Annotated in this window: 52 protein-coding genes (1 of these 52 running past the window's edge); 23 read left to right on the forward strand and 29 right to left on the reverse strand. The window is 66.3% G+C overall.

What is annotated here, in order from left to right:
- Positions 1 to 515, reverse strand: partial view of an ROK family transcriptional regulator gene (locus BLR41_RS19850; RefSeq protein ID WP_092631402.1) — the start only. Its footprint begins 739 nt before the window's first position; 515 of the gene's 1254 nt are visible here — the first part of the coding sequence; the start codon lies at positions 513 to 515; its stop codon lies off the left edge, out of view.
- A 549-nt stretch (positions 516 to 1064) separates the two neighbouring features.
- A complete protein-coding gene (locus BLR41_RS19855) occupies positions 1065 to 1808 on the reverse strand; it encodes a polysaccharide deacetylase family protein (RefSeq protein WP_092631405.1) in 744 nt (247 codons plus the stop codon).
- Positions 1809 to 2233: 425 nt separating this feature from the next.
- Between BLR41_RS19855 and BLR41_RS19860 the strand changes: the two genes are divergently transcribed.
- From BLR41_RS19860 to BLR41_RS19870, 3 genes are all read left to right on the forward strand, one after another.
- On the forward strand, positions 2234 to 2926 hold the full coding sequence (locus tag BLR41_RS19860; RefSeq protein WP_092631408.1) for a glycoside hydrolase family 11 protein: 693 nt from the start codon (positions 2234 to 2236) through the stop codon (positions 2924 to 2926).
- A 193-nt stretch (positions 2927 to 3119) separates the two neighbouring features.
- Positions 3120 to 4202 (forward strand): endo-1,4-beta-xylanase, encoded by a 1083-nt coding sequence (locus BLR41_RS19865; protein ID WP_092631411.1) that lies wholly within the window; start codon positions 3120 to 3122, stop codon positions 4200 to 4202.
- 208 nt (positions 4203 to 4410) lie between these two features.
- Positions 4411 to 5265, forward strand: coding sequence for an SAM-dependent methyltransferase (locus BLR41_RS19870; RefSeq protein ID WP_092631413.1), 855 nt, complete (start codon positions 4411 to 4413; stop codon positions 5263 to 5265).
- A 230-nt stretch (positions 5266 to 5495) separates the two neighbouring features.
- Here BLR41_RS19870 and BLR41_RS19875 read toward each other — a convergent pair whose 3' ends face one another.
- From BLR41_RS19875 to BLR41_RS19905, 7 genes are all read right to left on the reverse strand, one after another.
- A complete protein-coding gene (locus BLR41_RS19875) occupies positions 5496 to 6581 on the reverse strand; it encodes an ABC transporter ATP-binding protein (protein ID WP_092631583.1) in 1086 nt (361 codons plus the stop codon).
- Between the two features lie 79 nt (positions 6582 to 6660).
- A complete protein-coding gene (locus BLR41_RS19880; RefSeq protein ID WP_218120272.1) occupies positions 6661 to 8316 on the reverse strand; it encodes a glycoside hydrolase family 13 protein in 1656 nt (551 codons plus the stop codon).
- An 83-nt stretch (positions 8317 to 8399) separates the two neighbouring features.
- Positions 8400 to 9266 (reverse strand): carbohydrate ABC transporter permease, encoded by an 867-nt coding sequence (locus tag BLR41_RS19885; RefSeq protein WP_092631416.1) that lies wholly within the window; start codon positions 9264 to 9266, stop codon positions 8400 to 8402.
- Entirely contained in the window at positions 9263 to 10303 is a 1041-nt protein-coding gene (locus tag BLR41_RS19890) for a carbohydrate ABC transporter permease (RefSeq protein WP_092631419.1), read from the reverse strand. The genes BLR41_RS19885 and BLR41_RS19890 overlap by 4 nt, the downstream gene beginning before the upstream one ends.
- A 70-nt stretch (positions 10304 to 10373) precedes the next feature.
- Positions 10374 to 11663 carry an ABC transporter substrate-binding protein gene (locus BLR41_RS19895; protein WP_092631422.1) on the reverse strand — a complete coding sequence of 430 codons (1290 nt, stop codon included), beginning with the start codon at positions 11661 to 11663 and terminating at the stop codon, positions 10374 to 10376.
- 208 nt (positions 11664 to 11871) lie between these two features.
- Complete coding sequence (locus BLR41_RS19900; RefSeq protein ID WP_092631425.1) at positions 11872 to 12879, reverse strand: LacI family DNA-binding transcriptional regulator; 1008 nt, start codon at positions 12877 to 12879, stop codon at positions 11872 to 11874.
- Positions 12880 to 13118: 239 nt separating this feature from the next.
- The gene (locus BLR41_RS19905) at positions 13119 to 13865 is read right to left on the reverse strand and encodes a lipoate--protein ligase family protein (protein WP_092631428.1); all 747 of its coding nucleotides are present in this window, start codon (positions 13863 to 13865) and stop codon (positions 13119 to 13121) included.
- Positions 13866 to 14195: 330 nt separating this feature from the next.
- Here BLR41_RS19905 and BLR41_RS19910 point away from each other — a divergent pair, with 330 nt between their 5' ends.
- A complete protein-coding gene (locus BLR41_RS19910) occupies positions 14196 to 14882 on the forward strand; it encodes a hypothetical protein (RefSeq protein ID WP_218120274.1) in 687 nt (228 codons plus the stop codon).
- A 136-nt stretch (positions 14883 to 15018) separates the two neighbouring features.
- Here the strand turns inward: BLR41_RS19910 and BLR41_RS19915 are convergent, their stop codons facing one another.
- Positions 15019 to 15780 (reverse strand): polyamine aminopropyltransferase, encoded by a 762-nt coding sequence (locus BLR41_RS19915; protein ID WP_092631589.1) that lies wholly within the window; start codon positions 15778 to 15780, stop codon positions 15019 to 15021.
- Between the two features lie 253 nt (positions 15781 to 16033).
- Positions 16034 to 16747 carry a GntR family transcriptional regulator gene (locus tag BLR41_RS19920; protein WP_092631433.1) on the reverse strand — a complete coding sequence of 238 codons (714 nt, stop codon included), beginning with the start codon at positions 16745 to 16747 and terminating at the stop codon, positions 16034 to 16036.
- A gap of 165 nt (positions 16748 to 16912) precedes the next feature.
- Between BLR41_RS19920 and BLR41_RS19925 the strand changes: the two genes are divergently transcribed.
- The 7 genes from BLR41_RS19925 to BLR41_RS19955 all read left to right on the forward strand — a co-directional run bounded on the left by BLR41_RS19925 (position 16913) and on the right by BLR41_RS19955 (position 24084).
- Positions 16913 to 17725, forward strand: coding sequence for a sugar phosphate isomerase/epimerase family protein (locus BLR41_RS19925; RefSeq protein ID WP_092631436.1), 813 nt, complete (start codon positions 16913 to 16915; stop codon positions 17723 to 17725).
- A 31-nt stretch (positions 17726 to 17756) separates the two neighbouring features.
- Positions 17757 to 18524, forward strand: coding sequence for an SDR family NAD(P)-dependent oxidoreductase (locus BLR41_RS19930; RefSeq protein ID WP_092631439.1), 768 nt, complete (start codon positions 17757 to 17759; stop codon positions 18522 to 18524).
- 111 nt (positions 18525 to 18635) lie between these two features.
- Complete coding sequence (locus BLR41_RS19935) at positions 18636 to 19973, forward strand: GntP family permease (RefSeq protein WP_092631442.1); 1338 nt, start codon at positions 18636 to 18638, stop codon at positions 19971 to 19973.
- Between the two features lie 36 nt (positions 19974 to 20009).
- Positions 20010 to 21734: a dihydroxyacetone kinase family protein gene (locus BLR41_RS19940; RefSeq protein ID WP_092631445.1), complete on the forward strand. Its 1725-nt coding sequence runs from the start codon at positions 20010 to 20012 to the stop codon at positions 21732 to 21734.
- Positions 21727 to 22200, forward strand: a complete 474-nt coding sequence (locus BLR41_RS19945; protein WP_092631448.1) for a ribose-5-phosphate isomerase — start codon at positions 21727 to 21729, stop codon at positions 22198 to 22200. Before BLR41_RS19940 ends, BLR41_RS19945 begins: the two co-directional genes overlap by 8 nt.
- Positions 22201 to 22240: 40 nt before the next feature.
- On the forward strand, positions 22241 to 23107 hold the full coding sequence (locus BLR41_RS19950; RefSeq protein ID WP_092631451.1) for a transketolase: 867 nt from the start codon (positions 22241 to 22243) through the stop codon (positions 23105 to 23107).
- Positions 23104 to 24084, forward strand: coding sequence for a transketolase family protein (locus BLR41_RS19955; protein WP_092631454.1), 981 nt, complete (start codon positions 23104 to 23106; stop codon positions 24082 to 24084). Before BLR41_RS19950 ends, BLR41_RS19955 begins: the two co-directional genes overlap by 4 nt.
- Before the next feature lie 257 nt (positions 24085 to 24341).
- Here BLR41_RS19955 and BLR41_RS19960 read toward each other — a convergent pair whose 3' ends face one another.
- On the reverse strand, positions 24342 to 25916 hold the full coding sequence (locus BLR41_RS19960; protein ID WP_245694597.1) for a helix-turn-helix domain-containing protein: 1575 nt from the start codon (positions 25914 to 25916) through the stop codon (positions 24342 to 24344).
- A gap of 250 nt (positions 25917 to 26166) precedes the next feature.
- Here BLR41_RS19960 and exaC point away from each other — a divergent pair, with 250 nt between their 5' ends.
- Both exaC and BLR41_RS19970 read left to right on the forward strand, forming a co-directional pair.
- A complete protein-coding gene (gene exaC, locus BLR41_RS19965; RefSeq protein WP_092631457.1) occupies positions 26167 to 27690 on the forward strand; it encodes an acetaldehyde dehydrogenase ExaC in 1524 nt (507 codons plus the stop codon).
- On the forward strand, positions 27690 to 28076 hold the full coding sequence (locus BLR41_RS19970) for a DUF779 domain-containing protein (RefSeq protein WP_092631460.1): 387 nt from the start codon (positions 27690 to 27692) through the stop codon (positions 28074 to 28076). Before exaC ends, BLR41_RS19970 begins: the two co-directional genes overlap by 1 nt.
- Before the next feature lie 63 nt (positions 28077 to 28139).
- On the opposite strand, the gene BLR41_RS19975 is transcribed toward BLR41_RS19970, so the two are convergent.
- Positions 28140 to 29063 carry an alpha/beta hydrolase gene (locus tag BLR41_RS19975; protein WP_092631463.1) on the reverse strand — a complete coding sequence of 308 codons (924 nt, stop codon included), beginning with the start codon at positions 29061 to 29063 and terminating at the stop codon, positions 28140 to 28142.
- 273 nt (positions 29064 to 29336) lie between these two features.
- On the opposite strand from BLR41_RS19975, the gene BLR41_RS19980 reads away from it, so the two are divergent.
- From BLR41_RS19980 to BLR41_RS19995, 4 genes are all read left to right on the forward strand, one after another.
- Positions 29337 to 29936: a DUF6245 family protein gene (locus BLR41_RS19980; RefSeq protein ID WP_092631466.1), complete on the forward strand. Its 600-nt coding sequence runs from the start codon at positions 29337 to 29339 to the stop codon at positions 29934 to 29936.
- Between the two features lie 159 nt (positions 29937 to 30095).
- Positions 30096 to 31976, forward strand: a complete 1881-nt coding sequence (locus BLR41_RS19985) for a DUF2339 domain-containing protein (protein ID WP_092631469.1) — start codon at positions 30096 to 30098, stop codon at positions 31974 to 31976.
- 74 nt (positions 31977 to 32050) lie between these two features.
- Entirely contained in the window at positions 32051 to 32872 is an 822-nt protein-coding gene (locus BLR41_RS19990; RefSeq protein WP_092631472.1) for an SAM-dependent methyltransferase, read from the forward strand.
- A 166-nt stretch (positions 32873 to 33038) separates the two neighbouring features.
- Positions 33039 to 33599, forward strand: coding sequence for a DUF4232 domain-containing protein (locus BLR41_RS19995; protein ID WP_281240973.1), 561 nt, complete (start codon positions 33039 to 33041; stop codon positions 33597 to 33599).
- A 129-nt stretch (positions 33600 to 33728) separates the two neighbouring features.
- Here BLR41_RS19995 and BLR41_RS20000 read toward each other — a convergent pair whose 3' ends face one another.
- Positions 33729 to 34175 carry an RrF2 family transcriptional regulator gene (locus BLR41_RS20000; RefSeq protein ID WP_092631478.1) on the reverse strand — a complete coding sequence of 149 codons (447 nt, stop codon included), beginning with the start codon at positions 34173 to 34175 and terminating at the stop codon, positions 33729 to 33731.
- A 144-nt stretch (positions 34176 to 34319) separates the two neighbouring features.
- On the opposite strand from BLR41_RS20000, the gene BLR41_RS20005 reads away from it, so the two are divergent.
- Together BLR41_RS20005 and BLR41_RS23740 are read left to right on the forward strand one after the other, a co-directional pair.
- Entirely contained in the window at positions 34320 to 35441 is a 1122-nt protein-coding gene (locus tag BLR41_RS20005; RefSeq protein WP_092631595.1) for an NADH:flavin oxidoreductase, read from the forward strand.
- Between the two features lie 242 nt (positions 35442 to 35683).
- The gene (locus BLR41_RS23740) at positions 35684 to 35818 is read left to right on the forward strand and encodes a hypothetical protein (RefSeq protein ID WP_281240974.1); all 135 of its coding nucleotides are present in this window, start codon (positions 35684 to 35686) and stop codon (positions 35816 to 35818) included.
- 39 nt (positions 35819 to 35857) lie between these two features.
- Here the strand turns inward: BLR41_RS23740 and BLR41_RS20010 are convergent, their stop codons facing one another.
- Genes BLR41_RS20010 through BLR41_RS20035 form a run of 6 tightly spaced genes read right to left on the reverse strand, consistent with a single transcriptional unit; the run spans position 35858 to position 41567 of the window.
- Positions 35858 to 36907, reverse strand: a complete 1050-nt coding sequence (locus BLR41_RS20010; RefSeq protein ID WP_092631481.1) for a pyridoxal-phosphate dependent enzyme — start codon at positions 36905 to 36907, stop codon at positions 35858 to 35860.
- Entirely contained in the window at positions 36828 to 37865 is a 1038-nt protein-coding gene (locus BLR41_RS20015) for a GHMP family kinase ATP-binding protein (RefSeq protein ID WP_143013147.1), read from the reverse strand. Before BLR41_RS20015 ends, BLR41_RS20010 begins: the two co-directional genes overlap by 80 nt.
- Positions 37862 to 38680, reverse strand: coding sequence for a Rossmann-like domain-containing protein (locus BLR41_RS20020; protein WP_092631484.1), 819 nt, complete (start codon positions 38678 to 38680; stop codon positions 37862 to 37864). Before BLR41_RS20020 ends, BLR41_RS20015 begins: the two co-directional genes overlap by 4 nt.
- A 52-nt stretch (positions 38681 to 38732) precedes the next feature.
- The gene (locus BLR41_RS20025; RefSeq protein ID WP_092631487.1) at positions 38733 to 39722 is read right to left on the reverse strand and encodes an ABC transporter substrate-binding protein; all 990 of its coding nucleotides are present in this window, start codon (positions 39720 to 39722) and stop codon (positions 38733 to 38735) included.
- Between the two features lie 30 nt (positions 39723 to 39752).
- The gene (locus BLR41_RS20030) at positions 39753 to 40514 is read right to left on the reverse strand and encodes an ABC transporter ATP-binding protein (protein WP_092631490.1); all 762 of its coding nucleotides are present in this window, start codon (positions 40512 to 40514) and stop codon (positions 39753 to 39755) included.
- Positions 40515 to 41567 carry a FecCD family ABC transporter permease gene (locus BLR41_RS20035; protein WP_092631598.1) on the reverse strand — a complete coding sequence of 351 codons (1053 nt, stop codon included), beginning with the start codon at positions 41565 to 41567 and terminating at the stop codon, positions 40515 to 40517.
- Between the two features lie 333 nt (positions 41568 to 41900).
- Between BLR41_RS20035 and BLR41_RS20040 the strand changes: the two genes are divergently transcribed.
- Positions 41901 to 43181, forward strand: a complete 1281-nt coding sequence (locus BLR41_RS20040) for an MFS transporter (protein ID WP_245694603.1) — start codon at positions 41901 to 41903, stop codon at positions 43179 to 43181.
- A gap of 100 nt (positions 43182 to 43281) precedes the next feature.
- On the forward strand, positions 43282 to 43785 hold the full coding sequence (locus BLR41_RS20045) for an IclR family transcriptional regulator domain-containing protein (protein WP_092631493.1): 504 nt from the start codon (positions 43282 to 43284) through the stop codon (positions 43783 to 43785).
- Here BLR41_RS20045 and BLR41_RS20050 read toward each other — a convergent pair.
- The 4 genes from BLR41_RS20050 to BLR41_RS20065 all read right to left on the reverse strand — a co-directional run bounded on the left by BLR41_RS20050 (position 43744) and on the right by BLR41_RS20065 (position 47755).
- Complete coding sequence (locus tag BLR41_RS20050; protein ID WP_092631496.1) at positions 43744 to 44361, reverse strand: TetR/AcrR family transcriptional regulator; 618 nt, start codon at positions 44359 to 44361, stop codon at positions 43744 to 43746. The genes BLR41_RS20045 and BLR41_RS20050 overlap by 42 nt on opposite strands.
- Positions 44358 to 45734: a serine hydrolase domain-containing protein gene (locus tag BLR41_RS20055; protein WP_092631499.1), complete on the reverse strand. Its 1377-nt coding sequence runs from the start codon at positions 45732 to 45734 to the stop codon at positions 44358 to 44360. The genes BLR41_RS20050 and BLR41_RS20055 overlap by 4 nt, the downstream gene beginning before the upstream one ends.
- Positions 45735 to 45831: 97 nt before the next feature.
- Positions 45832 to 46815 carry a YeeE/YedE thiosulfate transporter family protein gene (locus BLR41_RS20060; RefSeq protein ID WP_092631502.1) on the reverse strand — a complete coding sequence of 328 codons (984 nt, stop codon included), beginning with the start codon at positions 46813 to 46815 and terminating at the stop codon, positions 45832 to 45834.
- A 208-nt stretch (positions 46816 to 47023) separates the two neighbouring features.
- The gene (locus tag BLR41_RS20065) at positions 47024 to 47755 is read right to left on the reverse strand and encodes a YwaF family protein (protein ID WP_092631505.1); all 732 of its coding nucleotides are present in this window, start codon (positions 47753 to 47755) and stop codon (positions 47024 to 47026) included.
- A gap of 298 nt (positions 47756 to 48053) precedes the next feature.
- Here BLR41_RS20065 and BLR41_RS20070 point away from each other — a divergent pair, with 298 nt between their 5' ends.
- Both BLR41_RS20070 and BLR41_RS20075 read left to right on the forward strand, forming a co-directional pair.
- Positions 48054 to 48491: a thioesterase family protein gene (locus tag BLR41_RS20070; RefSeq protein ID WP_092631508.1), complete on the forward strand. Its 438-nt coding sequence runs from the start codon at positions 48054 to 48056 to the stop codon at positions 48489 to 48491.
- A complete protein-coding gene (locus BLR41_RS20075) occupies positions 48488 to 49297 on the forward strand; it encodes an amidohydrolase family protein (RefSeq protein ID WP_218120275.1) in 810 nt (269 codons plus the stop codon). The genes BLR41_RS20070 and BLR41_RS20075 overlap by 4 nt, the downstream gene beginning before the upstream one ends.
- Before the next feature lie 107 nt (positions 49298 to 49404).
- Here BLR41_RS20075 and BLR41_RS20080 read toward each other — a convergent pair whose 3' ends face one another.
- From BLR41_RS20080 to ahcY, 5 genes are all read right to left on the reverse strand, one after another.
- The gene (locus tag BLR41_RS20080) at positions 49405 to 51270 is read right to left on the reverse strand and encodes a fluorothreonine transaldolase (RefSeq protein WP_092631510.1); all 1866 of its coding nucleotides are present in this window, start codon (positions 51268 to 51270) and stop codon (positions 49405 to 49407) included.
- Positions 51271 to 51929: 659 nt separating this feature from the next.
- On the reverse strand, positions 51930 to 52589 hold the full coding sequence (locus BLR41_RS20085) for a response regulator transcription factor (RefSeq protein WP_092631513.1): 660 nt from the start codon (positions 52587 to 52589) through the stop codon (positions 51930 to 51932).
- A gap of 590 nt (positions 52590 to 53179) precedes the next feature.
- Complete coding sequence (gene mtnA, locus BLR41_RS20090) at positions 53180 to 54169, reverse strand: S-methyl-5-thioribose-1-phosphate isomerase (RefSeq protein ID WP_092631516.1); 990 nt, start codon at positions 54167 to 54169, stop codon at positions 53180 to 53182.
- Positions 54170 to 54214: 45 nt separating this feature from the next.
- Complete coding sequence (locus BLR41_RS20095; protein WP_218120277.1) at positions 54215 to 54844, reverse strand: helix-turn-helix domain-containing protein; 630 nt, start codon at positions 54842 to 54844, stop codon at positions 54215 to 54217.
- A 169-nt stretch (positions 54845 to 55013) separates the two neighbouring features.
- Positions 55014 to 56477 (reverse strand): adenosylhomocysteinase, encoded by a 1464-nt coding sequence (gene ahcY / locus BLR41_RS20100; protein WP_092631522.1) that lies wholly within the window; start codon positions 56475 to 56477, stop codon positions 55014 to 55016.
- Positions 56478 to 56508: the final 31 nt, after the last annotated feature.

The raw sequence follows: 56508 nt of genomic DNA on the forward strand, positions 1-56508 counted from the left end.
CTGGGCACGTCAACGAGACCCGGCACCGCCACGCCGACCCCGACCAGCCGGACACCCGAACTCTCCAGCTCGGCGATCGCCTCGCTCGCGAGCCGGGCCAGCTCGTCGACAGTGCGGGAGGCTCCCACCCGGACCGCGTCGAAGCCGACTCGACGATCGAGCAGCATCCGCTCCGCGAGATCGACCCCGCGCACCGCGAGGCAGTTCGCGTTGACCTCCAGTCCCAGCGCGGCCACCGAGCAGCCGTCGAGTTCGAGGATTCGGGACGGGCGGCCGACGTTGCCCGACTGCTTCCTGCCGGTCTCGCGGATCAGCCGCCGTCCGATCAGCTCGTTGACGAGATTGGACACCGTGGCCTTGGTCAGCCCGGTGCGAGTGGCCAGCGCGGCACGGGAGTACACCCCGGCCGAGCGGATCTCGCCGAGGACACGGGCCAGATTGCCCCGACGAACGGCCGCCTGACCGACGATCCCACGCCCGTTGCCCCGATTGACTTCGTTGTCGTAGCCGCGCACCCGGCCCCCTCTCCAACAGGGACAGCCGGAAAACTAACCCATTGTCACCGAAAAACGCCATACCCCACGAATCCGGGAAATCCCGCGGAACGCACGAACGACGAATCGACACGGCCAACGAATTGTACACGTATGGCGCCTTGACCTCGCGCGTGCGCGCTGCCCGCGGTACGGACAGCGCGCAGGAAGCCGAGAATCGTACCGGATGCGCATTTTCCCGACGAACCGGCTGGAGAGCCGACTTTCCACTGTGCTTTCGCCGCTCGACCGAGAAGGCAGAAATCAAGCGACGACCGCGGAGAACACCGCTGTTCCGGGCCGGAACGAATCACGGTGGAACAGCGTTTTCGTTGTCCCCGACTCGGGGCGCCGGACCGGCGACTCACTCCTCGAGAACTGGGCTCCGCGCTCGAGGACGGCGGGATCGCGAGTCGCGTGTCGTCCGATTCGCTCCGGGGTTGAACCTCGTGGGAGGCGCCGCGCGGCCGTTCGGGACGGTGCGGACGTACCGCGCGGCGCGGCGGGAGAGTTCCGGAACACCGTTTCCGCTCAACCGGAGCGTGCGGGAAGTGTGAATCGCCAGCCCTCGTCGCGCAGTCGCGGGATGACTCGGGAGACCGCCTCCACGGTCTGGCTGCGATCACCACCACCGTCGTGCAGCAGGACGACACCTCCCTGCGAGATACCGTCCATCAAGCGCCGGACCAGCACGTCCGTACCGGGGCGGTTCCAGTCGGCCACCGAAAGGCTCCAGCCGAGCGGTTGCATCCCCATGTCCGCGGCCACGCCGGGAGTACCGCCCCACGCACCGTAGGGAGCGCGGAAGTAGCGAATCTCGGCTCCCGGTGCCGCCTCGTGAATCACCTCGTTGGTGGCCCGCAGGTTCGCCCTGATGTCAGCGGGCGACCACGTGCTCATGTTCTCGTGTCGCATCGTGTGGTTGCACAGGACGTGCCCCTCGGAGACGATCCGACGCACCAGCTCGGGATTCTCCCGCACGTGTTGACCCCACAGGCAGAAGACGGCCTGGACGTGGTGCTCACCGAGCAGGTCGAGCAACCGCGGCGTGTTCCGCGGGTCGGGGCCGTCGTCGAAGGTCAGCGCCACGGTACGTCCCGGTTGTCCGGTCGAGTCGACCACGGTGGCGTCCGCGGCTGGTCCGCCCCCCGCCTGGTCGGGCCCTGCCTGTCCGGGCCCCGCCTGAGCGATGGCCGCCGAGCCCAGCGACAGTCCGAGCACCAGCAGTGGCACGAGCAGACGTTCGGTCGTCCGGCGATGTCTTCCAGGAGTCATGGCGGGTCCCTTCGGCGCGTCCTGGGCGAGGCTCCGGGAAATAGTCCGACGGAAATTCCCGAAGCACGGGAAATATAGGGTCGGTAGGGGGCGCTGTCAATGTCCTCGAAGGCGAGTCCCCACATCCGACGAGCATCCCGCCGGCTCATCGTGAGCCGAATTCGGAAACATCATTCCACAGTGTACTGTGTTTTATCTGGAAAAATTTTGTTTTGGCCGCCGAGTAGTACCGCCCACTCGGTAACAAGCGGGTTTCCGGAACATTTACGGAAACCATTGACAGATCCACGTGTCCTGGTCGACATTGTTCGGTGTCGACAGACCTCGATCATCGTTGATCCTGGTCATGAGCGCGAATCGCTCCATCGACGGACCGTCGAGCCGTATTACCCGTTCGAACTCAACCGATCCGAACCGGAGGAAGCATGAACACCGACGATTTCGCACCGAACTCATTCGGCCGCAGGGGTTTCCTCGGAGGCGCGGGAGCACTGGCGCTGGGCGCGTCCGCACTGATGCTGCCCGGGACCGCCTACGCGGCCAGGACCATCACGCAGAACGAAACCGGCACCCACAACGGGTTCTACTACACATTCTGGACCAATGGCGGCGGTTCGGTTTCGATGACCCTGTCCTCCGGGGGTAGTTACAGCACCTCGTGGACCGACTGCGGCAACTTCGTCTGCGGCAAGGGCTGGAGCTACGGTGGCCGCAGGAACGTGTACTACTCCGGCAGCTTCTACCCCTCCGGAAACGGCTATCTGACCCTGTACGGGTGGACGTCGAATCCGCTGGTGGAGTACTACATCGTCGAGAACTACGGCACCTACCGCCCCGGGGGCAGCGACCACCGGGGCACGGTCTACAGCGACGGCAGTACGTACGACATCTACCGGACGATGCGGTACGACGCCCCCTCCGTGGAGGGCACCGCGACCTTCCCGCAGTATTGGAGCGTTCGGCAGTCCCCGAGGACGGGTGGAACCATAACCACCGGTAATCACTTCGACGCCTGGGCCCAGCACGGCATGGGGCTGGGAAGCTTCGATTACTACATGGTCCTCGCCACGGAGGGTTACCAGAGCAGCGGGAACTCCAACATATCGGTCAGCGGCTGAACCGTCCTTTTCGAGATGAGCCTTCTCGCGAAGGAACGCTTTCCGCGGCGGCATCGCACCGCCATCGGGACGATGCCGCCGCCCCCTCCCCGCTCCCACCGCCGCCCCGAACCCGATCCGATCACCTTCTCCGGGGCAGCGACACGTACTTACTGGGAGCGCTCCAAGCAATATCCCACGAGGAGCGACAGAAATGCTGCGAGCGTTACGCAACCACGGCAGGCTCGGCAGGCTGTGCGCGGTACTGACCGCGAGCGCCGGACTGCTCACCCTGCAGACCGCACCCGCGTTGGCCACACCGGACACGGCGGAGGCTTCCGGCGTCGGGGCACAGGCTCCGGCACGAACCCCGCTCAAGGACCTGACCGACAACTACGTCGGCAGTGCCGTAGCCGCTTCGGCGTTGGGGAACGAGGGTGACTACCGCTCGGTGCTCACCGACGAATTCAGCAGCGTGACCGCCGAGAACGCCATGAAATGGTCGGTGCTGGAGCCGAACCGCGGCCAATACGACTGGTCCGGCGCCGACGCGATCATGGACTACGCGCGGCAGAACGGCAAAAGCGTGCGCGGGCACACGCTGGTCTGGCACAAGCAGCACCCGAGCTGGTTGAACAATCTCTCCGCCTCCGAGCTGCGGTCGGCGGTGAAGAACCACATCACCACGGTGGTCAACCGCTACGAGGGCGAGATCCGGGCGTGGGACGTGGTCAACGAGGTGTTCGACTCGAACGGCATCCGGCGCGACTCGATCTTCCAGCGGAAACTCGGTGACGGCTGGATCGCCGACGCTTTCCGCTGGGCGCACCAAGCCGATCCGTCGGCGAAGCTCTACATCAACGACTACAACACCGGTTGGGTCAACGACAAGAGCAACGCGATTTACGACCTGGTGCGGTCGTTGCGGCAGCAGGGCGTGCCGATCCACGGTGTCGGGTTCCAGACGCACCTGTCGATCGACTACAGCTTTCCCGGTGGTTACCAATCGAACCTGCAGCGGTTCGCCGATCTCGGTGTGGACGTAGCCATCACCGAGGCCGACGTGCGGATGACGCTGCCCGCCACCGACAGCAAGCTCACCACCCAGGCCGACTACTACGAGCGGCTCTGGAACGCCTGCGAGGCGATCTCGCGCTGCGTGGAGTTCACCACGTGGGGCTACACCGACCGGCACTCCTGGGTGCCGAACACGTTCGAGGGACAGGGAGCGGCCTGCCTGTTCGACGAGTCGCTGAACCCGAAACCCGCCTACAACCGGATCAATCCCACCGCCTGAGCGGTACCCGTGGGGCGCGCGACGGTCGTGCGTCGTGCGCCCCACAGGGGGACCGTGCCGAGCCACCGGCCGCACGCAGCCACAGGAACGAGTCACCGAGCGCCCACGCACCACTGTGCACTCATCCCTTCGGGGGATGAAGTGTGTTCATATCATTACGATATGTTGACCCTTTCCTGTGCTCCTCCCCTGGAAACGAGGACGGCTCATGGCTATCGAGACAAACGTTCCGGCCCCCAGCTCCGTGCCGGTGGGGGTTGATCCCACGCGGGCGAGCATCGCGCGGGTCTACGACGCCGCGCTGGGCGGCAAGGACAACTACGCCGTCGACCAACAAGTGCTGGACGAGATCAAAACGGCGGCCCCCGAGATCCGGGACATGGCCTGGGCGAACCGCAACTTCCTGATCAGGGTCGCACGATTCCTGACCAACGAGACCGACGTTCGCCAGTTCATCGACTGCGGCTCCGGGCTGCCGACGGCGGAGAACACGCACCAGGTCGTGCAACGTCTCGACGACCAGGTGCGGGTGTGCTACGTGGACAACGACCCGGTTGTGCTGGCCCACGGCAATGCCCTGCTGGCCGACAACGAGGGCACCCACATCGTCGATGCCGACATCTACAAACCGGAGCAGGTCTACAACCACGACGTGGTCGCCCGGAACATCGACTTCGAGCAACCCGTGGGGCTGCTGCACATCAGCACCATCCACCACTATCCGGACGACGACTACGCGGAGCTGATGCGCCGCTACATCGAGCCCCTGCCGTCGGGCTCCTTCGTAGCCGTGTCGCACTTCCTCGATCCGCAGACCCCGGAACTGAGCCCCCTGGCACGCCGCCTCGAGGACATCATGACCCAAAGCGCCATGGGTTCCGGAGCATTCCGCACCCATGAGCAGATCGCGGCCATGGTCCCCGGTATGGAGATCATCCAGCCCGGTCCCGGGCTGGATCCCGACGTCGTGCTCTGCGACCAGTGGTGGCCGGACGGGCCGAAACTGCGGCCGTACAAGGACGTCGAACGCTGCCTGGGCTGTGTGGTCGCCCGCAAGCCCTGAACGCTCGTTCCTGCCCCACGAGCGGCTCCGGCCCTCCCGGGCGGACCTCCGCTTCGCGGGAAGGCCCGCCCGGGAGTCGCCGCGGCACGTGTTCACTCCCGGACGAGCCCGGCGGAGGACGTGTCGGGGCGCTCGCCCGTGTCCGACGAGACCGCCCTACGGCGCTCGTGCAGTTGCACTCCCGTCCACACGAGCGGCCTGACCGTCTTCCGCCCACACTCAAGCCCGATTCACGCCGCGATGCGCTCGCCGGTGACCGCCGAGAAGGCGTGCACCGCCTCCGGTCGGATTCCCAACCGCACCGACTCACCGAGGGCGGGTGCCGAACGCGGTTGCGCGCGCGCCACGACCCCGTACCCCTCGTCCGGCACGCTGCAGTGCAGGTACACATCGGAACCGAGCTCCTCGACGAGATCGACGGTCGCCGACATCCCCTCCTCGCCCGGCCCGACCACCCGCACGTCCTCGGGACGAATCCCGATCGTGACGCTTCCGCCGCCGTGACCCGCTTCCTCGCGGACGGCACCCGAGACGGGAAGCGCGGTGTCACCGGCACGAACGGTCTCCCCGTCGAGCCGGCAGTCCAGCAGGTTCATCGGGGGTGAGCCGATGAACCCGGCCACGAACGCGTTGGCGGGCCGCTCGTAGAGCTCCCGCGGGCTCGCGCACTGCTGCAGCACCCCGTCGTGCAGCACCGCCACCCGGTCCCCCATGGTCATCGCCTCGACCTGGTCGTGGGTGACGTAAACCGTGCTCACCCCCAACCGTCGCTGCAGCCCCGCGATCTGGGAGCGGGTCGAGACCCGGAGCTTGGCATCCAGGTTGGACAGCGGCTCGTCCATCAGGAACACCTGCGGCTCCCGCACGATGGCCCTACCCATCGCCACGCGCTGCCGCTGACCGCCGGACAGCGCCCTGGGTTTGCGATCCAGGTACTGCTCCAAATCGAGCAGTTTCGCGGCCTCGCGCACCCGCTGTTCGATCTCCGGTTTCGGGGTCTTGGCCATCCGGAGCGCGAACCCCATGTTGTCGGCGACGCTCATGTGTGGATACAGCGCGTAGTTCTGGAAGACCATGGCGATGTCGCGGTCCTTCGGCGAAAGACCTGTGACGTCGTGTTCCCCGATGCGGATCGCACCGGAGTCAACGTCCTCCAGCCCGGCGAGCATCCGCAGACTGGTGGACTTGCCGCACCCCGACGGGCCGACGAGCACCAGGAACTCGCCGTCGGCGATGTGCAGGTCGAGACCGTCGACCGCGGGGTGCTCCGAGCCCGGATACACCCGAGTGGCCCGGTCATAGGTGATGGTCGCCATCATCGACTCCTTTCCGGCGGCCTGCTGGCTGCCGGGGCCTGCCTCGACGGCGACCCCGGCCTTCGGGACGAGCGGGAAATCAATCGGCCAACCACACCGCGGTGTCCGGCGGCAGTGACGAACCGATCGGCTCGTCACTGGACAGCAGGACCCGTTGGTGCTCGGGCAGTTCGCACGGTTCGGCGGAGAGGTTCACCACGCAGTGGAAGCCGGGCGTGCGGGAGAAGGAGAGCACCTCTCGCGGCGAATCGTTCCAGGCGAGGTCCCCTTCCCCGAGGGCCGGATGCTCGCGGCGGATACGCAGCGCCTCGCGGTACAGCTCCAGCATCGAGTCGGACCGGCCCTGCTGGTTCTCGACGGTGTAGTCGGACCAGCCTTCCGGCTGCGGTAACCACGGTTCGGCCTCCTCCGAAGGGCTGAATCCGAACGGAGGCCGTCGCCCGGACCAGGGCAGCGGCACCCGGCAACCGTCGCGGCCACGCTCGGTGTGCCCGGTGCGTTCCCAGATCGGGTCCTGCAGGAACCGTTCCGGAATGTCCTCGACCTCGGCCAGTCCGAGTTCCTCACCCTGGTACACATAGGCGCCTCCGGGAAGAGCCAGCATCAGCAGCGCGGCCGCGCGAGCACGTCGGGTTCCCAGGCTCAGGTCGAGCGGCCCCTCGGCGCGGTAGTTCTCCCCCGCTGCCCAGCTGTGCTGCGGCCGTCCGTACCGGCTGACGTGGCGAACCACGTCGTGGTTGGACAGCACCCAGGTGGCCGGAGCGCCCACCCCCCAGAGGCTCGACGTGGTGGAGTCGATGGTCTCGCGCAGGTCGTGGGCGTCCCACCGGCATCGGAGGAACTCGAAGTTGAAGGCGGTGTGCAGCCCGTCCGGTCGCACGTAGTTGGCCAACCGGTGGGGAGTGTCGGCACCCGCTTCGGCGACGAACTTGCGTTCGCCCGGATACTCGTCGGCGATCGCACGCCACCGGCGGTAGATCTCGTGCACCCCGTCGCGGTCCCAGTGCGGATGCTGCCCGTCGGAGTAGCCCCGCGTGTTGTCGCTGGAGATCACGTCGGGCAGCTCGGCGTCCTTGACCAGCCCGTGGGCCACGTCGATCCGGAACCCGTCCACCCCACGGTCGAACCAGAACCGCAGGATGTCCTCGAACTCCGCGTTCACCTCCGGGTGGTCCCAGTTCAGGTCTGGCTGTTCGGGGGCGAACAGGTGCAGGTACCACTCCCCCGGTGTGCCGTCCTGTTCGGTCACCCGCGTCCAGGCCGGCCCGCCGAACCGGGAGATCCAGTTGTTCGGGGGATGCTCACCGTGCTCACCACGGCCGGGGCGGAAGACGTATCGCGCCCGTTCCTCGCTGCCGGGGCCAGCCTTCAGCGCGGCGCGGAACCACTCGTGCTGGTCGGAGGTGTGGTTCGGCACGATGTCCGGAAGAACCCGGATGCCGTGCTCGTGCGCCTGGGTGATCAGCCGCTCGGCGTCGGTGAGCGTGCCGAAGCGCGGGTCGATGTCGCGGAAGTCGGCGACGTCGTACCCGGCGTCGGCCTGTGGTGAGACGTACCAGGGAGTGATCCAGATGGCGTCGACTCCCAGCTCCCGCAGGTAGGGCAGTCGGGAGCGGATCCCCTCGATGTCGCCCATACCGTCGCCGTCCCCGTCGGCGAAACTGCGGATGTAGATCTGGTAGATCACCGCGTCCCGCCACCACGGTGTGGTGTTGAGGTCGGAGGAATTCGGCACTGTGCGCTCCTTCGGTAACTCGGGAAGGCCCTTTGGTGATTCGGGAGGACAGGGTCACGCCGGTCCGGCCGTGACCGGTGGTGTTACTTCAGGCCGCCGGAGGTCAGCCCGGCGATGATCCTTCGCTGGAAGATGAGCACCCCGATGACCAGCGGAATCGTGACGATCACCCCGGCTGCCATCTGGGTGCCGAAGGGTTGGTCATACTGCGTGGCGCCGGTGAATTTCGAGATCGCCACCGTGACCGTCTGCATGTTCTGCTCGTTGACCATGGACAGGGCGATGATGAACTCGTTCCAGGCGAGGATGAAGGTCAGAATCGCCGTGGTGAACATGCCGGGCGCGGCCAGCGGCACGATGATCCTGCGAAACGCCTGGCCCGGCGTGCAGCCGTCGACCATGGCCGCCTGCTCCAGTTCCTGCGGCATCTGCCGGAAGAACATGGTCAGGTTCCACACCGCGAGCGGAAGCGCGAACGACAGGCTGGGCAGGATCATCGCCTGGTAGGTGTTGATCCAGCCGATGTCGGTGAACAGCCGCAGCAACGGGACGATCAACGAGATACCCGGGAACATGCTGGTCGCGATGATCAGCGAGAGCACCAGGTTCTTCCCCCGAAAGGCCAGCCTGGCCAGGGCGTAGGCCGTCGAGGTGCCGATGATCAGCGTGAGGATCGTGGTCGTCGACGCCACGATCAGGCTGTTCAGCAGCGCGCGGCCGAAGCCGGTGCCGGGTTCGAACACGGCCAGGAAGTTCTCCACCGACCAGGTGCGCGGCAGCGGGCTCAGGTCGTACTGGTCGGCGGGCCTGCGGAACGCCGTGACCACCATCCAGTAGAAGGGGGCCAGGCAGTAGAGCACGATACCGGCCACACCCAGTATCGGAAGCCACTTCTTGATCTCGAAGCGGCGGCGCGTGGTTCGACGCGCGTCCCCGGTTGCCGTAGTCATCGCGCACTCCCCTTTCCGCGCCGGAATCGAGCTCCACGGCTCTTGGTCACCTGCGAACGGGCCTCACCGATCACGTCGGCTCCGAGCAGCTTGACGAACACGAACGCGATCAGCGCCACGTAGGCGAACAGCAGGGTGGCGTAGGCGGCAGCAGGGCCGTAGTGCACGTTCGTCGCCTCGGAGAAAGCCAGCATGGACAACGTCTCGACCGAGTCCTTCTGCTGTCCGATCAGGATGAACGGCAGGTCGAACATGCGCAGCGCGTCCAGCATCCGGAACAGCACCGCGACCACCAGGGCGGGCTTCACCAGCGGCAGCGTGATGTGCCAGAACCGCCGCCAGGCGCTCGCGCCGTCCACGGTGGCCGCCTCGTGCACCTCCCGGGAGATGACCTGCAGCCCGGCCAGCACCAGCAGTCCCACGAAGGGGGCCGTCTTCCACACCTCGGCGGTGATCACGGCGATCTTCGAGGCGAAGGCCTGCGAGCTCCACAGCACCTGCTGGTCCAGTATCGCGTTCGCCACGCCGTCCGGCGCGAAGATCCACCGCCACAGCAGTGCGGACACCGCGGTGGGAATCGCCCACGGCACGAGCACGCTCGCCCGCACCAGTCCGCGACCTCGGAACGCCTGGTGCATCACCAGGGCCATGGCCATTCCCAGCACCGTCTCCAGCGCGACGGTTACCACCGTGAAGAAGGTGGTGTTCCAGAAGGCGTTCCAGAATCGTTCGGCCGCCGGGCCGAACAGGATGTCGGCGTAGGTTCCCAGCCCGACGAACTGGCGTCCCTCCACCACGAATCCCTGCGCGTCGAGCCGCTGCCCGGATACGAACAGCGACTGGTACAGCGCGGCGATGATCGGATACATGACCACCACGGCCAGCACCAGCAGCGTCGGCGAAACCAGCGCCGAGGCCAACCTGGCGGTGCCGGTCACGGAGCCGGACCTTCGTCCCTTCCGAGATCCGGTGGGTGTGTGCCCCGGGCTCCCCGAGTCGACTTCCGGGTTCGTCGGGGTATCGGTCGTCATCGACATGAACTCCCCTCTTCCAACGCCCGGCGAGCGGATCGGAATCCGCTCGCCGGGCGGACCGCGAAGGCGTGGATCACTTCTGCTCGATCAGCTTTTCCAGCCTGCGCTGCAGGGCGTTCAATGCCTTGTCGGGTTTCTTGTCACCCGAGATCGCTGCGTAGACCTCGTCCTGGATGGCGAGTGTGACGTCGCCGTAGTTGACCACGCGGGGCCGTGGCTCGGCACTCTGGATGGATTTCTTGAGCGTGTCCAGGTACGGGTACTTCCGCTGCAGTTCCGGATCGTCGTAGAGCGCGCTGCGCGTGGGGGCCAACGATCCCTTGACCAACCGCTGCCGCTGCTGCTTCTTCGAGGTGTAGAACTTGATGAAGTCCAACGCGGTGGCCTTGTTCTCCGCGAAGGACGAGATCGCGAGGTTGTGTCCGCCGAGGCTGGACACGCCCTTTCCGGTGATGCCGGGCAGCGGTGCGACGGCGAACTTGCCCGCGACCTTCGACGAACCGTCGTCGGCGTTGGCCTGCGACCACATGAACGGCCAGTTGCGGCTGAAGACGAGCTCACCGCCGATGAACGCGCGCTTGTTGGGTTGTTCCTTGTAGGCGATCGCCGCGCGGGGGATGATGCCGGAGCGGAATCCCTCGACCATGGTTTCGAGTCCGCGCAGCGCCTCCTGCGAGTCCACGGTGGGCTGCCCCTGGTCGTTGACGATCTGCCCACCCGCACCGTGAACGGCCTCGGCGAAGTTGACCGTCAGTCCTTCGTACTTGGCGTGCTGACCCGCGTAACAGGACATTCCCTCGGCCGCGGGGAGCTTGAGCACCTTGGCGCAGATCTCGCGCATTTGCTTGCGCGTGGTCGGTGGTTGGGCGTCCACCTTGTTCAGCAGGTCCTTGCGGTAGTACAGCAACCCGCCGTCGGAGTAGGCGGGCACCGAGAAGAGCCTGTCCCGGTACCTGGCGGTTTTCATCGCCGACTCCAGGAAGGGCGAGAAGTCGAACTCGTCCTTCGGGAGCTCGACGACCCACCGGTTCGCCGCGAACTCCGCGTTCCACACGTTGTCCAGGTCCAGCACGGTGAACGCGCCGGACTCGGTCTGGGCGTTCTGCACCATCTGCTGCCGCTGCTGGTCGCCGTCGGCGGGCAGCTCGATCAGCCGGACACGCTGGTCGGGGTGGGACCCGTTCCACGTCTCGACCGCCTGGGTGACGGCGCCGGTCACGTCCTTGCCGGTGGCGAAGGTGATGGGGCCTCGACCGCTGATCTCGCTCGACGTCGACGAATCACCACCGCCACCGCCACAACCGGCGACCACGAAAGCCGCCACCATCATCACGGATACGGGTCTCCAACGTAATGTCTTCATGCTTATCCCCTCGATTCGAGCCGATCAAAAAACGCGCGACGGATCACACGTCGCTCGTTCGATTCAGAAAAAATGTGGAGTGGTGACTTCTCAGCCGAACGACCGAATTGATTCCGGAAATTCGATCGACGTCGGCCGCACGACGACCAGCCGGAAGATCTCCGCTCTCGGCAACTTTCCCGGCGCCCTACGACGCTTCCACGACTTCTCACATGGAATCGTCGCCGGTGGTCGACGAACGCACCACCAACTCAGTGGGCAGCACCACGTCACGGGTTTCGGTACTGCCCTGTTCGAGCTGCTCCAGCAGCAGTTTCGCCGCCGTTCCTCCTTCCTGGCGTACCGGCTGCACCACGGTGGACAGCCCGGAGCACTCGGACATCTCGTGCCCGTCGAATCCCACGATCGCTATCTCTCCGGGCACGTGGATTTTGTGGTTGCGCAACGCGTGCATCGCCCCGAAAGCCATCTCGTCCGACATGGCGAAAACGGCTGTGGGGCGCAGCTCGTCGGCGAGTATTCGGTTCATGGCTCGCCTTCCTCCCGAGACGGAGAAATCACCGGTGCCCAACCAACTCTCCCGGACCGGGATCTCGTGTTCCGCCATCGCGTCCCGGAAAGCGGTACAACGCTCGTGCGGGGCGGGCAGATTCAACGCATCGGGAGCACCACCGTGGATCATCGCGATGTCGGTGTGCCCCTGATTGAGCAGATGCCGCACGGCGAGCATGCCCCCACCGTGATCGTCGATCCACACCGAGTTGAAACCGTCCATCCTGCCGCCCACGAACCCCAGCGGCACGTCCAGCTCGCGCAACCGATCGGACTCCTCGGTGGACAGCGAAAGGGTCAGCACGAGCACGGCGTCCACACTGCGCCGCAGTGGGAGCTCCCGGAAGAAGCGCTCGCGCCCCTCCTCGTCGCCCACCACGTAGAGCATCAGGTCGTAGCCGGCCGAGCGCAGCACTTCCTCCGCACCCGCCAGCACCTGCCCGAAGAACCACCGCGAGACGAAGGGCACCAGCACCCCGACCCGCCGGGTCCTACCGGTGGCCAGGCCGGAGGCCGACCTTGAGATGGAGTAGTTCATCTCTTCCGCCACGGTGCGCACGCGCTGCCGGGTTCGTTCGGACACCCCCGGCTGTTGCCGCAACGCACGCGAGACCGTCGCCGTGGAGACACCAGCCGCACGAGCGACCTCCTCGATCGTGGCCATTGTGCTCCCTGTCACGTTGCTGCCTCGGTTGATCCGGAAGACTAAATGTGACCCACAACGCAACACAAGCGTTTACGTCAATCAATCGAACTTTTTTTGCCAATAAGCCGCTGAACTGTGGTTATGCGAATGCAAGCGCTTGCGTTCAGTGGGTACACAAGGGCCGCGAACCACGTGAACGGGTAACGAAGTGGTACCGACGGTGGTTAGATACCGTCAATTGGCCGAACGGATGAGATTCAGAGCCGGTGGTCGTCGTCCAAAGCACGCGCCGCCTGCAGCGCGGACTCGTCGAGGCTCACCCGGTCAAGGCCGAAGCGGTCCTCGTAGGCATCGAGAAGCCCGGATTCGAAAGTCTCGAGGTCGGCCTCGGGGGCCTCCGCCCGAATCGAGCCGACCGAATCACCGTCGAAGTCGAGCCCCAGTGCTCGATACACCTCGGTGAGCAGCGGGCGCAGCACCTCGTCCCCGTCGAAGACGGCCACCGCGCTGAACAGCCAGGCACGCCGCAGGATCCGTTGTGCGGTGCCGACGAGCTTGACCCGTCCGCGCGCGTTCACGCTGTGGGCCCCCGGGCAGTACTCGCCCGGAACGGCACCGACCCGGGCGTCCACGCCGTACTCGGCCAGCAGCCCGGCCCACAGCCGGGCGTAGCCGTCGAAGCGCTCCTCCATCCCGCTCAACGAGTCCGCCTCGGCCGCGATGTGATCGACCACCAGCGAATCCTCGGTGTAGGCAACCGCGCGGCCACCGGGCGCACGCACCACCGGAGTGAAACCGGCGTCCCGAACCAGCGCGACCGCCTCGGGAAAGCCGGGACGCAACGTGTCGCGTCGCCCGAACGCCACGGTTGGGGTGGTGGGCCGGTACACCCGCAACGCCGAGCCCGCCGCACCGTCGCTGGCCCGCCGGACGAGGGCGTGCGCCAGCGCGACCTCGAAGGATTGGCTCGTGTCCGCACCCAGCGCCCCGTGATACAGCTCCACGCGGCAAGCCTACGCAACGGGAGAAGCGGGGGCGGACACGGCGCGAGGAACACGACTCGGGGCGGCGACCGTGTTCCGACCATCCGGCCGAGGCCTCGCAGGGGCACCTCGGCGAGGCAGTCGGAGAGTGCCACCCGACCGGTCCGACGCCGTTTCCCGCTGTGCTCCAGGCGGTCGCACCGAGCACCACGAATGTCACTTTTCGTATTCACCTGTCGGGTCATCCAGGGCGTTATTTTCCAACCATCCGTCATTCGAGTGAAATATGTGCGCTTCGCTTCAACACGCCAAGTGACTGATCCAGACTTTTACCGACGAACGGAGGAAGTCATGACACCAAAGTTCCGGCGTCGTCCGGACGGCACGATATATCCCTTGGAAGGCGGAGGCGGCGGCAAGGGGAAGGCGACAATTGTGGCAGGCGGCCTGGCGCTGACCGTGTGGGCGACCGGAGGCGGCGGCACCGGCGGCGTGACTCTCGGCGGTTCGGGAACGAGCACGGCCAGCATGTCCACAGCGGACACTGCCGTGGTGCGCACCATCGGGAAGAACCTCTCGAAAGCACGCCGGGACGTGACGCGAGGGAATCGAAAACGCGCCTGGAAGCGGCTCGGAATGCGTCAGGGAAACCGCGTCACCGGAAACGCCGTGGAATGTGTGACGAGTACCTACGGGCAGGTACGGGAATTCTTCGTCCGGACCCCGTGCCGAGATCTGCGACGGTTTCAGTTTCCCGTGAACTACGAGAACGGGACGATCTCGGTGCTCGTATCACGCGTCCGGATGCGTTCCAGTGCCGCAGCGCGGGATTTCCGCTCCCTGATCGACGAACACGGAACCGGAGACATCCGTCCCGTCCTGCCCACGGTGCGCTTCAGCGGATACCACTACGATTCGGCCCATCGCCGCAGTACCGTGTTCGCGGCCGAGACCGAGTCCCGCACCGGCAACGTGCCGAAGCAGGTCCTCGACTCGACCGCGAAAGCCGCCATCGCCCTGGCCAGGAGCGCCGGATGAGCCGCATCAGCCGCAACCACATCTTCCATGACCGAGGGGGCGGCACCCCGCTTATGAGCAGGAATCCTGTCTCAGGAGGCGAGCACCCCGGCAGGACATACCTTCGGGCCGGCGGAGAGACACCCGGTACAGCTCCTCACGGGAGGGGTGCGCCGTTGTTCCCACTCGATAATTGCCCGTTGTGCTCCAGTACACCGGTGTAGACGGTGTTGCTGGACTCCCCGCCGGTGTAGGGGTTGTCGAACGTGACGACGTGCGCCCGAACGGTGTCGAAGACCGCCGAGAGGGCCGCGGTGAACTCCTCGTGCGGCGGATCGTCCGACCACAGGGCGAAGACCCCTCCCGGTTCGAGATGCGCCGCGAGTCGGCGCAGCCCTTCGGGCTCGTAGAACCAGGCGTGGCTCGGATCCAGCACGTGCGTCGGCGAGTGATCGATGTCGAGCAGCACGGCGTGGAACCGCCGACGCGGTGCCTCGACGTCGAAACCGGTTCCGGCACCGACCATCGCGAAGAAGTCACCGTGCACCAGACGGGTCCGTGGCTCCGAGGTCAGTTCCGCCCCCAGCGGTAGCAGGCCGCGCCGGTGCCACTCGATGACCTCGCCCAGGGATTCCACCACGTGCAGCGAGCGCACCCGTGGTTCGTCCAGGGCGGCGCGGGCGGTGTAGCCGAGCCCGAGACCACCCACCACCACGTCGAGCTCACCTGCGGGCGAAGCGGCCAGTCCGAGCCGCGCGAGTTCGATCTCCGCCACGGTGAACAGGCTGGACATGAGGAACTCCTCGTCCAGCTTGATCTCGTGCACGTCCCGTTCCAGGGAGCGGTCCCAACGACGGCGCAGGCTGATCGTTCCGATCGACGTCTCACGCCAATCGAGTTCCTCGAAACGGGCACTCACCAGTGGCATCCCTTCCGTGTGACGATTCCGGGTTACCGACCGATGAGGTGGGACGGGCACCGCGTGATGTCGGGTACGCGAGACAGGTACCGCGAAGATCTCGACAGCAGCATACGCACACGTCCCCGTCCCCGACCGCCCGGTTCCTCATGGGCGGCGCCGTGCATCCGCCCCACCACGCGGACCGGGTACGGGGGTCGAGCGATTCCGGGGTGCCTCGATGCGTACGTCCCGAGGCACCCCGGCAGGCCCGTCACTCGTGGGTGGCCCCGGTGTGCCGGTCGTCCCCCTCACTGTCCCAGTCCTCGAGAACCCGCACGATCCGTTCGGTGGCTTCCCGCATGTGGGTGCGCACGACCTCGCGTGCGCGATCGGCGTCGCCCGCCTCGATCGCGTCCACGATCGGCAGGTGTCGCTGCCAGTCGATGTTGCGCAGCGCCAGATCCTGGCCCGACCGGCTGATGGTGGCTCTGGTGAGCCCGGAGATGTGCTGCCAGGAGTTGACCAGCGTCTCGTTGCCCGTCAACTCGCACAGTTGCCGGTGGAAACCGAGATCGGCCTCGATCAGCTCAGCGAGGTCCTGCCCGGTGTCACGCAGCCGATTCAGGGACTCGCGCAGCGTCCGCACCACTTCACCGCGTTCGGTCATCTCGCAGAGGGTTTCCACCGCCAGCGTCTCCAGCGAGCGCCGGACGGCGAAGATGTCGCGCACCTCCGAGGTGGTCAGCGCACGGACCAGGAGCCGTCCTCGGTCGCCCGTGACCACCAGGCCCTCCTGGACGAGGTGACGCAGGGCTTCGCGAAGCGTTCCGCGCGATACCGACAGCGCCTCGCTGAGCTCGGTCTCCACGAGTCGCGTGCCGGGGGCGAGCTGGCCGCTGCTGATCGCCTCGCGCAATTTGTGCAGGCTCTGCTCACGCAGGGTGTTGCGATCAACACCGCCGAGAGCCGGGACATCCAGGGGCAACGGGAGCCTTTCGTCGGGAAACGTGCTCGGTCCCCACCAGTTTAATCGATTCGCAGTCGCCCGCTGCCGGTTGACTGTTGACAGTCAACAGGCGACAAGTTTCACTGTGTCCCACCTAACGCGTTCCACCGAACGTGTGAAGCACGGGTTTCTTGGGAGTTTCGGATGAGTGAACTGGGCTGCTCGACGATCTCGTTTCGTCACCGCTCGCTGCCCGAGGCGTTGGCGGCGATCTCGCGGCTCGGAATCACGGGCATCGACCTCGGCGGACTGCCCGAGGTCTGCGAGCACTACCCCACCGACCGGGGAGGCGACATCGCGGAGCTCGTAGCCACGATCCGGGACTTCCGAATCGACGTGTGGGCGCTCAACGTGGATCCGGGACCGCTGAACGACCCCCAGCTGGACCGGGAAACCCTGGCATCCCGCGGGGCCGAACTTGCCGCGCACGCCGCTCGGCTGGGGGCGGATCTCATCGTCCCCTGCGGCGCCCCCTCCCGAATCCCGTTCGTCGACGAGACATCCGATCTGGCTCGGACGGCGGGCGGGCTGCGCCTGTTGAGCTCGGTGACCTCCGAACACGGGGTCCGCCTGCTGGTGGAGGCGCCACACCACCACCGGTTCTGCCACAGCGCCGACCGGGTTCGCGCCCTGCTCGGACTGGCCCCGGCCGAGGTCGCCGGGCTGGTCTACGACGTCAGCCACGTCGTGGCGGGCGGCATCGACGAAACGGAGTTCGCCGCGGAGTTCGCCGACCGCATCGAACACGTCCACCTGCGCGACGCCGTGCCAGGCGACATCAACCGCAGCATCGGCCGCGGCAACGCCGACTTCACCGGTGTCATCGGCACGCTTCACGAGCACGGCTACGCGGGGCGCTACGTCCTCGAACTCGAGACCCACGACGTGGCCGAGACCAACAGGGAAACGGTCGCGGGCGAATCCCGGGACACGCTCTCGGCCCTGCTGCGGGCATGAACGCGAACGACGACACGAAAGGAACCCGACAATGGGCCATTCCGCCACCGCCACGGCAGTGATCACCGGCGCCGGATCGGAACGCGGCATAGGAAGGCGCACCGCCCACCGGCTGGCCGAGGCGGGATTCGCGATCGCGGTGCTCGACCTCGACGAGGCCGCCGCGAAGACCACCGCCGACATCGTGGCTCGGGAGCACGGGGTTCCCACCCTCGGAGTGACCGCCGACGTCACCGACGCCGACTCCGTCGACCGAGCGGTCGAGACAGTCGAGACGTCCGAGCTGCCCACCACCACCGCACTGGTGAACAACGCGGGAATCACGCGGCCGACACCGTTCCTCGACATCGAGCGAGCCGAGTGGGACGCGGTGTTCGAGGTCAACGTCACCGGCACGTACCTGGTCACCCGCCGCGTGCTGCCCGGACTGATCGAGCGGGGCTACGGGCGCATCGTCAACCTCTCCTCCGTCAGCGGTGAACGCGGCGGCGGCGTGTTCGGCGGGACGCACTACTCGGCCGCCAAGGCCGCCGTCCTCGGGCTCACCCGCGCCCTGGCCCGCGAGGTCGGCGAGCACGGCATCGTCGTCAACTCGGTGGCACCGGGTCTGATCGACACCGACATCACCGGCGGCCTGCTCAGCGGCGAACGCAAGCAGCAACTCGTCTCCGGCATCCCGGTCGGTCGCAACGGCGACACCGACGACGTGGCCGGAATGATCACGTTCCTGGCCGGTCCCGACGTCGGATACATCACCGGGGCCACTTTCGACGTGAACGGTGGTTCGCACATCCACTGACGGCCGATATGCCGTCACACCGACGATTCCGTCGGTTTCACGCACACTCACCGGGTGTGGAAAACACTTTGAATTCGCCTCGACGATGAGGCCTACGGAAAGACATCCCGCATGTCCGATACGCTCATCCTGCTGCACACCGCGTTGGCGGTCCTCGGCATCGTAGTGCTGGTCGTGCTGGCACGAATCAATCCGGTCATCATCCTCGTGCTGGGAGCACTGTATCTCGGCCTGGCCACCGGACTCGGTTTCGAGAGCACCACGACCGCGGTCGCCCAGGGATTCGGCGACCTCATGGCGGAAGTGGGGCTGATCATCGGTTTCGGTGTGCTGCTCGGCTCGTTGTTGTCGACCACCGGAACACTGCAACGAATAGTGGAACTGTTCCTACGGGTGTGCGGCCGCGAGAAATCGCCCTACGCTCTCGGCCTGGCATCCGGAATCATCTTCCCCGCGATCTATTTCGACGTCGCCCTGGTCATGCTGGCCCCGATCGCCAGATCCGTGGCAGCACGGACCGGAGTCGGCATCGCCGCGCTCGGCGGATCACTGGCGATCGGCCTGGAAGTGGGGCTGTTGATGGTGCTGCCCGGGGCAGCTGCCCTGGCAAGCGCCGGTGCTCTCGGCGTACCCCTCGGAACGATGCTGCTGTTCGGCATCCCGGTGGGAATCGTGTGCATCCTCGGCGGAATCTTCCTGCACAGCGCGCTGATGCGCCGCACATGGCAACCCGCCAAGGACGAAACCACGCTCAACGGCGGCGTGGACGGCATGACGGTGGCCGAAGCCGAGGAACCCCGCCGCAGGCTTCCGCTCGCGGTGATGCTGCTGCCGATCCTCGTTCCGCTCGCACTGATCGTCTCCGGCACGTTCGCGGAAATGGCGGGTACCAGCGGCGGCCCGATCGGATTCCTCTCCCATCCGATCGTGGCGCTGCTGATCGGACTGCTGCTCGCCTGCGGCATCACGGTCTACATGCTCTCCCGCGACGCCCTGGAGAAGTCGCTGAGCAAGGGCGCCGCCACCAGCGGAACCATTCTGCTGTTCACCGGTGTGGCCGGATCCCTGGGAGAGGTGATCAGCCGAACCGGTATCGGCGACATCATCTCCGGGCTGTTCGAAACCAGCCCGCTCTCCCCGCTGATCCTCGCCTGGGTCGTCGCGGCGCTGCTGCGGCTGGCGCAGGGCTCCGGCTCGGTCGCCGCGATCACGGCGGCGACGCTGCTCGCGCCGGTGGTCGGCGGGCTGGACACCTCCGCCGTGCTGGTCCTGCTCGCGGCGGCAGCGGGGGCGAGCTTCGGCGGCCACGTCAGCGACAACACGTTCTGGATGTTCCGCACCCTGCTGGGGCTGTCCACCCGCGGCGCCTTCCAGGTCTACACCCTCTCCCAGTCGATCATGTCGGTCGTGGGACTGGGCGTGGTGCTGGGACTGAGCGTGTTCGTCTGACCCCGATCCTCCATCCCGAAACCCCTGTGAGCGGTTATGACTCTGCTTTACAACGATCCGGCGCGGTTCACCGAGGACGCGCTGCGCGGATTCTGCGAGCTGCACGCGAACCGCGTCCGAGCCGTGCCCGGCGGGGTGGTGCGCAGCACACCGACCCCCGACGCCAAGGTCGCCGTGGTCATCGGCGGCGGTTCCGGACACTACCCCGCCTTCAGCGGTCTGGTGGGGCCCGGCTTCGCCGACGGTGCCGTGGTGGGCAACATCTTCACCGCACCTTCCGCGCAGCAGGTTCACGCCGTGGCCGAGGCAGCGCACTCCGGTGGGGGCGTGCTGCTCGGCTACGGCAACTACGCGGGCGATGTCATGAACTTCGGTGCCGCACAGGACCGGTTGCGGACCGAAGGGATCGACTGCCGGACCATCGTGGTCACCGACGACCTCGCCTCGAACGAGGACGCGAACCAGCGACGCGGTATCGCCGGCGACTTCGCGGTGTTCAAGATCGCCTCGGCGGCGGCCGAGGAAGGCATGTCGCTGCGCGAGGTCGAGCACCTCGCCCGGCGGGCCAACGCGCGAACCCGCTCGCTCGGGGTCGCCTTCGACGGATGCACCCTGCCCGGCCAGCACGAACCGTTGTTCACCGTGCCCGAGGGGCGGATGGCCCTGGGTCTGGGCATCCACGGCGAACCCGGAATCTCCGAGGTGGACATGCCCGCCGCGGACGAGGTCGCCGACACCCTGGTCGACGGGGTACTCACCGAGGCGGGTGACGGTGACTCGTCCCGGGTCGCGGTGATCCTGAACGGGCTGGGCGCCACGAAGCACGAGGAGATGTTCGTGCTCTGGTCGCGGATCGCCGCAAAGCTCCGCGCGGCCGGGCTCACCCTCGTCGCCCCGGAGGTCGGGGAGCTCGTGACCAGCCTGGACATGAGCGGGGTGTCGCTGACGCTGGTGCGGCTCGACGAGGAACTCGAACGGCTGTGGCGCGCTCCGGCCGACACACCCGCCTACCGCAAGATCGGCGGTGACGAGGCCACCCCGGCGCGAACCCCGACAACCGAGGCCGGTGGGGCGGCAACCGGCGAGACGTATCCCGAGGCCGACCACGAATCACGGGAGTGCGCCGCCACGATCGCGGCGGTGTTCCACGAGATACGCCGGACCGTGGAGGACCACGCCGAGGAACTCGGCCGGATAGACGCGATCGCCGCCGACGGTGACCACGGCAGGGGAATGCTGAAGGGCACCACGGCGGCGGCGCGGGCGGCCGAGCTGGCCCACGAGGCGGGGGCCGGAGCGCACTCGCTGCTGCTGCGGGCCGCCGAAGCGTGGGAGGCCGAGGCGGGCGGCACCTCGGGGGCGTTGTGGGGCGCGGGCCTTCGCTCGTTGGCCGCGGCGTTGAGCGACCGAGGGCGTCCCGACCAGGCCGACCTCGCCGGTGGAGTCGAGAGCTTCTCCGCCTCGATCGAACGGCTCGGCGGCGCCGAGGTCGGCGACAAGACGATGCTCGACGCACTCGCCCCGTTCACCGACACCTTCGGCCGCACACACAGCTGGCGCGAGGCGGCGGCGGCCGCCCGAACGGGGGCGGAAGGAACCGCCGAGCTGGCGGCCCGCACCGGACGTGCCAAACACCTGGCCGAACGCGGCCTGGGCACACCGGACGCCGGAGCGGTGTCCTTCGCCCTGATCGCCGAAACCGTGGCCGAGGTCCTGCGACCCCGGAACGAACACCCGCAGCGGGAGAACACCCATGAATGATCCGAAACGGTGGCGCGTCGTCGTCGGCTCCGACGACGCGGGAATGACGTACAAGAACACGTTCAAAACCGACTTCGAGGCGGATCCACGCGTGGAATCGGTGACCGACGTCGGCGTGAACGACGACGAGACCACCGCCTACCCGCGAATCGCCACGACCGCCGCGGAGATGGTCCACCGCGGTGAGGCCGACCGCGCGCTGCTGGTGTGCGGCACCGGGCTGGGCGTGGCGATCAGCGCCAACAAGGTGCCGGGGATACGCGCCGTGACCGCCCACGACAGTTTCTCGGTGGAGCGCTCGGTGCTCAGCAACGACGCCCAGGTGCTCACGTTCGGGCAACGCGTGATCGGCCTGGAACTGGCGCGGCGGTTGGCTTCCGAATGGCTGGACTACCGATTCGATCCGAATTCGAACTCGTCGGCGAAAGTCCGCATGATCTCGACCTACGAGGACTCCGCCCGGTGAACGGACACTCCGGCGATCTCAGCGACGAAGGGGAGGCGAAATGTCACACGCCCTGAGCGAGGCACAGGCCGCGACCGGGACGAGAAAGGCGGAGATCGCCGCCTTCGCCCACCGGATGCGGCACAACATCATCGACATGGGCGAGGCCCAGGGGCAGGGCTACGTCGGGCAGGCGCTGGGGGTCAGCGACCTGCTGGCCACGGTGTACCGGGACCGGCTGCGGTTCCGAGCCGATGACCCGCGGTGGCCGGACCGGGACCGCTTCCTGCTCTCCATCGGGCACTACGCCATCGCCCTGTACGCGGCGCTGGCGCAGGCCGGGATCCTCGACGTCGAGGAACTGGACACCTACGCCACCGACGACAGCAGGCTGCCGATGTCGGCCATGGCCACCTACACCCCCGGCATGGAGATCTCCGGGGGCTCGCTCGGCCACGGCATGCCGCTGGCCGTCGGAATGGCGCTGGGGCTGCGCGGCAGGGACAGCCCCGCCCGGGTCTACAACTTCCTCTCCGACGGCGAGCTCAACGAGGGGTCCACCTGGGAGGCCGCTATGAGCGCCTCCCACCACGAACTCGGCAACCTCACCGCCGTGGTCGACCTCAACGCGCTGCAGGCCGACGGTGCCACCGGCTCGGTGCTGCGGTCCGAGCCCGTGGTGGACAAGTGGGAGTCGTTCGGGTGGCGGGCCGTCCGCGTCGACGGCAACGACATCTCCGAACTGTTGCGCGGCTTCGACCACCTGGAACAGGGCGAGTCGAACCGCCCTCGGGTCCTGCTCTGCGACACCACGATCGGCAAGGGCGTTCCGCTGCTGGAGAACCGGGAGAAGGCGCACTTCATGCGCGTCGACGAGCACGAGTGGCAGATCGCCCGCGAGCAGCTGGAGGGAACCGTCCAGTCATGACCAAGCGCCTGACGACCTCGGCGATGATCGCCTCCTTCGCCGATCCGAACCAGCCCACGAGCCCGGCTCCGTTCGGCCACGCGTTGACGCGTCTGGCGGCGGAGAACGAGAACGTCGTCGGCATGACCGCCGACCTCGGCAAGTACACCGACATGCACGTCTTCGCCGAGAGGTTCCCGGAACGCTACTACCAGATGGGCATGGCCGAACAGCTGCTGTTCGGCGCGGCCGCGGGCATGGCCGAAGTGGGCTACGTCCCGTTCGCGGCGACCTACTCGGTCTTCGCCACCCGACGCGCGTACGACTCGCTGTGCCTGGACATCGCCGAACCCGGGCTCAACGTCAACATCATCGGTGGCCTGCCGGGGCTGACCACGGGGTACGGCCCGAGCCACCAGGCCACCGAGGACATCGCGATCCTGCGTGCGATGCCGGGACTGACCATCGTGGACCCGTGCGACTCGGTCGACATCGAACAGGCCGTTCCCGCCCTGGCCGCCACCGACGGCCCCACCTACCTGCGGCTGCTGCGCGGCAGGGTTCCCACCGTTCTCGACGAGTACGACTACACCTTCGAGCCGGGCAGGGCCAAGCGGCTGCGCGACGGCCGGGACGTGGTGCTGGTCAGCAGCGGACTGATGACCATGCGCGCCCTCGAAGCGGCCGAGAAGTTGCGCGAGCACCGGGTGGACGCCGCGGTGGTGCACTGCCCCACGATCAAACCGCTCGACGAGGCGACCCTGCTGCACGAGGCCGACTCCGACCGGCTGCTGGTCACACTGGAGAACCACTCGCTGGTCGGCGGTCTCGCCGAGTCGACGGCCAGCACGCTGGTCCGCAACAACGCGGCCAGGGGGCTGCTGCCGATCGGCCTGCCCGACGAGTTCCTCGACGCCGGGGCGCTGCCGACCCTGCACGAGCGCTACGGCCTGTCCACGGAACGGGTGGTTCGCCGCGTGCTCGACGGCCTGGGCTGACCGGAGACAACTTCGCCCGACCCGCGGTCCGTCGACCGTGGGCCGGGCGGAACCGGAGTCAGGGCGGAACCGGAACAGCCACGAACCGGAAATCACTGCCAGCCGACACGGCGCCCGGTGGGCATACCGGGGGCAGCGAGGTGCTGACGCGGGCCTCGCTCGTTCTTCCGCCACTCTCGATGGCGCATGCGACCACCTCAGCGAGTGGGCGGATGGCGCCCCTCCCCGAACGCCCCTGGTCGGCCGCGCGGCTGCCGTCACGGATCCCGCAACAACCGGGTGAGCCGGGCCCGGGCTCCGGCACGTCGCCAGTCGTCCCGGGCCAACAGGCTCAACAGCTGCTCCAGCACCTCGATGTCGTCCCTGCCGTGCTCGGTGCTCGCATAGCTCCACAGCAGATCGGGGTCCTCGCTGCTCAGCACCGCGCTGCGCAAACCCGCCGCCAGCTCTTCGCGCTCCTCCCGAACGACCGGTGCCTCCGAGCCCGGCAACAGCCCGGCCCCGTGGAGAGCCAGCGCCGATCGCACCGCTCCCTCGCCCAGCGCCTCGCGGACGTCGTGGAAATCCGTTTCGGTCGAAGCGTCGAGACGATAGGGCTTCGTTCGCACGACAGCGCACCCGATCTGGTTGCGCAGCCGATGGATCTCGGCGCGAACGGTGACCGGGTTGCCCCGCTCACCGTGCACGAGCAGGGCGAGCTGCTCGGAACTCACCCCGGCCGGACGCAGCGACAACGCGGCGAGCAACTCGGCGTGTCGCGTTCCCAGCCGCAGCCGGTTCCCGTCCAACTCCGCGGTGGGGTATTCGCTCATCAATCCGAGACGGAGCGTGGACCGCGCCGCCGCGGCCTCGGGAGCACGCCTCACTCCGGTCGCTCCGCCACGGGGTGACCGATTTCGACGGGGCGCGCGCAGCAAGTACCCCTCGGGGAGCGGTTCCAGCACGATCCACCTGTCGTCCCCCACGGCGATCCCGGATTCGGGCCGATCCAGCTCGACCCGTTCGGGCAGCGTCAGCTCATTGGAGGTCGTTTCGAGCACATGACCTCGCGGACCGAGCAGTGCACCGGGTTCACCACGGAGCGCGCGCAGCGAGGGAAGGTGTCGCTGCCGGACGCGTTCGTGCTCGCGGCGCATCCGATCCGTCAACCGGTTCTCCGCCAGCCGAGCGGCAGCCGTCACCAACGCGGTCAGAGCCGGGTGCATGGTGTGCAGCGGTCCGCTGACGTCGATGGAGCCGAGAACGGCCCCGGTTTCCGGATCGTGCACCGGACTGGCCGCACACGTCCACGCGTGGTAGGTGCACACCAGGTGCTCGGCGGAATGAATACGTACCGGTGAACCGGTGGCCAGCGTCGTTCCCATCGCGTTCGTGCCGATGGCGTCCTCGGACCAGCGCGTGCCCTCGCTGAGCAGCACGTCGTCGGCCTTGCGGCAGACCTCCGGGTTCCCCTCCCGCCACAGGATGGTCCCCGCCGCATCCGTGACGATCATGATGTGCGGGGTGTCCCCCGCCGCATCCAGCAGCGTCTCCCGCAGTAACGGGACGCATTCCGCCAACGGGTGCTCCGCCCTGATCTCGGGAAGGGCCGAGGATTCGAACTCGACGGGAGGCTGCCACCCGTTCGGGTCGATCCGCGCCGCCAGCGACCGTCGCCAGGACTCCACCACGACCGGACGTGGGGAACACTGCTCCCCTCGTTTCCCGGGCACGCGGTCACCGGCGGCCTCGTCGCCTCCGAGCACGGCGGCGTGCACCTGTTCGAGCAACCGGGCCTGTCGCAACGGATCACCTGATGATTCGTCGAAGTACCTCATGGAGATGTCGACCACGCGGGGCGCCTCGCGGAACGTTCGGGCACCGGATCCGACACCGGCGCGAGTCAACCCATGCTGCCGTGTGATCCGGACAACGGACAAGGCGTCCGAACGAGCGGGGTAGCTGAACGGGGATCGCTCGTCCACGCAACGCAACTGCAACGTGAACGACTTTACGGTGCCGTGCGAAGTCCCCGAGCCACCCCGACGAGGGGGATCGCTTCTCGGGGACCAACGAGTCACGACGCCGCACGGAGGTACGGACATGGGCCAATACGCAGCGCCGGGAGCAGCTGGCTCGGTCGTCGAGTACCGCTCTCGGTACGACCACTTCATCGGCGGCGAATACGTGGTGCCCGCCAAGGGTGGCTACTTCGAGAATCCCACCCCGATCACCGGTAAACCCTTCACCGAGATGGCACGGGGCACCGCCGAGGACGTGGAACGGGCGATCGACGCGGCCGAATCCGCGGTGAGCACCTGGGGCAGGAAATCGCCCGCCGAACGCGCGGGAATCCTGCTGAGCATCGCCGAGCGAATGGAGCGGAACCTGGAGAAGCTCGCGGTGGCCGAATCCTGGGAGAACGGGAAACCGGTACGCGAGACGCTGGCCGCCGACATCCCGCTGGCGATCGACCACTTCCGCTACTTCGCCGGTGCGCTGCGTGCGCAGGAGGGCACGCTGTCGCAGGTGGACGAGGACACCGTCGCCTACCACTTCCACGAACCGCTCGGGGTGGTCGCGCAGATCATCCCGTGGAACTTCCCGATCCTGATGGCGACGTGGAAACTTGCTCCCGCGCTGGCGGGCGGCAACGCCGTGGTTCTCAAACCGGCCGAGCAAACACCGGCATCCATCCACGTGCTGCTCGAGTTGATCGCCGATCTGCTGCCCGCGGGAACGGTGAACGTGATCAACGGGTTCGGCGTGGAGGCGGGCAAGCCGCTGGCCTCCAACCCGCGGATCCGCAAGGTGGCCTTCACCGGAGAGACCACCACGGGCAGGCTGATCCTGCAGTACGCCAGCGAGAACATCATCCCGGTGACGGTCGAGCTCGGCGGCAAGAGCCCGAACATCTTCTTCAACGACGTCGCCGCGGCCGACGACGCCTTCTACGACAAGGCCCTCGAGGGATTCACCCTGTTCGCGCTGAATCAGGGCGAGGTGTGCACCTGTCCGTCGCGGGCGCTGGTCCAGTCCGGCATCTACCGGGACTTCACGGCCGACGCCGTGGCCCGCACCAAAAACATCACTCCCGGACACCCGCTGGACACCGACACGCAGATCGGCGCCCAGGCCAGCAACGACCAGCTGGAGAAGATCCTGTCCTACATCGACATCGGCAAGCAGGAAGGCGCCAAGATCCTCACCGGGGGCAGCCGGGTGGAGCTGGGTGGTGAGCTCTCCGGGGGCTACTACGTCGAACCCACCATCTTCGAGGGCCACAACAAGCAGCGGATCTTCCAGGAGGAGATCTTCGGCCCGGTCGTGTCGGTGACCTCGTTCGACGACTACGAGGACGCGATGAGAACGGCCAACGACACGCTCTACGGCCTGGGCGCGGGAGTGTGGGCACGCAACGGCAACACCGCGTACCGAGCGGGCCGGGACATCCAGGCCGGTCGGGTGTGGGTGAACAACTACCACTCCTATCCCGCCCATGCCGCGTTCGGTGGCTACAAGCAGTCGGGCATCGGCAGGGAAACCCACAAGATGATGCTCGATCACTACCAGCAGACCAAGAACCTGCTGGTCAACTACTCGGAGAGCGCGATGGGACTGTTCTGATGAACACACCGGCCCCCCAACGGGTGGCCGTGACCGACCAGGCGGCGGAACTCATCCGCCGCCTGGTCGAGCAGCACGGTCACGTCATGTTCCACCAGTCCGGCGGGTGCTGCGACGGCAGCTCGCCGATGTGCTACCCGCACGGCGAGTTCCGCACCGGGGTCAACGACGTGCACCTGGGAGCCCTCGAGATCGAAGGGGTCGCCGAGGGTGTCGAGGTGTGGATGTCGGGACCGCAGTTCGAGTACTGGCGGCACACGCATCTGACCATCGACGTGGTCAGCGGCCGAGGTAGCGGCTTCTCGCTGGAGGCACCGGAGGGTGTGCGGTTCCTGCTTCGTTCGCGCCTGCTCACTTCGGAGGAGTTGGCCGGGCTCGAGACCTGAGATCACTTCGGCCGGTCGGCTGACGTGGCCGGACGGGAGTCGACCGGTCTCGGGCGGTCCCGGTCAACCCGGATGCAGGGCTCGGCGGAGCGCGCCGAGCGTCTCGGCGGCCTGACGCCGGGACACACCGGCGTCCGCGATCACCGCCGAGCGGTGGAACGTGCCGGGAAACAGGTGCAGTTCGACGGAGATCCCGGCGCGCAGCAGAGCGGACGCGTAAGCCAGGCCCTCGTCACGCAGCGGATCGTTCTCGTAGACCGACACGTAGGCCGGAGGCAACCCGGAAAGCTCCGCCGCACGGGCCGGAGCCGCGTAGACGGGGACCTCCTCGTGCAGGCCGCGCAGGTAGTGCCGCCAACTCAGCACCGCGTCGTCGCGGTTCCACAGCGGGGTTCGCTCGAACGTGCGCACCGAGTGGGTCTCCAGCCGATCGTCGAGTTCGGGAGCGTCGAGCACCTGGAAACACACCGGAGCTTCACCCCCGTCGCGGGCCCAAAGCGTGAGTCCCGCCGCGAGCCCGCCGCCCGCGCTCATGCCGTGAACCGCGACGCGCCCCGGATCGACGCCCAGCGCCTCGGGAGCGGAGACGAGCCAGTCCAGCGCGGCCCGGCAGTCCCGCAGCGCCGCCGGGTAGGGATGCTCGGGGGCGAGCCGGTAGTCCACGGCCGCGACCAGGGCGGGAAGCTCACCGCACAGGCTCGCTGCCTGCGCGGTGAGCGCGTCGGCGCTGCCCATGACGAACCCGCCGCCGTGCAGCAGCAACACGGCGGGCAACGGAGTGGACGTGCCGCGAGGACGGAAGACCCGCACGGGAACGGCGTTGTCCTCGTCCCCCGGAACCGAATGCTCACTCACGATGACGTCGTCGGGAGGCGGCGGAGAATTCGAGGCGAGATCGGCCATACGTGCCCGGGCCCCGCGGAGGTCACGGATGTGCAGGTCCGGCAGCGAGGTCAACGCCGAAGCCAGCTCGGAATCCAGGTTCACTGCCCCCCCTTGACCTGTTGACCGTTGCCAGGGTGAACGGAGCGTCGACGTCGACGTTCCTGTCTGATACTCGCCGCTGTACCGACCACACACCAGCCGGAGGGTCCGGCTCTAGGGAGCACTGGCCGAGCTCGCGCGTCAACTCTGGGTATCGGTGACCTCGAGCAGCCGGTATCACCGGACCTGCCCATCATGATTCGAACAAAAACGGAGCTCACCTGGAGCCCCCTCACCGCCACGACTCGAACCCGCGGACCGTTATGCTGCGCGACGATGAGCACCCCGTCCTCCTCGTCGGAAACCGATCAGCCCGCCGCGGTCGACCAACTGGCCACCGCACTGCAAGCGCTCGGCCACTATCGCGGGAACAACACCGCGGCCGAACACGCGGCCGCGGCCGAACGTATCGGCGGCGAAGCGGTCTACCGCGCCTACCTGGCCAACGCGCTGCTCGGAGCCGCCCAGCTCGAAGCGATCCTGAACGAGTCCGGCGAATTCGACGCCGAACAGCGCACCGCCGTCTATCTGCAGCAGCAGCAAACGGCCGGGGTCGCGGGCGATCAGACCAGCATGCTCGAATTCCTGCGGTGGCAGTTGCTGCGGCTCGCCTCCCCGCTGCGGGAGAACGCACAGTCCGAACAGGCGGGGCCGGTCCAAGTGGCCGCCGCTCAGACCGCCGAAGGACTGGACCGGCTGCTGTCCGTGAGCGCGGCCAGTCAAACCCTCACCGATCAGGCCGATATCGACTCGGTCGCCGAACAGCTCGACACAGCGCACCAAGCGTTGAGCAGCGCTGCCGAGAACATCGACCAGCTGCGCGCGCTGACCGAGCGGGCCCGCTCCGGATCGGATTCCGGGAGTTCCGAGTCCTGAACCGACCGAGTCACCCACCGACGCCGGGAGGGACACTCGCGAGCTGGCGAGAGGTTCCGCCGAGCGATCTCCGGGACGGGCGGATACTCACGGATCCCGCCGGAGATCTGAGTATTCGTACTGTTCCCCTCCCGGTGTCGTGCACAGCATTTTGGGGGCATGTCCGAGCCGGAGCAGCACACGCTGGAAGCGGTCGCCGCCGAACTCGCCGAGATGAGCCGGCGGCTCGACGTCCTCGCCGGTGCCGTACATCTCCGGGGAAACCGGTCCGCACCCGATGACGCCGGGGAACAGGAAACCCCCGAATCGTCCACTTCGGGACCGCGGGCTTGGGCACCGCAGGCTCCACCACCCCCACCGGCTGGCGGCCCCGTCACGTTCGATCCGTCGTGGCACGCACGACCGGAACCGCCCGCGGCCGTCATCACGGACGACGGAAAACGGCGAAGCCCGGAGGCCCCTCGTCCTGTGGGGCACGGTTGGGCTCCGAGCAGACTGCTGGCCTGGATCGGCGGGGCGGTGACCCTGCTCGGCGTGGTCTTGCTGCTGGTGCTGGCGGTCCAGCGTGGTTGGCTCGGCCCCGCCACCCGAGTGCTCGGTGGTGCCGGTCTGGGAGCGGGGCTGCTGGCGGCGGCTTTCCGAGTGCGCGGCAGACCGGGCGGCACGTCCGGGAGCTACGCGCTGGCCGCGACGGGATTCGCCGTGCTGTACCTGGACACGGTGGCGGCAACCGTGCTGTACGACTACCTGCCGATATTCGGTGGCCTCACCACGGGGTTCGTCATCGCGGGCGGCGGATTGCTGTTGGCCGACCGGTGGCGTGCCCAGCCGGTGGGCGTGGGAGTGGTGGTGGGGTGCGCGGTGTGCGCACCGTTGGTCACCGGGGAGCCGAACGCGACCCTGGTCGGTTTCCTGGCGTTGTTGCATCTGGCGGCGACCCCGGTGCAGCTCCGACACGGGTGGCCGCGACTGGCCCAGGTCGCCGCGTTGCCCGTGGTGATCGCCGCGATCCTCGCCGACGCTCGGGCGATGCTGACCGCGACCGACCACCTCACCGGGGTACTCGCGGTCAGCACCGCATCGCTGCTGGGGATCGTGGTCGCCACGCTCACTGCCGTCCTTCGTCCGGATGACAACACCGCGATCGCGGCGCTGGTGGCCGCGCCGATACCGGTTCTGCTGGCCACGCCGCTGGTGGAACGGCCGCTCGCGGCCGCGCTCGCGGCGGGAGTGGCCGTGGTGCTGACGACCCTGTGGGGCTCGCGATTCGTACCGAGCGGGCGATTCGTACCGAGCGGGCGTCTACTCCCGAACCAGCTTGCTCGGCTGCCCGCGAAGTTCACCACCGCGGCGGGCGGACTCGCGGCGTTGGCCACGATGCAGGCCACGATGATCTCGCTCGACGCCTCGGTCTGGGCGACGGCGCTGCTGTGCGAGGCACTGCTGTTGACTCTCGGGGCGCTGTGGCTGCGCAGTCCCGGGGTGTTGCTCGGGGCGTTGAGCTACGCGACGCTCGGCACGCTCGTGGCGCTGCACCACGACATCCCGCCGTGGCTGCTGGTGCTGGTGTCGCGTTCCGCGGGGCTGGCCGGGGTTCTGGTGGGCGTGTTGACCGCGCTGGTCGCGGTGGCGATTCCGCTCGCGGGGGTGCGTCTCGGCGCGCTGTCGCGCCCACCGGCGGCGAAGACCGTGTGGCTCCTGTCCGGGGTCCTGGTGCTGTACGGCACGGCCACCGCGACGATGGCACTGGTGGCGCTGTTCCAGCAGGACCGTTCCGGGTTCCTCACCGGCCACGTGTTGATCACGTTGAGCTGGGTCGTCCTCGCGATCGCGTTGCTGTTGCGCGGAATCACGCTGCCTTCGCTTCGGGTGGCGGGCATGGTGCTGCTTCCGGTGGCGCTGACCAAACTGTTCCTGTTCGACATGGCCACTCTGGACGGCTTCGCACGGGTGGTGGCGTTCCTGTGCACCGGTCTGGTTCTGCTGGCGGCGGGGGTGCGTTACGCGCGAGCGTTGAGCACGGACTCGCCGGTCGGATGAACTCGTATCCCGTACGGCCGACTCGCTCGGCGTGATGTTGATCTCCGGCCCGTACGGCGAGGTATGCTGTCGACATGTCGCACGACGCGGAGTTGGCTTCCCAGGTCGAGCACGCGAACCTCGACCAACCCAACATCGCACGGATGTACGACTACCACCTCGGTGGATCCGCGAACTTCGCCATCGACCGGGCCGTGGCCGAACAAGCGCTGCGGCTCGTCCCCACGGAACGGGACTACTGCTGGGCCAACCGCGCGTTTCTGGGCCGCGCGGTCCGCACCCTCGTCATCGAGCACGGGATCGATCAGTTCCTCGATCTCGGCTCCGGCGTGCCGACGGTGGGCAACGTGCACGAGATCGCCCACCAGCACGACCCGAACGCGCGCGTGGCCTACGTGGACTGGGAGCCCGTCGCCTGTCACCACGCCCGCCAGCTGCTCGGCGCCCACGAGCAGCGGGTGACGGTGACCGAGGCGGACGTGTGCGAGCCCGAGACCGTGCTCAACGCTGCCGGAGTGGCCGGACTGCTGGACTTCGCCCGTCCGATCGGGGTGCTGGCGTTCGGGATCCTGGACATTCTTCCCACCACCGACGGGGCGGGACTGGTTTCCCGCTACCGCGAGTCGTGCACGTCGGGCAGTGCGCTGGCGTTGTCCAACAACGCCCAGCTCAGCCGTACCGACCAGGAGGTCGCGGCACTGCGCTCCCTGCTGGCCGACACCTCCACGCCGAATCTGTACCTGCGCACCAGTGAGGAAGTCGCCGCACTGCTGCCGGGCTACGAACTGCTGGTCCCGGGAGTGGTGCCCGCGTCGCTGTGGCGCCCCGACCGGTCCGTGACCGAGGAGGAGGCCCGACGCGGCAACGTCTACGGCGCGGTCGGAATCCTGCCGTAGCTACCGGAATCGTGGCCGAGGCGCGGAGTTACTACTGAGATCGCGTTGAGCCGGCTGCCGCCCTCGTGACCATCACCGGAATGCCGCTCGGCAGCCACCGGCCTCGAGCCGTGCGATCATGAAGGCCATGAGCCCCCGGCGGATCGTGGCGCTGTTTACGCCCGTCATGACAGTCCTCATTGCCGGTTGCCTCGCGACTCCGACACCACCGGTCGGGGAAGCATCGACGCCGCCGTCCAACCCCACGACCACGGCAGCCGCGGACTGCCCCGAAACGGGGGTGCGTCTCACGACCGACCTGGTGGAAGTGGCGATGGGCCTGCGGCTGATGCACGTCGAGCTGGTCAACTGCGGTGACCGGCCCCACACGCTGAACGGCTACCCAGGCGTGCGTGTGCTGGACGAACAGCGGCGAGCATTGGACGTCCGCGTCGAGCGGGGATCGGCGGACATCGCGACCGTCGAGGGCTTCGACACGCCGCCGGAGGCGATCACGGTGCGACCGGGCGAGCGGGCCGAGGCCCAACTGATGTGGCGCAACACCCACGCGAGCACGAACGCCGCGCAGGTGGGCAAGTACCTGAAGATCGCTCCCGCACCGGGCCGTCCCTGGCAGCCGGTGATACCGGTCGGCAGGGAACGGAACTCGCCCGACCAGGAGCGCGACGAGATCACCATCAACCTCGGCAGTGCCGGCGAGCTCGGGGTCCGTGCCTGGTACCGCTAGAACTCGCCGGGCGGCGGAGCGACGTCGTGCGGACGGCCGATCGAGGACGACCACCCCGAGACGGACGAGCCGTGCGGAAGTCTCCGCCGAGGGAGCAGCTCGCCAACCCGGTCGGAGAACCTCGACGAGCTATTCCCGCCTCGGCTTCCGTTCGAGACGTCGCATCTCGCGCACCCCGTCGGCGAGCGTGCGGTCACCGAGCGCGTCGAGCACGGCCCGCTCCACATCCTCGGTCAGCTCGGCGAAGTAGGCCTGCGCGTTCGCGGCGACCCGACAGTCGTGCTCACCGCCCGAGCGGCAGTTCCAAAGTGGTTTGTCGCCGGTCGAACAGCGGTAGATATCGGCCAGGGTGATCTCCTCGGCCGAGCGCGCCAGCCGGGCTCCACCTGTTCTCCCCTTGGTGCAGACGACGAGTTCGGAATGGGCCAGTGGGAGGATCAACTTGCGCACCAGGCTCGCGTTGGTGTCCATCCGCTCGGCGAGCTGGGCGGAACTCAGCGTCGGCTCCCCCGCCTCGTCGGCGACGGCGAGAAGCAGCATCGCCATCAGCGAGCTGGAAAACCGGATGTCCAGCACGCGGGCAACACCTCCCTCCGTCGACCTCGGCCGAGTGTTCCCACCGACCGGCACCCCAGGCTAGCAACGCCGCCGAGGTCCCCCACACCGGAAAGTGTATCTTAAAAAAGAACATTTTTTCACGTGCAGCAGGAGGAAGACCGCATGTCCGCTCGCGCAGCGCAGGCACTCGCCCGTCCGTTCACGCTCGGATCGATGGAGCTGCCGAACAGGTTGGTCATGGCACCGATGACCCGGGGCCAGTCCCCCGACGGTGTGCCCGACGAGAACGTGGCCGCCTACTACGCGCGGCGCGCCGCCGCGGGAACCGGCCTGATCATCACCGAGGGCACCTACGTCGACGACCCCTCGGCCGGGGACGGCAAGAACGTGCCGCGTTTTCACGACGAGGGTCCCTTGGCGGGCTGGCGCGACGTGGTCAACGCGGTACACGAGCAGGGCGGGAAGATCATGCCGCAGCTGTGGCACGTCGGCATCCAGCGCAGGGCGGGCAAACCACCGGTTCCGGAAGCTCCCTCGGTCGGCCCTTCCGGTATCGCGCTGGACGGCACCCGGCAGGCGGGTGAGGAGCTCTCCCTCGCCGACGTCGAACGGCTCGTCGAGGCCTTCGCCGAAGCGGCACGGCAAGCCGAGCGCATCGGCTTCGACGGTGTGGAGCTGCACGGCGCGCACGGTTACCTGATCGACCAGTTCCTCTGGGAACGCACCAACCGGCGCACCGACGCCTACGGCGGTTCCCCGGTGGAACGCACCAGGTTCGCCGCCGACATCGTCGCCGCCGTGCGTGAGCGGGTATCGGCGGACTTCCCCGTGGTGCTTCGGTTCTCGCAGTGGAAGGCCGACAACTACGACGCCAAACTGGCCGAGACCCCGGACGAGCTGGAGCGGATGCTCGCCCCGCTGAGCGAGGCCGGGATCGACGCCTTCCACGCCTCCGGACGCCGCTACTGGGAGCCCGAGTTCCCCGAATCCGACCCGGACCTCAACATCGGCGGCTGGGCCCGCAAGCTCACCGGCAAGCCGGTCATCACCGTCGGCTCGGTCGGGTTGGACGCGGTGTTCGACCCCGCCACCCTCGGCGAGGGCGCGGGCACCAACGTGGCCAGTGTCGAAGGACTGGCCGAACGGCTGGAACGCGAGGAGTTCGACCTCGTCGCGGTCGGCCGCGCCCTGCTGGCCGATCCGGAGTGGAGCCGGAAGGTGCTCGACGGCCGGGAGTCGGAACTCGTCCCGTTCACCCGCGAGGCGATGGCCACGCTGTACTGATCAACGTCCGGGTGAGTGGCGAGCTCCGGTCGCAGCCTCCATCGTGGGACACACGGCAGATACAGCGGCGGATACTGCCAGGAGGTTTCGCCGGAGCGTCGTGACGACGCTCCGGCGAGGCCTTGTCACCCCGGCCGAGTAACCACACTGACCGGATCAGTCGTCGTCGCGCTCATTCCGGTCTTCCCGATCGTCCCCGGGAGCGTCGCGGTCTTCGTCCTTCGGCACGGCGGGTGGTCGCGATGTCGATTCGGAGACACTCGGCGGGCAGCACCAGGGCCGCCACCAACAGCGACGTGCGTAATGTCGATCTCATCTTCCAGCACTGTGCCCCGGCGGGAAGTGAGACGGCACGAAACCGGATGAAGATGTCTTGATCTTCTTGTGCCGTGCCGCGTCCCCGCCTGGTCACGCTCTCATCGGGACCACTTCACCGGCATCGCCTCTCGTTCCTCCTCGCTGCGCGCGTTGGGCGGTGCTTCCGCACGGTCCCAGCGCATCCGCGACCAGGGCATCGTGAGCTCCGTGGTGTCGACCGCCGAATGCGGTGCGAGCTCGGCGATGTCCCTCGCCGACTCGGCGCGCGAGAACACCGCTTCGTTGTAGCGGTGCCCGGTGTCGGCGGCGATGAACAGCACCGGGCCCGACGACCGGACGTGTCGCTCCCAGCGTGCTGCCAGGTACGCCGCGCCGCTGGACAACCCCGCGAACACGGCGTGCCTGCGCAGCAGGTCCGTGCTCGCCGACAGCGCGGTGTCGAAGGAGATCCAGTGCAGGGTGTCGTAGGCGGTGTGCTCGACATTGCCGAACGGGATGGAACTGCCGATCCCGGCGATGATCATTTCGCTGTCGGAGACGTGTTCGGCGCCGAAAGTGATGCTGCCGAACGGTTGAACACCCACCAGCCCGACATCCGTTCCGGCGTCGCGGAGATACCTGGCCAGCGCCCCCGTGGAGGCGCCGGAACCGACGCCGCCGACGATCGTGAGTGCTTCACCGCCCAGTTCGGCGCGGATGCGATCCGCGATCGGGCGATAACCGAGACAGTGAATGTCGTCGTGGTACTGCCGCATCCAGTGGTAGTGCGGGTTCTCGGCCAGCAGCTGCCGCACGCGACGCACCCGCAGGCTCTGGTCGAGTTTGAGATCCGCCGACAGCTCGACCTGTTCCAGCCGGCAGCCCAGCAGGACGAGTTGGTTGTAAAGTGTGGAATCGATGGTCGTCGAGCCGACGATGTGGCACCCGAGACCGTATTTGTGGCAGGCGAGCGCGAGCGCGTAGGCGTAGATGCCGCTCGAACTGTCCAGCAGGGTGTCCCCGGGACGCACCCGACCCTGTTCGAGTAATCGCTCGACCGCCGTCAGGGCGGAGACGACTTTCATCGTCTCAAATCGAAGGCATACGAGTCCCCTGTCGAGGCGGATCAGATCGGGGCGTGCGACCGCGTCCGCGATGTGCTCGTCCATGATCACCATCACCGTTTCGGGAACGAGGCCGAGTGCTGAACACTCGCGTGCTGGGAATGTCGTTGCGGGCCAGTTCGAACAGGCATGTCCGGATCCGATCTCCAGTGCCGGGCCGGTTCGGGTCGAAGAGCAGACCGGCGACATTGCCGCTGTGGGCGATCTGCAGGCCGACGGCGCCGACGCGCTCGGCGATCTCCACGAGGGAGTCCAGCTGGGTCTTGTCGAGGATGCGCTGGTTGTACCGGGCGCTCTCGGTGCTGACCTGTCCGAGCAGGGCGACGTCGGAGCGGGCCACGGCTCGGCGCAGCAGTGCGCGCAGTCGTTCACCGACCCGTACGTCCCGCTCGCGGATGTGCGGGGTACCCAGCTCCAGGGTGTCGACGCCGGTGGCACCTTCGGTGAGGCATCCCACCACCACCGCCGGGGGAAGCCTGCCACCGAGGTCTTCGAGGACTCTGCCCTCCCGTTGCGCGAACAGCAGGGCTCTGTCGTCGAACATCAGCGGATCACTGGCGCGTTCGGCCGACACCGCGATTCTCGACACGGTCTCGGCGGGAAGGTGCGTCGCATAGGCATCCACCACAGCGCGGATCGTGGCCAGCACGTCGGCACTCGACGAGCCCATCCCGAGACCGTCGGGAACCTCACTGCTCAGGAACAGTTGTCCGCCACACGGAGTTCGCGCCGTGGTGCTACCACAGAGTTCGCAGGTCAGGACCGCCGCTCGGCGCGCCTTACCTCGGCCGCTCGGGCTGATGACGAGGCTCTCCGGTGCCGTGTCGGGATCGGGCACGAAGACGGCGCTGCTGCAGGGGCCGGCCAGCGGCATGGTCACCAGAGCCCGACAGGCCGCTCCTCGCTCATCGAGGAAGGCCCCTTGCAGGATTTCACCGTGGTGGCAGCTGGATTGGCCCGTCCCGGTGGCCGGGGGAGTTTTCCGGTTGGTGGGTGCGTTCATGACGAGCGGGCCGCGCGGTAGCGGTACAGCGTGGTGGTACCGGATTCGAACTGGGAGAACGGAAAGGGTTCGGCGGAGAGCGCGGTGACGCCGGAACCGAGAAAGGCTCTCGCGACGGCTGAGCCAGACTGGGCGTAGACGATCAACGGCACGTTCCACTTCCTGCAGTGGCGCAGAATTCCGTCGAAAGTCCCGTTGCCCAGTGTCATGCCGGTCGCCACGACGGCATCGGCGGGTTCGAGCACCTCGCTCATGACCGAGGTGACCAGCCCACCGTCCGCGGTGGCGTCGAGATTGTAGTCACAGGGCAGACAGGCGCATCCCCGTTCCCGCAGCGCCGCGACGAGGGGGGTGACCACACCGATGAGCGCCACCTTGCTCCCCGGTGCGACGTCGAGGAGTCCCGCGATCGCTTCGTCCCGGCTTCGGGCCCGCTGCTCGGGAGTGCCCGCGGGTAGTGCGACGGCTTCCGCGTCGGGACGGTCCCGGTGGTGCTCGGTCTCGGTGAGATAGGCGTCGAGCGCGGCGATCCGCAGTGGGAGCGGTGCCTCACGAAGCAGGGTCCCGAGATCGCTGCCCGAGGCCCCGGAGCAGGCGTCCGGGTCGAGCTCGCCCGCCTCGAAGGCACAGGCCCCGTACGACTGTCCGACCCGGACGAGGACGTACCGGTTGCGGTAGACGGTGGTCGAGCCCGCCAACCGGGTACCGTGCTGGATCCAGAACACACTGGTGGCGATCAGTTCGCTCGGGCGCGGCGACTCGGAACCGTCGAGTACCTCGGTGAAGGGGGCGTCAAGGGTCGCTGTTTCGGCCATGGTGATGTCTTTCCGCGATCGGGGGCACAGGCGGTTGGAACCGGCTCGTGGGTCAGCGCCCGATGGAGCGCAGGTAGTCGGCGAACTTCTCGGCGGCAGCGATGTTGCGGGGGCCGCTGACGGCGGCTCCGTAGTCGAGGACGTGAAACCGGTCGTTCTTGATCGCGGGCGTTTGCGCTAACGGGGGGAACGACTTCAGGAACGCGATCTTGTCCTCGACGGGTTTGTCCCCGTAGTCGACGACGGTGATCACCTCGGGATTCGCCTGCACGACCGATTCCCACCCGATCGTGGTCCAGCGCTTGTCGAGGTCGTGCGTGATGTTGCGCCCGCCCGCCAACGAGACGATGGCGTTGGGTGCCGCCTGGGCGCCGGAGGTGAAGGGTTTGTCGGTTCCGGAGTCGTAGATGAACACCCTGGGCGGGGCGCCTTGGGGTTGTTGCTCGCGAAGTGCTTGGGCGCGCTGTTTCAGGTCCGCGACCACTCGCTTCGCGCGGTCCTCGATGTGGAAGATCTTGCCGAGCTGTCGCAGATCGGTGTAGAGGGCTTCCAACGGGGGCACGCGCACCGGATCGGATCCGTAGTTGAAGCAGCTCTCGGTGTGCTGGTAGCTCCGTATCCCGAGGGAGTCGAGTTTGCTCGGAGTGATTCCTCGAGCCTGGCTGAAACCGGATTCCCACCCGGCCAGGACCCAGTCGGCATTCGCGTCGAGAACGACCTCGAGGCTGAGCACGTCGGTGCTGAGCGTTTCGACGGAGCTGTAGTCCTCCCGCCACGGGGAGCGTTTCACCGACGGGTCGGCGGTGCTGGGCATGACGATGCCCCGCATGCGGTCGGCAAGTCCGAGGGCGAACATCTTCTCGGTGCTGCTCATGTCGTAGGCGACCGGGCGTTCCGGTTCGGGGTATTCGATCGTGCGCCCGCAGTTCTCGATGGTGACCGTGCCGGATTCACCGTTCGAGGAGGGCGCGACGTTGGCTCCGCAGCCGGTTGCCAGTAACGAGGTGGTCAGCAGGACCGTGATGGCGACGCGTGAGGTCATTGCGGATATCTCTCCTGTTCACAACGGTGGTCAGATGTCGTAGTGCAGCTGGGGGATTCCGGTGCGCGGATGACGGACGATCGAGGGGGCGACGCCGAACGCCTCGTTGATCAGCTCCGGGGTGAGCACTTCGGTGGGCGTACCGATGTGCAGCACCATCCCGTTCGCGAGCACGGCGAGCCGGTCACAGGTGGCGGCCGCGAGGTTGAGGTCGTGCATGGCGATCAGCCCGGTGGTCGAGTCCGTGCGCAGCTGGCGAAGCAGCTGGATCTGGTGGTGTATGTCGAGGTGGTTGGTCGGCTCGTCGAGGACCAGCACGCGGGGTTGTTGCGCGAAGGCCCTGGCGAGCAGCACCCGCTGACGTTCACCACCGGACAGCGACAGCACGCCGCGGTCTGCGAGGTGCACGACGTCGGCGCGATGCATCGCCTCCTCGCAGACGGCGCGTTCCTCGATGGTCAGCGGCTGGTTGCCACGGTGGTGCGGGAACCTGCCGAGTTCGACGATCTCTGCGACGGTGAAGTCGAGATCGTTGCTGCTCTCCTGCGGGACAGCGGCGATGTGCCGGGCTGACTCGCGCGTTGCGAGGGTGGAGATATCGGCACCGTCGAGCAGCACCGCTCCCCTGCTCGGCCGCAGCGCCCGGTATACGCACCGCAACGCGGTGGATTTGCCGCTGCCGTTCGGTCCGACGAGTCCGAGGACTTCCCCTTCCGCCGTTTCGATGTTCAGATCGCGGACGAGCTCGGCTCCCGCGAGGTGCACCGACAGGTCGTCGAGTGTGATCGACATTCACCGACCTCCGAACAGGTAGCCACGGCGTCGCAGCAGAATGATGAACACCGGAACCCCGATCAGCGCCGTGATCACGCCGAGCGGCAGTTCCCGTGGTGCGAACAGCGTCCGTGACGCGAGGTCGACCCAAACGAGGAAGATCGCACCGATCAGCGGTGCGATGGTCAGCACTCGACGATGGTTGGCACCGACCAGCAGTCGCACGAGATGGGGGATGACGAGACCGACGAAGCCGACCGCACCGCTGACCGCCACCAGACATCCGGTCACGATCGCCGTGAGCAGGAAGAGTCTTTTGCGCACGGCGGTGGCGTCCATGCCCAGTCCCGCGGCGGTCTCGTCGCCGAGTGCCAGCACGTCGAGCGAGCGGGAGTTCCACAGCAGCAACCCTGTGGCCAGAACGACGGTGGCAGCGGCCAGCGGGAGACCGGACCAGGTGGCGCTGCCCAGACTGCCCATCAACCAGAACAGCACCGTGCGGGCGGAGTCGCTGAAGGGAGCGAAGAACACGATCGCGCTCATCAACGACTGGAACCCGTAGGCGAGGGCGACACCGGTGAGTACGAGGCGAAGCGGAGTGAGTCCGGATTTGCCGCGCGCGGCGAGGTAGACGAGGGCCGAGGCGCCCAGCGCTCCCAGCAGTGCGGCGGTGGACAGCGCGTAGACCCCCAGGCCGGCGAACAGTCCGAACGAGACCACGGCGCTGGCGCCGACCGAGGCTCCGGACGAGACCCCGAGGATGAAGGGGTCGGCGAGCGCGTTGCGCACGGTGGCCTGGATCGCCACGCCGACGACGCTGAGGCCCGCTCCCACTACCGCCGCGAGCAGCACTCGCGGAGTGCGCACCTGCCAGATGATCGAATACCCGCTCGCGTCGGCCGCGTCGATCGTCCCTCCGGTGATGGCGGCGGCGAGGTAGCGCACGGTATCGGGCAGCGGTACGGGAGCCGGGCCGAGAGTGATACCGACCAGGGTCGAGATCGCCAGCACCACCACCAACGACAGAACCGTCGTGAGCAGGCTCTTTTCCCGGCGGCTCGCCGATGGGATCGACTGGTTGTCCGATGTCGGCGCCTGGTCCAAGCTGGCCTGTCTATCCGGACTGGACTGGGTATCCGATGTCGGCTGGGTATCCGATGTGGTCACTGTGCGCGCTCCGGCTTCGAAACTCCGTGGGGCGGGTGCGGGGGATAGAGGTCGGTTTTGGTGGTCGCTTAGGATGCATCCTAGAAAACGACAATCATTTTCGTCTACGGTTGGTGTTCATTGGGAGAACAGTCACAATGCCGCCACGTTCCGCGACCGTCGGTGATATCCGAAGTGGACGATCGGGGAACGTTCTCCCTTGCATCCCCGTAGGCACGTGCGACGGGAGCAGAACCGGTGACATCCGCGCAGAAACAGTCCGAGGAAACCCCGACGCGACGGTCGCTGCTTCGAGAGCCGCACTTCCTGCGGCTGTGGGCGGGAACGACCGCTTCCGGACTCGCCACGTGGGCACTGCCCTTCGTGCTCGGCCTGGCCGTACTCGACGGGACCATCGGCGCCGTGACGCTCGGCGTACTGCTCGCGACGCGCACGGCGGGTTTCCTGCTCGCCGTACCCGTCGGAGGCGTGCTGGCCGACCGCTACACCAGTCGAACGGTCGTGACGCTGTCCGGACTCATCGCGGCCGTGGCCACGTTCGTCATCCCGATCGGGTTGGGGAGCTCGCAACCATTGATGGCAGCGGCGGCCGCCCTGGTCGGAGCCGGACAAGGGGCGTGCAGGCCCGCGTTCCAGGCCCTGACCGCCGAGGTGGTCGACTCGGCGCGACTGCAACAGGCCAACGCCGCGCGGACCTTGTCGGTGAGGGTGACGACGCTGGTCGCGCCGGGTTCGACCGCGTTGGCGGCCACCACTGTCGACACCGGCACCCTACTGTTGCTCACCGGTGGCCTCTGGTTGGTGGCGGCGTGGTTGCCTCCCGCCGGACGCAGGAATGCCGGAGGCTCCTCGCGCGAGGGCGGCCTCCCGTTCGTCTCCGAGTTCACCGAGGGATTGCGCGAGGCGCGCAGGCACCCCTGGTTCCTGGCGGGGCTGGCCGCGTTGGCCACCGTCATCACCACCGGTTACTCCGCCACCGGGGTCGTTCTGCCGTTGATCAGTCGCGATCGCTACGGAACCGAGGCGGTACTGGCCGCCGCGCTGACCGCTTACACCGCCGGGGCGCTGCTCGGTGCGCTGCTCGTCGCGCGGTGGCGACCCCGTTCGCAGGGATTCTGGGCACTGGCGGGATTGGCCGGTTACGGCTTCGCCCCACTCGGGCTGCTGCTGCCGGTGCCCCCGGTGCTACTCGTGGCAGGCTACGTGTTGGCGGGTATCGGGATCGAGCTGTTCAACGTCCCGTGGTTCACCGCGACCCAGCGTGAGGTGGCACCGGACAAGCTGGCGCGCGTGTCCGCCCTGGACTTCCTGGTCTCCTACGGACTGGCACCGCTGGGACTGGCACTGATCGCACCCGCCGTGACACTCGTCGGGAACTTCTGGGTGCTGGTGGTGTGCGCGGCGGCGTGTTTCGCGGCACCCGCATTGGCCGCGACGGCCCCCGGCGCACGGTATTTCACCCACCCATCGACGGCGTCCGAGGCGCCGGGAAAGCGCGAGACGGTTCCCAACGAATGAACCCGGCAGAAGCCGCCACCGGGGCCGACCAGGCGTCCGGTGACGAGCGAGCCGCCGAGCTCACTCGACGGGGCGAGGAGACAGCGGCGGCACTGTCACCGTGGTCGGTTTTCCCGGAGAGCTCGCACGCGCCCCCACCTGGTTGCAGGAGGAGATCCTCGCAGGACCACTGCACGCCTACACTCCGAGGACGGTCGTGGATACGGGCGAGCTCCGGGCGATGCTGGCCGAAGTACGCCGAAGCGGGATCGCGCTGTGCCGCGGTTTCATCGCCACCCGCGCCACGGGTGTGGACGGGCCGCTGCGGACCCCGAACCACACCGTCGTCGCGGCACTGTCGATGATCGTGCCCAACGACGAACAGGCACGGACGCACGTGCCCGCCCTGCAGGCGGCGACACGGGGCATCTCTCACACGAGGGCCGGGCACGATCACGAGGCGCATCGCGGTATCTCCCGCTGCTCCCGGAGGGGGCCAGCCCTGTCCGGGTACCGAACGCCCGACGCGCTCCCCCGAGCACGCGCCCCGTCCGCGCTCAACTCACCCTCGAAGCTCGGGGTCTCAGTCCACGCCCTGGGGCGAGTCCGGGACCACCGTGGGTAAGCCTGCCATCACGGCGCGGAACTCACCGGCCAGCGAGCTGCTGCCCGGCGGGACGGAACGCCACCTGCGCTGCGCTTCGGCGGAGACGGCTCCGAACACCTCGACGGCCAGGTGGATCTCGGAATACCGCTCCGGGGCGTACGCGGGATGCCGCTCGACCAAGGCGGCCAGCCGGTCCCGCATGTCGGCGCTGTGCAGCAACGCACGAGCACGAACCGACTCCACCCGGTCGATCTGCGCGCTCATCCTGCGGATGGCGTCCTCGCCGACCCGCTCGGACAGTTCCTCGAGCGCCTCGGTCATGGCGTCGGCGAACGTGACGAGCAGGGGTTCTTCGCCGAGGCGTTCGTCGACCCGGTCGAGGAAGGTGTGGTTGCCCTCGATCACCAGCCCGAGCAGCACGTCCTCCTTGCTCGGGAAGTAGCGGTAGATGGTCCGGTAGGACATCCCGATCCGTTCGGCGATGTCGGCCACGCCGACTTCCGAGAAACCGTACTCGTCGAACAGCTCGAGCGCGGCGTGGATCATCCGCAGTCGCCGGTCGTCCTTCTGCCGTTGCCGCAGCGATCCGCTCATGCCGTACGTCTCGTGAGCCTGCCGGCTTGGAAGAGGTGGGTGGCGGGACTGCCGGGACCACCGCCGGAGAACGCGAGAACCTCGTGCGCCCCGAAGAGCCGATCGGTAGCGATCAGCCGATCGTCGTCCAACCGGACGAGCTCGGTCACTCTCGGCTCGGGTTGCAGCTGCCGGGCCTCGGCGGTGAGCGCCTCAGAACGCGCCACGGCCGAGCCGTCCGGCCGCACGCTCACTTCCAGGGACATGGTCGAGGAGTCGAACCGACCCGCGAACCGGGTGGGGTCGACTTCCTCGGGGCGTTCCGGCGGGGTGGGCAGCTGGGGTGGTCGAAGCCCGACGAGCCGCTCGGCGATCCGCGCGACGACCTCACGATGGAAGGCGGCGTTCTCCCCGCCGTTGGCGTGCGAGGCGAGAGCGATACCGGCCTCGGGAAGCACGCGCAGGCTACAACTCTGCCCGTAGGTGCCGCCGTCGTGCCCGACGACCCGTTGCCCGTCCCAGTCGAAGACCATCCAGCCGAGTCCGAAGTGACCACCGAGCATGCCGATGTCCGGCACCGGGATGTGCGGGCGCCACATCCGTTCGACCGTCGCCGGGTCGAGCAGCTTCCCGCCACCGTCGAGATACGCCCCGGCGAAGGCCAACAGCTCGCGGGGAGCCATCGCCAGCACGGTGCCCGCGGGCGCGAGCGAGGCGGGCAGGTTCCAGAACGGGGCCGGTTCAGAAGTTCCGTCCCCACCGGGCACGTGTCCCACTGCCGTTCGGTGCAGCAGCGCCTCCTCCGGTGTGACCGCCCAGTTCCGCAGGCCGAGCGGCGTGCCGATGTGCTCGCGCAGCAGCTGAGTGAAGGGCTTGGCGCGCACCACCTCGGCGATCCTGCCGAGCACGGCGAAGCCGGAGTTGGAGTAGGACATGCCTTCGCCGGAAGGGAGGTCCTGCGGCAGCGTGGGCACGACGTCGTCGACGTAGCGCCGCACCGCGTCCTCGTCGCGCGTGGTGGGCACGAAGGCGTCACCGTAGATTCCCGAGGTGTGGGTGAGCAGCTGCCGGACGGTGATGCCCGCGCCAGCTCGCTCCTCGGCGAGTCGGAAGTCGGGCAGGTAACGCGTGACCGGGGCGTCGAGCTCGATCAGTCCTTCCTCGACCAGCTGCATCACCAGCGTGCTCGTCCACAGCTTGGTCACCGAACCGATCTGGAACAGCGAGTCCGCGGTGGCCGGAACACCGGTGCGCAGATTGAGCTCGCCCGCCGCCGCCTCGGCGACCTGGTCGTCGGCGAGCACTCCGACGGCCGCACCGGGCACCCCGTGCCGCCGAGCGAGCTCGGGCAGGTTCTCGTCCAACCAGGTCCGCAGGCCCGACAGATCCGTCATCGCCACTCCTTCCACTGCCCGACATTTTGTGTCAATTGATGACTAATGTCAATCAGTGACAGTTTTGTGGGATGAGGTCCGCCACCTCGACGCCGGCTCAATAGGTCTTCTCCGAGAGCATCGGCGGAGCCGAGAACACTCGTTGCGCCTTCCTGGTCAGCCCGATTCCCACTACGAAGGCGACCACGACCAGCCACGAGGAGACGTTGAGCTGCGCGGTACCGGAAAGCCCGTGGCCGAGGTTGCAACCGCCCGCGAGCAACGCACCGAAACCGAGCAGGAAGCCCCCGAACAGCAACCGCAGATAGCGCACTCGTGTCTCACCGCGCAACCACCATCCTCCTGCCGTCCGGGCAGCGAGGAATCCGCCGAGGACGATTCCGCAGAGGAACGTGACGAGCCACCAATTGACATCGCCCGCCGCGACACCGCTCACCGCACCCACGGTGCTCGCGCCGAAGCTCGCTCCTCCCAACCCGGCCAGTAGCCACGATGCGACGGCGACCACGGCGAGAGCGACGCCCGCGAAGGGCCAGCGCCACTGCCAGGCGTACTGCCGATGATCACCCCCGCGCCATCGCCAACCGAGCACGACCACCAACGCCGCGAACGGTATCGCCACGACCGCACGGGGAACGCCCAGCACACCCGGCAACGTCCCGTCGATTCCGCCCGGCAGTACCGTCGGCCCCGGTAGTCGCACCCTGCTCGCCGCGAGCTCGCCGCATGCCCACCCGCCCAGCCCGACGAGAGCGCCGAGCATGCCGGAGCCGAGCTTGAAGAACAGGCCCGAGACGCAACTGGCGGCCACGGCCATACCGATACCGAAGATCAGACCGCCGAGGAGGTTGCCTACCGGATTCAGCGGCAGGCCGGTATTGAGACCTCGCCCCACCGGAGTCGCGTACAGCACCGTCAGGCCGACCGAGGTCAACGCCACCGCGAGCAACCAAGCGCGGGCCAGGGCGAATCTTCGTTCGTACATCCCGGCGAAGATCGCGTGGAAGCACAACCGGCCTCGCTGCAGTACGTAGCCGAAGAGCACCCCGGCTACGAGTCCCGTGACCATCGCCAGGATCATGCCGCATCACACTCACTACGGTCCGGTGCTGTTCGGCGCCGCCATCATATGCGGACGCGACCTCACGCGGCACGGAATCCGACTCGGGGGTGTCACGCGGAAGCTACTGGGCCCCGAGCTCCGCGCGGGGCTCGGGGCATCGTCCGCGATGGCCGAACGAATCAGCTCCCCGGAGGCCACTCGCCTGTGTGGGGACTCCGCACCGGCTTCACTTCGCCGGTGTGGCGCACCGCGCCGACCGCTCGGCCGAGCGCGTCCACGGCCAGGTGATCAGCGCCCAGGCCGCGATGCCCACCGCGAACTCGACGGCGAGGTACCACGGCCACGGCCCCATGACGTCCAGCAGCGAGGGGTTGGCGGGCTTGGCGTTGAGGAAACCGTAGTTGGCCCCGGTGAGCAGGTTGAACCCGAACACGGCCACGCCCCACGCCACCGTGACGCTGGCGGTGTTCGCCAGGCTGCGCCAGCCGGGACGCAGCCCCAAACCCCAGGTCAAATAGATCGCTGCCCACACCACGAGGATGTGCTGGGTCCAGAAGTCGACGAAGTCGACGTGCGGAAAACCGGGAGCGTCCAGCGCCGGAGTGATCATGGCCTGCGGGTTGAGCGTGAGCCCCCAGTAGTACGTCAGCGAGTACGCCCACTGCCGCCGCGTCCACAACGCGTAAACCGCCACGATCCAGGTGAAGTCGGACAGGTGCAACGGCAGCGAGACATCGATGTCCCACTGCGACGGCAGCACTCGGTAGATCTGCATCGCCACGGCGAACAACCCCAACAACAACGCGAACGCCCTGGCGAACAGCACCTCCGAGCGCGTTCCGCGCTGTCGGCGTCCGGCCCGGACGAGCAGCACCGCCCCCACTGCCGCCACCCCGAGAAGAACCCAGTGGGAGACGCCGTAAGGAGTAAACGTTTCCGCCTCGACCGATGCGCTCACAGCGTGAGGATGCCAGTGGAATCGGACGAGGCACGCGCAAGGACACGCGACGAGGTCTCCGACCAGCGATCGAGACCGACTCAGGTACGTCGAAGCAACCGGTCATGCGAACGGCGCCGGGATGCTGTATGCCGCTGGGAACCAGCGTCTCTCACGCCTTGTGACTGATCCGTTACCAACAAAATACCTGATCTCTCCTACAATCCTCACAGGGCCGTGTCGGACCGCATCGGCGCGAAACAGCGGTGGTGACGCGGTCTCAGAAGGACGAGGTGCCCACGTTGGGGAGACGGTCACGATGAAGGAATCACTGCAGGAGGGTCTCAAGCACCGGTTGAGCTTTACCGTGCCTGAAACCAAGACCGTACCGGCTCTCTACCCCGAAGCCACCGAGTTTCAGCACATGCCGCGTGTATTCGCCACGGGTTTTCTGGTCGGCCTGGTGGAGTGGGCCTGTATCCAGGCAGTTATCCCCCATCTGGACTGGCCGGAGGAGCAGACCGTCGGAATCCACGTCGATCTCAGCCACGAAGCAGCGACCCCACCCGGCCTGGAGGTGACAGTCGATGTGGAGTTGGTCGCCGTGAATCGGAAACAGCTGACGTTCACGGTCACGGCGGACGACGGCGTCGATACGATTTGCCGTGGTCGACATCAGCGAAGCGTCATCAACACCGAGCGTTTCAGCGACCGGGCGGCGAGCAAGCAAGCGACAACGGAAGACACCAGCAAGTGAATGCACCAGAACGGGAATCGACCCCCGGTCCGGGTAACGGGGGGCTGTTCGACAGCCATCTCCACATCATCGACCCGCGCTTCCCCGTCACCGCCAACCAGGGGTACGTGCCACCCACTTTCACGGTCGACGACTACACCACGCACACCGCGCATCTCGACGTCACGGGCGGCGCGGTGGTTTCCGGTTCGTTCCAGGAGTTCGACCAGGAATACCTGTGTGAGGCACTGGCTCGGCTGGGGCCTGGTTTCGTCGGTGTGACCCAACTACCGGCCGATGTGACGAACGAACGGATTCTGGAACTGCAACATGCCGGAGTACGTGCGGTGCGGTTCAATGCCCGACGTGGCGGCGGAACGCCACTCGATCAACTCGACGAACTCGCACGACGCGTACACGAGATAGCCGGTTGGCACGTCGAGTGCTACGTCGATGCGCGGGAGCTGCACGAGCTCGCACCGACCTTGGCAGCTCTCCCCGCGGTCAGCATCGACCACCTCGGGCTCAATGCCGACGGACTGAATCACTTGCTGCGGCTGGTGGAGCGCGGCGCACGGGTGAAAGCCACCGGGTTCGGACGTTTCACAGGTGATGTCCCCACCGCCATGCGCGCCATCGCCGATGTCAACGAGAACGCACTCATTTTCGGCACCGACCTGCCATCGACACGGGCTCCCCGACCGTTCCGGGACAGTGACATCACCCTGGTACGCGAAACCTTCGAGGAATCACAGGCGAATCGAGTGCTGCACGACAACGCGGTGGACCTCTACCGCCCTCCCGCGTTCACCGATCCACCGAAGTAGAACCAGGTGCGCTGGTACCACCTCGGAATACGGCGTCACGACGGGGTGGGCACCTCGTCCGGACATGCCTGCTCCACCGATGTAGCGGCACCGGACGTTTCCACCACTCAACGAGTCACCGCATCGGCGGTATCTTTGATCATTTCGTAAGCCTCGTCGAAAGAATGTGCCCAGAAAACGAGTCCGTGACGTCGTACGTAGATTTTTTGGGAGTATTCGGCAGCTTCCGCCACCGATTCGGCCAGCGCCACACTGCCGTACTCCTGTGGCGGTATGACGGACACACCGAGCTTGTCCAGATCAGCATCTGGTATAAAATGATTGTGGACGACGAAACCGGCCGACAGTCGGATCGCGAGCAAATGGTGCATGTACGCCTCCACGGAGGCAGGTCCGAGTCCACGGCAACGCAGACCGTCTCCCTCCGCTCGTGTGATCTCGACGAAGTCCTCCGCGGTGAGGTCTTTGATGTAGGCGCCGCTGAGAGTGACGTATTGCCTTCCCTCGGCCAGAAAGCTGATATTACCGGCTGAATCGGTCTGATGAGCAAAACCACCGCCCAGACGACCGAGCTTCTTGGCATCTTCCAGCTCCTGGAAGTGGTCTCGATGATCGAGGGTCTCGCGCGTCAATGATATATCGATCCAACGCTTACTCTTCTTGTACTGAGACACATTCGGAGCCGAGGCGGCGGGAAATCCCTCCACCGGATCCGAGCGGTCGGCTCCTGTAAAGTATACTTGATCACGCACCCCGACGAAGCTTTCGACTTCCGCTCGAACCCGAACCGGATCGACACGCTCGAAGAGGACATCAGCTATCCATTCAGCGGCTTGGTCCATCTCCGCTGCGCCCCATCCTCTCCGAGTGACCTCTTGAACTCCGAGCCGTAGAGCATCGACATGCTTGAAAGCGGGACTGCGATTGACCGAGATGTTCGCGGCCAGCAGACGATCCATCAGCATCGGGCCGCTGCCGATGTCTCTCGTGTCGACGAACAGCATGTGGTTCCGGGTGAAGCCGCGGCTCTTCGCCACGACCGGGACCCCACGTCGGTCAAGCCCACGGGCAAGGTACTGAGCGTTGTCCAAGACCTGCTGCGCGTAGTTCGCACCTTCGTAATAGGTTTCGTGCAACGCGATGAACAATGCGAGCGTCGAGGCGGTGTGCTGACTGCTGACCATGCCGTTCGACAAAACGTAGCTGATTCGCTCCATCAGGCCGCGATCTCTCCCCAAAATCAGACCTTTCTGGGGCCCATAGAATGTTTTGTGCGTATTTGCCTGGAGTACGTCGGCTCCTTCCTCCAGAGGGTTTTGAAACTTCCCACCAGCGATCAGACCGAGCGTGTGGGAGGCGTCGTATATCAAGGGCGCCCCGCCTGCCATACGTTTGAGCTCACGCACCGGGAACGGAAACAGATAGTTCATCGCGTCGATGTAGAGCAACGCGGGGCGCTCGCTTTCGATCACTTCCTCGGTTCTCTCAAGGTCGATCTCGCTGATATCGCGGAAGACATAGGTACAGCTCTCCCTGCCGAAACTTCTACATATCAACTCTGTGAGAAAATGACCACCATCCTTCGTGGAGATGCGCATAATCCTATCTCCCGGACTCGTCAACGCGGAAAATGTTGTCTGCATGGCATGCAACCCGGACAGACAGCGGAACTCCGCGTACGCCCCACCGAACATCCGATTGCACACCTCGGAGGCCGAGTCCTCGATGTGATTGATTCCGTCGAGACCGCGAAACAGGAAATTATTGAGACGCGACGGAGAATCCTGACGCATGTCCAGATGTTCTAGCAAATAGCGATTGGCGAGCGGACTGGACAGAACCTGCTGAGCGAACGGAGAGAGAACAGTCTCGTTCGCCGTGAGATGCAGAACGGATTCGGACCTCTTCTCCTCCGAACTCACCAACCGGGATATTTCCGACAATGAAAGCGGTTCTCTTTCCCGCGAAAGCACCTAAATCCCATCCCTTTCGACGTTAGCGACGTGAAGAATGCATCAATTCTAAAGCGGCAGCCGTTCGCTTTGTCAACGAAGCCGAGAGTACATTTTTGAATGCCAGGGGTAGTAGTCGAAAATGTGACCACGGTGAAGGCGCACCCTCGCAAAATCAGGGCAGACCGACCGTCTCCTCCCGAGGAGGCGTATCGGGGTAACCACTCCTCGGTGTGCGGTGAACCGTTTGATCCACTGTGTCCGAATCATCAAGAGCGACAGTCGATATAGCGGAGTTCACCCACGTGAGCAGGGGACCCGAACCGGGCAACCCACAGAGACGTTTCGCCATGTTCCCGTATTCCGAGTCGTTCGGCCCGCGTACCGGAGTGAGACACCCAGCCGACCACACGGACCGATCCGTGCACTCCCGAGAGAAGGCCCGTCACGCACCGCTACTGCTTACTCCCACCACAGCCGGTCTCGACCCAACTGCCTCCGCCGCGCACAGGCGCACAGGATTTGAACCGAAAGCACCACGTTCGAACAACGGCATCTGACCGGCGAGGACGAGCGAATCACCTCATTGAGCATCGGAACCCTCGTGGCCGCGTCCAGCACAGCACCACAGGGATTCCTCCCGGAGTGGTCTTTCCAGGATCAATGGACGATATACTTATCTAGTCACGGTGGGAAACGATCTGATCGAAGCTCAACACCCCCATCTCCAACGATTTGTTCACCGCCTCTGTACGTGATTTCGTCTGCAGCTTGGAATATATATTTGTGAGATGCCTCTTCACCGTGCCGACGGTAATGTAAAGCCTTCGCGATATTTCGTTGTTGCTGGAACCTTTCGCCACCATGGCCAGTATCTCCCGCTCCCGCACGGAGAGTCCTGATTTCTCGTACAACTGCTTCGAATCGGACCTCGAAACACTGATGATCACGTGATCGTTGTGCGAGCTGGCGGATCTTATGGTTCCGATCAATTCTTCGGATGTCGAATTTTTGTACACGTAAGCTTCGGCGCCGGCCTGCAGCATGAAAGCAAGCAGACGAGGATTCCCTCCACTGTGGAGAACGATTATCTTCGCATGCGGCGACATGAAACGAAGGGTCGAAAATCTCTCGAATGGAGACTCCCTGAGCAAATCCCCGTCAACAAGGACTACATCGGTTTTTTCCATGACGTCGAGCGACTGCGCGGCATCATCCATGTTTGCGAACTCAGCCGAAACGGAAAAATCCGGACAAGCCTGAAGAATACGAAAAACGCCTTGCCGAAATAATGTATTGCCATCGATGAGCACCAAGTTCAAACCTGCGGTCACGGCCATTCAAATCCCCTACAAAGATCCGGCATACTACCGTGCTCTTCTGTGATATTTTGCATATTTTTTCGCGGTTTGATACCACCAAAAGGTGGAAACACAATACTGTACTGCAAGCGCAGTATCCGCGTTCCGCCGTAAGAAGATACGCAGCAGTGCAAAATACTTGGCCGGTACGGCGCACAGAGCTGTGCGCCGTTTTGACAACAAGCTTGTTACACTATGTGTTCACTACATCACATGCCCCCTGAACTGCAACGATCCCAACATCGACCAGGACCGACAGCCGAACCACACCGCCGAACAACCGGTCAAACATGCACACCGTCCGAACGCTCACAGGTGTGGGGGGAGGGACCAGCACCGCACCGACACCAGTTTTCGAGTCACTCGGCCACCCCCGCGGGGCCGCCCTCCGACACCCTCCATGACCTTCTAGCGCCTCGACGCTGCTACCCGACCGGCATCCGCCATCCGGTAGCCGGCACGCTCCGGCTGTCCACCTGTCGCCCGTCGGGCATCCCACGAGAACAACCTGATCCACCAGCAACCATGCCTGTCAGGAAAAGACCGGGAACCACGTCACAAAACTGATTTCAGCCTCTCCCGTAAATCCCTTCCTCAGTGATAACGGCCGTAATGAGCTCTGCGGGAGTGACATCGAAGGCAGGATTCTCGACATCGGTGGACAGGACAGCGGATCCGTTATCACCGGTAATAATAACTTCTTCCTCGGAACGTTGCTCGATAGGAATATCGTCACCGGTTGATATTTCGAGGTCAATGGTGGAGTAAGGTGCGACGACCACGAAAGGAACACCGAAGTGACGCGCAGCGACCGCCAACTGCATGGTCCCTATCTTGTTGGCCGTATCACCGTTGCGCGCGATGCGGTCGGCACCGACGACCACGCAGTCGATACAACCTCTTCCGATGAGATGCGTAGCTGCCGAGTCGACGAAGAGCGTATGCGGGATCCCGGCCATGTCCAGTTCCCATGTTGTCAGCCGCGCACCTTGCAACAGCGGCCTGGTCTCGGAGCAGTAAACGTGCGCGAGTGTACCGCGGGAGTACATTTCCATGATCGCGCCAAGCGCGGTACCGGTGCTGTAAGTCGCCAACCAGCCGGTGTTGCAGTGTGTCATGACCCGGGTCGGAGAGGTCTCGACCTGTTCGACCAAGAAGTCCGCGGTGATACGTGCGAGGGTCTCGTTGGAATCCGCTATCTCCCCAAGGATGGCATTGGCTTCGTCAGCGAGTGCTGACAACCCCCCGTCCAGGGAAGTGATCATTCTGCGTACCGCCCAGCTGAGATTGACCGCGGTTGGCCGAGCGGATTCGATCCGTCGCGCCTCGCTTTCGATTTCGAGCGTATCGAGTTCTCCGTCCCGTTGATACCGGGTCGCTGCCAGCAACACTCCCAAAGCACCTGCCGCGGCGATACTGGGCGCACCCCTGATCGACAATCTCCGCAATTCACCGATCAGCTGATCGACCGTGGTGATCTCGATTTGCTCACAGTGATGCGGCAACGCCGCTTGATTCACGGCGATTATTTTTCCAGATTCCCAGGCGACGCTTTTCACTACAACCTCCTGGTCGAAGTTCTCTGCTGCGTCGGGCCTGGGGCACTACTCGGTCATAGAATCACCGACCGTGGGGTAGGTCATGGTCAGAACCGTGTCGACCTCCGAGCTGATCGCCTCGTAGAAATGAGAAACATCGGCACAGAAGACGATGAAGTCACCTTGGGCGCCTCGTTGCGGACTGCTGACCGGACCGAGGGACAACTCACCCGATGCAACAAAAATGTGTTCAATTGTTCCGGCAGAGTGCGGCGGACTTTCGATTTTTTGCCCGATCCCTCGCAGCCGAAGCCGCCACGTCTCGACGGCCATGTTCCCCACGATCCGCTGGAGACGTTCCTGTTTGTAGGAATCGGAGCTCATCAGGCTGCCCTCCGACGACCTGTGGGACACCGTGGGACTCGGCCCGTCAGACGGAACCAGCAGATCACCGAGCGGCAACCGGAGAGCCTGGGCAACGGCGGACAGTGTTTCTATCGTCGGGTTGGCCGTACCTGCTTCGATCGTGGACAGGGTTGATTTGCTGAAACCCGCTTGTTGAGCGAGTTCGGTGATGGTGACTCCGCGAGCCATCCGCATTGAGCGAATTCGAGTTGCGATGATGCTTATGTGCTCCTGCGTAAGCTCGTCCAGTGAGTTCTCCGGCACCAGCCCCACAGGTTTGTCCCCGTTCACGCTGCACATAGTAGTGTCCGGTGCGGGGCAGCGGCAATATCGCCACTCGGTACTCGCTGGCGGTGTCTCCTGGTACGGACGACGATCGGTTCGGCACGCGACAGGTCCGTTTGGTGATGTACGGCGTGGCTGCTCCCGTCGTGGTCGAAAACTTCAGTTCTTGATCAGTTCAGTATCGGTAGTGCTCCGGCTTGTACGGTCCTTCGACGTCGACTCCGATGTATTCGGCCTGGGCCTTGGTCATCTTGGTGAGGTTGACGCCGAGCGCGTCCAGGTGCAGCCGGGCGACCTTCTCGTCGAGGTGCTTGGGCAGCATGTAGACGTCGCGGTCGTACTCGTCGGTCTTGTTGAACAGCTCGATCTGGGCGATCGTCTGGTTGGTGAACGAGTTCGACATCACAAAGCTCGGGTGCCCGGTGGCGTTACCCAGGTTGAGCAGCCTGCCCTCGGACAGCACGATGACGGCGTGCCCGTCCGGGTAGGTGAACTCGTGCACCTGCGGCTTGATCTCGGTCTTGGTGATGCCGGGGGTCTTCTCCAGACCGGCCATGTCGATCTCGTTGTCGAAGTGGCCGATGTTGCCCACGATGGCGTTGTGCTTCATCCGGCTCATGTGCTCGGCCGTGATGACGTCGAAGTTGCCCGTGGTCGTGATGAAGATGTCGGCGGTGTCGACGACCTCCTCCATCGTCTTGACCTCGTAGCCCTCCATCGCGGCCTGCAGCGCGCAGATCGGGTCGATCTCGGTGACGATGACCCGGGCGCCCTGGCCACGCAGCGACTCGGCCGAACCCTTGCCGACATCACCGAAACCGCAGATCACAGCGACCTTACCGCCGATGAGCACATCGGTGGCACGGTTGATGCCATCCACCAGGGAGTGGCGGCAGCCGTACTTGTTGTCGAACTTCGACTTGGTGACCGAGTCGTTGACGTTGATCGCCGGGAACAACAGGTCACCGGACTTGACCAGCTCGTAGAGCTTGTGCACACCGGTGGTGGTTTCCTCGGTGACGCCCTTGATCTCCTTGGCGGCCTTGGTGAACCGCTGCTTGTCGTTGGCCAGGCTCTCACGCAGCACCGACAGCACGACCTTGAACTCGTCCGGATCGTCCTCGGTCGGCTGCGGCACAGCACCGGCCGTCTCGAACTCGACGCCCTTCTGGACCAGCATGGTGGCATCGCCACCGTCGTCCAGAATCATGTTCGGACCACGGTTGTCGGAAAAGCCCTGGAACAGCTGGTTGGTGCACCACCAGTACTCCTCCAACGTCTCACCCTTCCAGGCGAACACCGGGACACCGGCGGGCTTGTCCGGCGTGCCGTTCGGGCCAACCACCACGGCCGCGGCGGCCTCGTCCTGGGTAGAGAAGATGTTGCAGGACACCCAGCGCACCTCGGCACCCAGCTCCACCAACGTCTCGATCAAAACGGCGGTCTGCACGGTCATGTGCAGCGAACCCGCGATACGCGCACCCTTGAGCGGCTTGCTGTCCGCGTACTCCCGGCGAGTCGCCATCAGGCCGGGCATCTCGTGTTCAGCCAGCCGGATCTGGTGACGGCCGGACTCGGCCAACTTCGGATCCGCGATAGCGAACTCGATATTCCCTGCCTTCTGCAACTTCGGGCTCATGATTTCCCTTCCTCGTTTCCTCAATCGGGCA

The organism is Actinopolyspora mzabensis (assembly GCF_900101095.1).
Taxonomy (GTDB): Bacteria; Actinomycetota; Actinomycetes; order Mycobacteriales; family Pseudonocardiaceae; genus Actinopolyspora; species Actinopolyspora mzabensis.

Bases quoted from the DNA above. Each gene is read 5' to 3' on its own strand.
- BLR41_RS19930 (WP_092631439.1), top strand. From the start codon at position 17,757: ATGGGCCATTCCGCCACCGCCACGGCAGTGATCACCGGCGCCGGATCG.
- BLR41_RS20085 (WP_092631513.1), bottom strand. From the start codon at position 52,589: ATGGCCGTGACCGCAGGTTTGAACTTGGTGCTCATCGATGGCAATACA.
- BLR41_RS20050 (WP_092631496.1), bottom strand. From the start codon at position 44,361: ATGAGCGGATCGCTGCGGCAACGGCAGAAGGACGACCGGCGACTGCGG.
- BLR41_RS20010 (WP_092631481.1), bottom strand. From the start codon at position 36,907: ATGGACGAGCACATCGCGGACGCGGTCGCACGCCCCGATCTGATCCGC.
- BLR41_RS19860 (WP_092631408.1), top strand. From the start codon at position 2,234: ATGAACACCGACGATTTCGCACCGAACTCATTCGGCCGCAGGGGTTTC.
- BLR41_RS20055 (WP_092631499.1), bottom strand. From the start codon at position 45,734: ATGACGGATCTGTCGGGCCTGCGGACCTGGTTGGACGAGAACCTGCCC.
- BLR41_RS19890 (WP_092631419.1), bottom strand. From the start codon at position 10,303: ATGTCGATGACGACCGATACCCCGACGAACCCGGAAGTCGACTCGGGG.
- BLR41_RS19910 (WP_218120274.1), top strand. From the start codon at position 14,196: ATGACACCAAAGTTCCGGCGTCGTCCGGACGGCACGATATATCCCTTG.
- BLR41_RS19980 (WP_092631466.1), top strand. From the start codon at position 29,337: ATGAGCACCCCGTCCTCCTCGTCGGAAACCGATCAGCCCGCCGCGGTC.
- BLR41_RS20015 (WP_143013147.1), bottom strand. From the start codon at position 37,865: ATGAACGCACCCACCAACCGGAAAACTCCCCCGGCCACCGGGACGGGC.
- BLR41_RS19935 (WP_092631442.1), top strand. From the start codon at position 18,636: ATGTCCGATACGCTCATCCTGCTGCACACCGCGTTGGCGGTCCTCGGC.
- BLR41_RS19945 (WP_092631448.1), top strand. From the start codon at position 21,727: ATGAATGATCCGAAACGGTGGCGCGTCGTCGTCGGCTCCGACGACGCG.
- BLR41_RS19875 (WP_092631583.1), bottom strand. From the start codon at position 6,581: ATGGCGACCATCACCTATGACCGGGCCACTCGGGTGTATCCGGGCTCG.
- exaC (WP_092631457.1), top strand. From the start codon at position 26,167: ATGGGCCAATACGCAGCGCCGGGAGCAGCTGGCTCGGTCGTCGAGTAC.
- BLR41_RS19990 (WP_092631472.1), top strand. From the start codon at position 32,051: ATGTCGCACGACGCGGAGTTGGCTTCCCAGGTCGAGCACGCGAACCTC.
- BLR41_RS20020 (WP_092631484.1), bottom strand. From the start codon at position 38,680: ATGGCCGAAACAGCGACCCTTGACGCCCCCTTCACCGAGGTACTCGAC.
- BLR41_RS20030 (WP_092631490.1), bottom strand. From the start codon at position 40,514: ATGTCGATCACACTCGACGACCTGTCGGTGCACCTCGCGGGAGCCGAG.
- BLR41_RS19855 (WP_092631405.1), bottom strand. From the start codon at position 1,808: ATGACTCCTGGAAGACATCGCCGGACGACCGAACGTCTGCTCGTGCCA.
- ahcY (WP_092631522.1), bottom strand. From the start codon at position 56,477: ATGAGCCCGAAGTTGCAGAAGGCAGGGAATATCGAGTTCGCTATCGCG.
- BLR41_RS19995 (WP_281240973.1), top strand. From the start codon at position 33,039: ATGACAGTCCTCATTGCCGGTTGCCTCGCGACTCCGACACCACCGGTC.
- BLR41_RS19865 (WP_092631411.1), top strand. From the start codon at position 3,120: ATGCTGCGAGCGTTACGCAACCACGGCAGGCTCGGCAGGCTGTGCGCG.
- BLR41_RS20060 (WP_092631502.1), bottom strand. From the start codon at position 46,815: ATGATCCTGGCGATGGTCACGGGACTCGTAGCCGGGGTGCTCTTCGGC.
- BLR41_RS20070 (WP_092631508.1), top strand. From the start codon at position 48,054: ATGAAGGAATCACTGCAGGAGGGTCTCAAGCACCGGTTGAGCTTTACC.
- BLR41_RS19940 (WP_092631445.1), top strand. From the start codon at position 20,010: ATGACTCTGCTTTACAACGATCCGGCGCGGTTCACCGAGGACGCGCTG.
- BLR41_RS19900 (WP_092631425.1), bottom strand. From the start codon at position 12,879: ATGGCCACGATCGAGGAGGTCGCTCGTGCGGCTGGTGTCTCCACGGCG.
- BLR41_RS19985 (WP_092631469.1), top strand. From the start codon at position 30,096: ATGTCCGAGCCGGAGCAGCACACGCTGGAAGCGGTCGCCGCCGAACTC.
- BLR41_RS19925 (WP_092631436.1), top strand. From the start codon at position 16,913: ATGAGTGAACTGGGCTGCTCGACGATCTCGTTTCGTCACCGCTCGCTG.
- BLR41_RS19970 (WP_092631460.1), top strand. From the start codon at position 27,690: ATGAACACACCGGCCCCCCAACGGGTGGCCGTGACCGACCAGGCGGCG.
- BLR41_RS19870 (WP_092631413.1), top strand. From the start codon at position 4,411: ATGGCTATCGAGACAAACGTTCCGGCCCCCAGCTCCGTGCCGGTGGGG.
- BLR41_RS19895 (WP_092631422.1), bottom strand. From the start codon at position 11,663: ATGAAGACATTACGTTGGAGACCCGTATCCGTGATGATGGTGGCGGCT.
- BLR41_RS23740 (WP_281240974.1), top strand. From the start codon at position 35,684: ATGTCGATTCGGAGACACTCGGCGGGCAGCACCAGGGCCGCCACCAAC.
- BLR41_RS20025 (WP_092631487.1), bottom strand. From the start codon at position 39,722: ATGACCTCACGCGTCGCCATCACGGTCCTGCTGACCACCTCGTTACTG.
- BLR41_RS20005 (WP_092631595.1), top strand. From the start codon at position 34,320: ATGTCCGCTCGCGCAGCGCAGGCACTCGCCCGTCCGTTCACGCTCGGA.
- BLR41_RS19955 (WP_092631454.1), top strand. From the start codon at position 23,104: ATGACCAAGCGCCTGACGACCTCGGCGATGATCGCCTCCTTCGCCGAT.
- BLR41_RS19885 (WP_092631416.1), bottom strand. From the start codon at position 9,266: ATGACTACGGCAACCGGGGACGCGCGTCGAACCACGCGCCGCCGCTTC.
- BLR41_RS19950 (WP_092631451.1), top strand. From the start codon at position 22,241: ATGTCACACGCCCTGAGCGAGGCACAGGCCGCGACCGGGACGAGAAAG.